General features: G+C 74.4%; 50 protein-coding genes (2 of these 50 running past the window's edge). 26 read left to right on the forward strand and 24 right to left on the reverse strand.

Going from position 1 to position 56630, the window contains the following annotated elements:
• Together AB0D46_RS09445 and AB0D46_RS09450 are read left to right on the forward strand one after the other, a co-directional pair.
• A protein-coding gene (locus tag AB0D46_RS09445) for a hypothetical protein (protein ID WP_362876698.1) crosses the window boundary here: on the forward strand, positions 1–253 show its 3' portion. The gene continues 203 nt to the left of window position 1, outside the view; 253 of the gene's 456 nt are visible here — the last part of the coding sequence; its start codon lies beyond the left edge, outside the window; the stop codon is at positions 251–253.
• A 65-nt stretch (positions 254–318) separates the two neighbouring features.
• Positions 319–657: a hypothetical protein gene (locus AB0D46_RS09450; protein ID WP_362876699.1), complete on the forward strand. Its 339-nt coding sequence runs from the start codon at positions 319–321 to the stop codon at positions 655–657.
• A gap of 108 nt (positions 658–765) precedes the next feature.
• On the opposite strand, the gene AB0D46_RS09455 is transcribed toward AB0D46_RS09450, so the two are convergent.
• The 3 genes from AB0D46_RS09455 to AB0D46_RS09465 are packed head-to-tail and all read right to left on the reverse strand — an operon-like array spanning position 766 to position 4270.
• Complete coding sequence (locus AB0D46_RS09455; protein ID WP_362876700.1) at positions 766–2241, reverse strand: PTS transporter subunit EIIC; 1476 nt, start codon at positions 2239–2241, stop codon at positions 766–768.
• Positions 2242–2276: 35 nt separating this feature from the next.
• A complete protein-coding gene (gene murQ / locus AB0D46_RS09460) occupies positions 2277–3290 on the reverse strand; it encodes an N-acetylmuramic acid 6-phosphate etherase (protein WP_362876701.1) in 1014 nt (337 codons plus the stop codon).
• A complete protein-coding gene (locus AB0D46_RS09465; protein ID WP_362876753.1) occupies positions 3287–4270 on the reverse strand; it encodes a MurR/RpiR family transcriptional regulator in 984 nt (327 codons plus the stop codon). Before AB0D46_RS09465 ends, murQ begins: the two co-directional genes overlap by 4 nt.
• Before the next feature lie 174 nt (positions 4271–4444).
• On the opposite strand from AB0D46_RS09465, the gene AB0D46_RS09470 reads away from it, so the two are divergent.
• Positions 4445–4822, forward strand: coding sequence for a hypothetical protein (locus tag AB0D46_RS09470; protein ID WP_362876702.1), 378 nt, complete (start codon positions 4445–4447; stop codon positions 4820–4822).
• A 7-nt stretch (positions 4823–4829) separates the two neighbouring features.
• Complete coding sequence (locus AB0D46_RS09475; protein WP_362876703.1) at positions 4830–5096, forward strand: DUF4031 domain-containing protein; 267 nt, start codon at positions 4830–4832, stop codon at positions 5094–5096.
• A gap of 61 nt (positions 5097–5157) precedes the next feature.
• Here AB0D46_RS09475 and AB0D46_RS09480 read toward each other — a convergent pair whose 3' ends face one another.
• On the reverse strand, positions 5158–6399 hold the full coding sequence (locus tag AB0D46_RS09480) for a Cmx/CmrA family chloramphenicol efflux MFS transporter (RefSeq protein WP_362876754.1): 1242 nt from the start codon (positions 6397–6399) through the stop codon (positions 5158–5160).
• 147 nt (positions 6400–6546) lie between these two features.
• A complete protein-coding gene (locus AB0D46_RS09485) occupies positions 6547–7323 on the reverse strand; it encodes a hypothetical protein (protein WP_362876704.1) in 777 nt (258 codons plus the stop codon).
• Positions 7324–7473: 150 nt separating this feature from the next.
• Here AB0D46_RS09485 and AB0D46_RS09490 point away from each other — a divergent pair, with 150 nt between their 5' ends.
• Positions 7474–8160, forward strand: coding sequence for a copper homeostasis protein CutC (locus AB0D46_RS09490; RefSeq protein ID WP_362876705.1), 687 nt, complete (start codon positions 7474–7476; stop codon positions 8158–8160).
• Positions 8161–9029: 869 nt separating this feature from the next.
• Here the strand turns inward: AB0D46_RS09490 and AB0D46_RS09495 are convergent.
• Positions 9030–11015 (reverse strand): AAA family ATPase, encoded by a 1986-nt coding sequence (locus AB0D46_RS09495; RefSeq protein WP_362876755.1) that lies wholly within the window; start codon positions 11013–11015, stop codon positions 9030–9032.
• Between the two features lie 428 nt (positions 11016–11443).
• Here AB0D46_RS09495 and AB0D46_RS09500 point away from each other — a divergent pair, with 428 nt between their 5' ends.
• A complete protein-coding gene (locus AB0D46_RS09500) occupies positions 11444–11629 on the forward strand; it encodes a hypothetical protein (RefSeq protein ID WP_362876706.1) in 186 nt (61 codons plus the stop codon).
• 292 nt (positions 11630–11921) lie between these two features.
• The gene (locus AB0D46_RS09505) at positions 11922–12827 is read left to right on the forward strand and encodes a glycosyltransferase family 87 protein (RefSeq protein WP_362876707.1); all 906 of its coding nucleotides are present in this window, start codon (positions 11922–11924) and stop codon (positions 12825–12827) included.
• A 180-nt stretch (positions 12828–13007) separates the two neighbouring features.
• On the opposite strand, the gene AB0D46_RS09510 is transcribed toward AB0D46_RS09505, so the two are convergent.
• Complete coding sequence (locus AB0D46_RS09510) at positions 13008–14654, reverse strand: DNA repair helicase XPB (RefSeq protein ID WP_362876708.1); 1647 nt, start codon at positions 14652–14654, stop codon at positions 13008–13010.
• Positions 14655–14794: 140 nt separating this feature from the next.
• Here AB0D46_RS09510 and AB0D46_RS09515 point away from each other — a divergent pair, with 140 nt between their 5' ends.
• Entirely contained in the window at positions 14795–15271 is a 477-nt protein-coding gene (locus AB0D46_RS09515) for an N-acetyltransferase (protein WP_362876709.1), read from the forward strand.
• 41 nt (positions 15272–15312) lie between these two features.
• On the opposite strand, the gene AB0D46_RS09520 is transcribed toward AB0D46_RS09515, so the two are convergent.
• Both AB0D46_RS09520 and AB0D46_RS09525 read right to left on the reverse strand, forming a co-directional pair.
• Positions 15313–15906 (reverse strand): DUF4291 domain-containing protein, encoded by a 594-nt coding sequence (locus AB0D46_RS09520; RefSeq protein ID WP_362876710.1) that lies wholly within the window; start codon positions 15904–15906, stop codon positions 15313–15315.
• Positions 15907–16127: 221 nt separating this feature from the next.
• The gene (locus tag AB0D46_RS09525; protein WP_362876711.1) at positions 16128–18599 is read right to left on the reverse strand and encodes a helicase C-terminal domain-containing protein; all 2472 of its coding nucleotides are present in this window, start codon (positions 18597–18599) and stop codon (positions 16128–16130) included.
• 86 nt (positions 18600–18685) lie between these two features.
• On the opposite strand from AB0D46_RS09525, the gene AB0D46_RS09530 reads away from it, so the two are divergent.
• Positions 18686–19708, forward strand: coding sequence for a hypothetical protein (locus tag AB0D46_RS09530; RefSeq protein ID WP_362876712.1), 1023 nt, complete (start codon positions 18686–18688; stop codon positions 19706–19708).
• A 189-nt stretch (positions 19709–19897) separates the two neighbouring features.
• The gene (locus AB0D46_RS09535) at positions 19898–20551 is read left to right on the forward strand and encodes an HAD family hydrolase (RefSeq protein ID WP_362876713.1); all 654 of its coding nucleotides are present in this window, start codon (positions 19898–19900) and stop codon (positions 20549–20551) included.
• 97 nt (positions 20552–20648) lie between these two features.
• On the opposite strand, the gene AB0D46_RS09540 is transcribed toward AB0D46_RS09535, so the two are convergent.
• Positions 20649–20903: a hypothetical protein gene (locus tag AB0D46_RS09540; protein ID WP_362876714.1), complete on the reverse strand. Its 255-nt coding sequence runs from the start codon at positions 20901–20903 to the stop codon at positions 20649–20651.
• A gap of 200 nt (positions 20904–21103) precedes the next feature.
• Here AB0D46_RS09540 and AB0D46_RS09545 point away from each other — a divergent pair, with 200 nt between their 5' ends.
• A complete protein-coding gene (locus tag AB0D46_RS09545; RefSeq protein ID WP_136225748.1) occupies positions 21104–21487 on the forward strand; it encodes a cold-shock protein in 384 nt (127 codons plus the stop codon).
• A gap of 70 nt (positions 21488–21557) precedes the next feature.
• On the opposite strand, the gene AB0D46_RS09550 is transcribed toward AB0D46_RS09545, so the two are convergent.
• The 4 genes from AB0D46_RS09550 to AB0D46_RS09565 form a co-directional block, all read right to left on the reverse strand.
• Positions 21558–22385: a 1,4-dihydroxy-6-naphthoate synthase gene (locus AB0D46_RS09550; protein WP_362876756.1), complete on the reverse strand. Its 828-nt coding sequence runs from the start codon at positions 22383–22385 to the stop codon at positions 21558–21560.
• A 58-nt stretch (positions 22386–22443) separates the two neighbouring features.
• Positions 22444–23169, reverse strand: coding sequence for a futalosine hydrolase (locus AB0D46_RS09555; RefSeq protein ID WP_362876715.1), 726 nt, complete (start codon positions 23167–23169; stop codon positions 22444–22446).
• Positions 23170–23182: 13 nt separating this feature from the next.
• Positions 23183–23674 carry a DUF2771 domain-containing protein gene (locus AB0D46_RS09560; RefSeq protein ID WP_362876716.1) on the reverse strand — a complete coding sequence of 164 codons (492 nt, stop codon included), beginning with the start codon at positions 23672–23674 and terminating at the stop codon, positions 23183–23185.
• A 105-nt stretch (positions 23675–23779) separates the two neighbouring features.
• Positions 23780–25153, reverse strand: coding sequence for an MFS transporter (locus tag AB0D46_RS09565; protein ID WP_362876717.1), 1374 nt, complete (start codon positions 25151–25153; stop codon positions 23780–23782).
• Between the two features lie 315 nt (positions 25154–25468).
• Between AB0D46_RS09565 and AB0D46_RS09570 the strand changes: the two genes are divergently transcribed.
• Positions 25469–26386 carry a DUF3027 domain-containing protein gene (locus AB0D46_RS09570; RefSeq protein WP_362876718.1) on the forward strand — a complete coding sequence of 306 codons (918 nt, stop codon included), beginning with the start codon at positions 25469–25471 and terminating at the stop codon, positions 26384–26386.
• A 50-nt stretch (positions 26387–26436) separates the two neighbouring features.
• On the opposite strand, the gene AB0D46_RS09575 is transcribed toward AB0D46_RS09570, so the two are convergent.
• Positions 26437–27477: a WD40 repeat domain-containing protein gene (locus tag AB0D46_RS09575; protein WP_362876719.1), complete on the reverse strand. Its 1041-nt coding sequence runs from the start codon at positions 27475–27477 to the stop codon at positions 26437–26439.
• A gap of 76 nt (positions 27478–27553) precedes the next feature.
• Between AB0D46_RS09575 and AB0D46_RS09580 the strand changes: the two genes are divergently transcribed.
• The 3 genes from AB0D46_RS09580 (at position 27554) to AB0D46_RS09590 (ending at position 30084) form a co-directional block, all read left to right on the forward strand.
• Positions 27554–28246, forward strand: coding sequence for a GDSL-type esterase/lipase family protein (locus AB0D46_RS09580; protein ID WP_362876720.1), 693 nt, complete (start codon positions 27554–27556; stop codon positions 28244–28246).
• A gap of 59 nt (positions 28247–28305) precedes the next feature.
• Entirely contained in the window at positions 28306–29295 is a 990-nt protein-coding gene (locus tag AB0D46_RS09585) for an aldo/keto reductase (protein ID WP_362876721.1), read from the forward strand.
• Positions 29296–29682: 387 nt separating this feature from the next.
• On the forward strand, positions 29683–30084 hold the full coding sequence (locus AB0D46_RS09590; RefSeq protein ID WP_362876722.1) for an MmcQ/YjbR family DNA-binding protein: 402 nt from the start codon (positions 29683–29685) through the stop codon (positions 30082–30084).
• 95 nt (positions 30085–30179) lie between these two features.
• Here the strand turns inward: AB0D46_RS09590 and thpR are convergent, their stop codons facing one another.
• Genes thpR through AB0D46_RS09605 form a run of 3 tightly spaced genes read right to left on the reverse strand, consistent with a single transcriptional unit; the run spans position 30180 to position 32582 of the window.
• Positions 30180–30734: an RNA 2',3'-cyclic phosphodiesterase gene (thpR, locus tag AB0D46_RS09595; protein WP_362876723.1), complete on the reverse strand. Its 555-nt coding sequence runs from the start codon at positions 30732–30734 to the stop codon at positions 30180–30182.
• A gap of 47 nt (positions 30735–30781) precedes the next feature.
• Positions 30782–32119: an MFS transporter gene (locus AB0D46_RS09600; protein WP_362876724.1), complete on the reverse strand. Its 1338-nt coding sequence runs from the start codon at positions 32117–32119 to the stop codon at positions 30782–30784.
• A gap of 25 nt (positions 32120–32144) precedes the next feature.
• Entirely contained in the window at positions 32145–32582 is a 438-nt protein-coding gene (locus AB0D46_RS09605) for a MarR family transcriptional regulator (RefSeq protein WP_362876725.1), read from the reverse strand.
• Positions 32583–32727: 145 nt separating this feature from the next.
• Between AB0D46_RS09605 and AB0D46_RS09610 the strand changes: the two genes are divergently transcribed.
• Positions 32728–32910 carry a ribbon-helix-helix protein, CopG family gene (locus tag AB0D46_RS09610; protein WP_266574969.1) on the forward strand — a complete coding sequence of 61 codons (183 nt, stop codon included), beginning with the start codon at positions 32728–32730 and terminating at the stop codon, positions 32908–32910.
• Positions 32911–32945: 35 nt separating this feature from the next.
• On the opposite strand, the gene AB0D46_RS09615 is transcribed toward AB0D46_RS09610, so the two are convergent.
• Positions 32946–34373: an NCS2 family permease gene (locus AB0D46_RS09615; protein ID WP_362876726.1), complete on the reverse strand. Its 1428-nt coding sequence runs from the start codon at positions 34371–34373 to the stop codon at positions 32946–32948.
• A 139-nt stretch (positions 34374–34512) separates the two neighbouring features.
• On the opposite strand from AB0D46_RS09615, the gene AB0D46_RS09620 reads away from it, so the two are divergent.
• Positions 34513–34788, forward strand: coding sequence for a DUF2530 domain-containing protein (locus tag AB0D46_RS09620; RefSeq protein ID WP_362876727.1), 276 nt, complete (start codon positions 34513–34515; stop codon positions 34786–34788).
• A 122-nt stretch (positions 34789–34910) separates the two neighbouring features.
• Entirely contained in the window at positions 34911–37364 is a 2454-nt protein-coding gene (locus AB0D46_RS09625; protein ID WP_362876728.1) for an HAD-IC family P-type ATPase, read from the forward strand.
• 42 nt (positions 37365–37406) lie between these two features.
• Here AB0D46_RS09625 and AB0D46_RS09630 read toward each other — a convergent pair whose 3' ends face one another.
• The 4 genes from AB0D46_RS09630 to serC all read right to left on the reverse strand — a co-directional run bounded on the left by AB0D46_RS09630 (position 37407) and on the right by serC (position 43532).
• On the reverse strand, positions 37407–40568 hold the full coding sequence (locus tag AB0D46_RS09630) for a molecular chaperone Hsp90 (RefSeq protein ID WP_362876729.1): 3162 nt from the start codon (positions 40566–40568) through the stop codon (positions 37407–37409).
• Positions 40569–40643: 75 nt separating this feature from the next.
• Entirely contained in the window at positions 40644–41303 is a 660-nt protein-coding gene (locus tag AB0D46_RS09635) for a class F sortase (RefSeq protein WP_362876730.1), read from the reverse strand.
• A complete protein-coding gene (locus tag AB0D46_RS09640) occupies positions 41296–42111 on the reverse strand; it encodes a hypothetical protein (protein ID WP_362876731.1) in 816 nt (271 codons plus the stop codon). The genes AB0D46_RS09635 and AB0D46_RS09640 overlap by 8 nt, the downstream gene beginning before the upstream one ends.
• A gap of 302 nt (positions 42112–42413) precedes the next feature.
• Positions 42414–43532: a phosphoserine transaminase gene (serC, locus tag AB0D46_RS09645; protein WP_362876732.1), complete on the reverse strand. Its 1119-nt coding sequence runs from the start codon at positions 43530–43532 to the stop codon at positions 42414–42416.
• An 85-nt stretch (positions 43533–43617) separates the two neighbouring features.
• Between serC and AB0D46_RS09650 the strand changes: the two genes are divergently transcribed.
• The 3 genes from AB0D46_RS09650 to AB0D46_RS09660 are packed head-to-tail and all read left to right on the forward strand — an operon-like array spanning position 43618 to position 47800.
• Positions 43618–46350 (forward strand): FAD-binding and (Fe-S)-binding domain-containing protein, encoded by a 2733-nt coding sequence (locus AB0D46_RS09650; RefSeq protein WP_362876733.1) that lies wholly within the window; start codon positions 43618–43620, stop codon positions 46348–46350.
• A gap of 47 nt (positions 46351–46397) precedes the next feature.
• Positions 46398–47411, forward strand: a complete 1014-nt coding sequence (locus AB0D46_RS09655) for an EamA family transporter (RefSeq protein WP_362876734.1) — start codon at positions 46398–46400, stop codon at positions 47409–47411.
• A complete protein-coding gene (locus AB0D46_RS09660) occupies positions 47411–47800 on the forward strand; it encodes a DUF1801 domain-containing protein (RefSeq protein WP_362876735.1) in 390 nt (129 codons plus the stop codon). Before AB0D46_RS09655 ends, AB0D46_RS09660 begins: the two co-directional genes overlap by 1 nt.
• 61 nt (positions 47801–47861) lie before the next feature.
• Here AB0D46_RS09660 and AB0D46_RS09665 read toward each other — a convergent pair whose 3' ends face one another.
• Positions 47862–49529 (reverse strand): CocE/NonD family hydrolase, encoded by a 1668-nt coding sequence (locus AB0D46_RS09665; protein WP_362876736.1) that lies wholly within the window; start codon positions 49527–49529, stop codon positions 47862–47864.
• Positions 49530–49902: 373 nt separating this feature from the next.
• Between AB0D46_RS09665 and AB0D46_RS09670 the strand changes: the two genes are divergently transcribed.
• The 5 genes in view from AB0D46_RS09670 to AB0D46_RS09690 are tightly spaced (at most 8 nt apart) and all read left to right on the forward strand, a layout consistent with a single transcriptional unit that may run on beyond the window.
• Complete coding sequence (locus AB0D46_RS09670) at positions 49903–50706, forward strand: TIGR03084 family metal-binding protein (protein WP_362876737.1); 804 nt, start codon at positions 49903–49905, stop codon at positions 50704–50706.
• Entirely contained in the window at positions 50703–52673 is a 1971-nt protein-coding gene (locus AB0D46_RS09675; RefSeq protein WP_362876738.1) for an acyclic terpene utilization AtuA family protein, read from the forward strand. Before AB0D46_RS09670 ends, AB0D46_RS09675 begins: the two co-directional genes overlap by 4 nt.
• Positions 52670–54268 carry a carboxyl transferase domain-containing protein gene (locus AB0D46_RS09680; protein WP_362876739.1) on the forward strand — a complete coding sequence of 533 codons (1599 nt, stop codon included), beginning with the start codon at positions 52670–52672 and terminating at the stop codon, positions 54266–54268. Before AB0D46_RS09675 ends, AB0D46_RS09680 begins: the two co-directional genes overlap by 4 nt.
• Before the next feature lie 8 nt (positions 54269–54276).
• Entirely contained in the window at positions 54277–56196 is a 1920-nt protein-coding gene (locus AB0D46_RS09685) for a biotin carboxylase N-terminal domain-containing protein (protein ID WP_362876740.1), read from the forward strand.
• Positions 56193–56630: the 5' end (the start) of an acyl-CoA dehydrogenase family protein gene (locus AB0D46_RS09690; protein WP_362876741.1), read on the forward strand. Its footprint extends 735 nt past the window's final position; 438 of the gene's 1173 nt are visible here — the first part of the coding sequence; its start codon is at positions 56193–56195; its stop codon lies beyond the right edge, outside the window. Before AB0D46_RS09685 ends, AB0D46_RS09690 begins: the two co-directional genes overlap by 4 nt.

Raw genomic sequence — 56630 nt, forward strand, 5'->3', positions numbered from 1 at the left:
CGCGGCCCGACAGGCCTACTTCGACGGCCTCAACGCGATCGATCGGGACATCGTCCACGGCAAGGAGGACAAGGCGATCAGCCGTGGCATCGACACCTGCTCCGCCATCAAGAGCCACCCGGGGAACCGGGCAAAGCAGGTCGAGCAGACCGAGCGGCGGTGGAACAGCCCCACCCACCCCGAGGGCCACGGTGCCGCCAAGGCCGCGAAGATCCTCGACGTGGCGCACAAGAACATCTGTCCGAGCTTCTGACCCGGGCGGGCCGGTAGGGTCGGTGCGGGCGATCGACGATCGGTCGGTACGGGAGGTGGCGGGGGATGTCCGAGCCGGTGACGCAGTCGGAGTCGGAGCGGGAGCGGGACGGCGCCGAGGCGCACGCCGCCCCCGAGCGGGAGGTCTCCTACGGTGACTCCGTGCCGGGCACGGTGGTTCTCCTGGCCGCCAACCTGCTGCTGCGCTTCCTCGGGGAGCACGCCTGGGCGTACTGGATCGCGGCGGTGATCGGCGTCCTGGGGGTCGCGGTCGCCGCGTTCGGGATCGCGTCGGCCGTCCGCAGCCTGCGGCGGGGTCGGCGGGTGCTGCTCGCGCTCGCCGTCATCGCCCTGCTGCTCGGCGCGTGCGTGGTCCTCGTAGCCCGGCTCGTCGAACACTTCTGAGCCCCGCCGGGCCCAGCGGCGCCCGGCACCCGGCACGTGACGGGGGTGGGGGGCGGGTACGCGTCGTGCGTACCCGCCCCCCACCGCCGTTCCTGTCCCGGCGGGCGCTCAGGCCAGGGCGGGTTCCTTCTCCGGGCCGGTCGCGGAGGTCGGGGCGGGCGGGTTCGGGTCGGTGTTGAGTTCGGTCAGCATCCGCTTCGTGAAGCCGAAGAAGTACGTGGCGAGGAAGCCGGCCAGGTAGCCGACGGCCAGGCCGCCCGCGTAGACGGCGAGGGTGGCGCCCATGCCCGCCTTGCCGTCGAGCAGCGGGAACAGGGCCCAGCCCGACGGGCCGATCGCGGTGGAGCCGACGCCGACGCCGAGCTGGTTGAAGAGTCCGACGAACGCCCCGCCGGCCGCGCCGCCCGCGCAGGCGGTGATGAAGGGGCGGCCCAGCGGCAGGGAGACGCCGTAGATCAGCGGTTCGCCGACGCCCAGGAAGCCGGCGGGCAGCGCGGACTTGATGGTGGCGCGCAGCGAGCCGTTGCGGGGGAGCCGCAGGTGGACGGCGATGGCCGCGCCGACCTGGCCCGCGCCGGCCATGGCGAGGATGGGCAGCAGGACCGTGTGGCCGGACTGTTCGATCAAGGTGGTGTGGATCGGGATGAGGGCTTGGTGGAGGCCCAGCATGACGAGTGGGAGGAACAGTCCGCCGAGGACGAGTCCGGCGAAGGCGCCGCCGGTGGCGAGCAGCCAGTTGGCGAAGGTGCCGATGGCGGTGGAGACCTCACCGGCGATGAACATCAGGCCGAAGAGGGTGACGAGGCCGGAGACGAGCACGGTGAGGGTGGGGGTGACGAGGACGTCGAGCGCCTCGGGGACCCACTTGCGGCACCACTTCTCGACCTGGACGGCGAGCAGGGCCGCGGCGAGCGCGCCGAGGACGCCGCCCTGGCCGGGGGACAGCTGCTGTCCGAACGCGTCGATCTTCGCGACGCCGGGGAAGACGATGATCGCGGCGACCGCGCCGCCGAGGATCGCCGTGCCGCCGAATTCCTTCGCGGTGTTGTAGCCGACGAACACGGCGATCAGGGACATGAACCCGGAGGCCATCGCGGCGAGCGCCGGGACGAGCGCGGGCAGCCAGCCCAGGTTGGTGAGCATGCCGTTGAGTCCGGCGATGATGCCGCAGCCGATGAGCGCGGGGATCAGCGGGACGAAGATGTTCGCGATGCGCCGCAGGAACAGCTTGAAGGGGGTGGAGTTCTTCGCCTTCCGGGCGTCCTTGAGGGCCGCTCCCTGCGCCGCGAGTTCCTCGGCGGTGACCGCCTTCGGCGCCGCCGAGCGCCCTTCCTCGACGAGGGCCTCGAACTCGGGCGTGACGCGGGCGACGGTGCCCGGGCCGAGGACGATCTGGTACGTGTCGTCCTCGACGACGCCCATGACCGCGGGGACCGCCTTGAGGGCCTCCTCCTGCACGAGGGTGCGGTCGCGCAGGCCGATCCGCAGGCGGGTCATGCAGTGCGCGATGGAGGTGATGTTGTCCGGACCGCCGACCAGAGGAAGGATCGCGGCGGCTGTGGCGCGGTTCTTGTCAGTGGACATGGTGGTGTCGCCTTGCGTAGGGGGGTGCGGGCGGGTCAGCGGGAGCCGGGGGCGGCGGGGGCATCGGTCGGGGCACCGGTGGCGGCTCCGGTCGGGGCTCCCGTCGGTGCTCCGGTCGGGGCTCCGGTCGGCGCTTCGGCGAGGGCGGCGCGGAGGTGGCCGTCGGAGGCGGTGAGCAGGCGGGCCGCGGTGGGGCCGTCGACGCCGCCGAGGATGACGAGGATGGCGTCCTTCACCTCGCCGCCGGTGGCGGTGAGCGCGGCCTCGATCTCCGTGTCGGGGGCGCCGGTGGCGAGGGCGACGATGCGGCGGGAGCGGGCGCGCAGCTTCTCGTTGGAGGCGCGGACGTCGACCATGAGGTTCCCGTACGTCTTGCCGAGCCGGATCATCGTCACCGTCGAGATGAGGTTCAGTACGAGCTTCTGCGCGGTGCCCGCCTTCAGCCGGGTCGAGCCGGTCAGCAGCTCGGGGCCGACGACGACCTCGATGCCGTGCTCGGCCGCGGCGGCCAGCGCGGAACCGGCGTTGCAGGACAGCCCGACGGTGAGCGCGCCACGGGCGCGGGCGGCCTCGACGGCGCCGATCGCGTACGGGGTGCGGCCGGAGGCGGAGATGCCGATGACGGTGTCGTCGGGGCCGATGCCCAGCGCGGCGAGGTCCTCGGCGGCCAGTTCCGCGGAGTCCTCCGCGCCCTCGACGGCCTTGACCATGGCGGAGGGGCCGCCCGCGATGAGGCCGACGACCCGCGCCGGGTCGGTGTTGAAGGTGGGCGGGCACTCGCTGGCGTCCAGCACGCCCATCCGGCCGGCGGTGCCGGCGCCCGCGTAGACGAGCCGGCCGCCGCGGGCCATGCGTACGGCGATCCCGTCGACGGCGGCGGCGATCGTCTCCAGTTGCCCCGCGACGGCGGCCGGGACGGTGGCGTCCTCGGCGTTCATGAGGCGGGTGATCTCCAGGGTGGACAGCCGGTCGATCTCCGCCAGCTCGGGGCGGAACGCCTCGGTGGTGAGCGTGTCGAGCTGGGCGCGGAGGGCGGCGTACGCGGTCATGGGCGGGGCTCCTGGCGGGTCGTACGCTTGCTGGTGGGGGCGGTGGCGGAGTGCCGGGGGGCGAGGGCCTCGTAGGAGGAGGCCAGGGCCGGCGCGGCGGTCTCGTACGTCCGCTGCGCGACGCCGACGAACAGGCAGTCGACGACGAGCAGCTGGCTGGTCCGGCTCGACATGGCGGCCGGGCGCAGCTGGGTCTCGCGGGCGGCGGAGGTGGCCAGGACGAAGTCGGCCCAGTGGGCGACGGGGCTGCCCGGGCGGCCGGTGACGGCGATGGTCGTCGCGCCGCGCTCGAAGGCGTGCCGCAGCGGCTCGATGACGTCGCCGGTGCTGCCGGAGTGGGTGACGGCGACCGCGACGTCCCCGGGGCGCAGCAGGACGGCGTTGGTGACGGCGAGGTGCGGGTCGTTGTGGGCGTGCGCGATCAGTCCGATGCGCAGCAGCTTCTGCGCCAGGTCCTGGCCGACGAGCCCGGAGGCGCCGACTCCGTAGATGTCGACGCGGCGGGCGCCGGCGAGGGCGCCGACGGCGCCGGACAGCTGGGTCAGGTCGAGTCCGGCGGCGGTGTCGGCGAGGGTCTGCGCCTCCTCGTGCGCCAGCTTGGCGACGACATCGGCGAGCGGGTCGTCGACGGCTATGTCGACGGTCACGGCGGGGGCCGCGCCCGACTCCTGCTGCGCGGCGAGCGCGGCGAGGGCGAGGCGCAGGTCGCGGTAGCCGGGGTAGCCGAGGAGGCGGGCGGTGCGGACGACGGTGGCCTCGCTGGTGCCGGTGTGCTCGGCGAGGGCGGAGACGGTGAGCTGGGCGCAGCCGGCGGGATCGGAGGCCACGGCTTCGGCGACGGCCTGCACGGAGCGGGTCATCGACGGCCCGAGGCTGCGCACGCGGGCCCGGAGGGCGGCGGGGGCGGGGGCCGGAGCCGGTACGGGGGCGGTTCCGTTGCCGGTTCCGGTGGCGGTTCCGGTGGGCGCGCCCGGTTTCACGTCGGCCGCGTGACCCGCGTCGCTGAAAGTTTCTTTCGCGTTCTTGCTCACGTCTGAAATCTATTTTCGGGCGGGGCGGTCGGTCAAGGCGCCATGGGGCCGTGTCCCGCGAGACCTTCGGCCCCGGGAAAAGGGACCTTCGCCGCCGGGGGTGCACGGGTCCACAATGAGCCCATGGACACCCCGACCCCCCTGGAGCAGGCGCTGCACGTCGCCCGCGCACTCGTTCTCGCCGATCTCGCCGCAGCCGAGGTCGCCGACGCCGACGTCGTCTCCCTCGTCGAGGACTCGGTCACGCACCGCCGGTGGTGGGTGGAGCAGTGGCCGGAGGGCGTCGATTACCTCGCCGGACTCGTCGCGCAGGACGTGAAGGACGCCCTGCTGGAGAAGTACGGACGCTGGCCGCTGTGCCCCGTCTGCGGACACGGCGACCCGCACGCCCTGGACGTGGATCCGGAGCTGGGACCCGACCCGCACTGGGTGTGCTCGGAGGCCGGAGTACGGGTGTCGGCGGTGGGCGGCCTCGGCCCCGTCCTGCACCCGGGCCGGTGAGCCGCCCGTGACGGTGTACATCGACCCGCCGGTCTGGCCCGGGCACGGCCGCATGTGGTCGCACCTGGTCAGCGACGTCTCGTACGAGGAACTGCACGCCTTCGCGGCGTCCATCGGCTGCCCGGCCCGCGCCTTCGAACGGGACCACTACGACGTGCCCTCGCACCGCTACGCCGACGCGGTCGGGGCGGGCGCGGTGGAGATCGGCAGCAAGGAACTGGTCCGCCGCCTCACGGACGCCGGCCTGCGCCGCCCGAAGGGCCGGCCGTACTGAGGGTCGGACCGAGGGTCGTACGGTGCGTCGTGCCGGGCGGCGGGCCCGGTCGGGTGCGGGATCAGCCGCGGACGGCGCCGGCGGTCTCGGTGGGCGCCGGGCTGGTGGCGGGGCGGGAGCCGCCGACCACGCGGGTGCCGTGTGCGCCGTGCGGCGGGGTGCGGCGGTGCAGGCGCAGGGAGATCAGGGTCAGGCCGATCGCGGTGAGCGTCATGGCCGCGCCCGCCCAGGCGGTCGCGGCGAAGCCGAGGCCGGCGTCGATGACGGTGCCGCCGAGCCACGGTCCGCCCGTGTTGCCCAGGTTGAACGCGGCGGTGGTGGTGGCGCCGGCCAGGGTGGGGGCGGCGCCGGCGACGTTGAACATGCGGGCGTTGAGCGCGGGCGCGGTGAAGAACGCCGAGACGCCCATCAGGAACGACAGCGCCACGGCCGCGACCTGCACGGAGGCCAGCAGGGCCAGCGCCGTCAGGAACACCGTCGAGGCGGTGATGCCCCAGATCAGCACCCCGAAGAGGTGCGCGTCGGCGACCCGCCCGCCGATGGTCGTGCCGATCAGCGCGCCCACGCCGAACAGGCCGAGGATCCACGGGACCCACTTCGAATCCAGCCCGGCCACGTCCGTGAGCAGCGGCGACAGGTAGCTGAAGGCGCAGAAGATGCCGCCGGCGGCCAGCGCCGTCACGCCGATCGACAGCCACACCTGACGGTCGCGGTAGATGCGCAGCTCACGGCCGAGGCGGGGCTTCTCGGCGGGCAGCGGGATCCGTGGGATCAGCGCGAGGATGCCGACCAGGGCGACCGCGGAGGCCGCGCCGACCGACCAGAACGCGGAGCGCCAGCCCAGGTGCTCCCCGAGGAAGGCGCCGGCGGGGACGCCGAGGACGTTGGCGATGGACAGTCCGCCGATCATGACGGCCATCGCGCGGGCCCGCTGGTCCTTGTCGACCATGGCGATGGCGACGGCCGCGCCGACGGCCCAGAACCCGGCGCAGGCGAGCGCCGACACCACGCGGGAGGCGAAGAGCAGCCCGTACGAGGGGGCCAGCGCGCCCGCCACCTGCCCGAGGCCGAACAGGATGATCAGCGCGATCAGGGTGGTGCGGCGCGGCAACCGCAGGGTGGCCACGGCCAGCAGCGGGGCGCCGACGACCATGCCGATCGCGAAGGCGGATATGAGCAGGCCCGCCTGCGGGATCGTGACGCCCATGTCCTCGGCGATCGGCGGCAGGAGCCCCGAGAGCATGAACTCGCTGGTGCCGAGCGCGAAGACGGACAGGCCGAGGACGTACACGGCCACGGGCATGCGGGTGCGCGGGGCGCGGGCGGTGGGGGTGGTGGGGGCGGTGGCGTCGGGGGACGACGCCGCGGGGACGGGCGCTGATGAGGCTGCGGGCATGACATACACAAACCAGGTCGTAGCGGGGCGCATTCCCGTATGACGGTGTGTATGTCAGGTCAGGGTCGCCAGTTCGCGGGTCAGGTTGGCGCGGGCGGGGGCCTCCCAGTGGCCGGCGCCGTACGGGGTGCGGAAGAGGCGGGGCAGGCTCAGGAGCTGCCGCAGCACGGCGGCGCGTCCTGCGCGGAAGGCGTCCTCCGGGACGAAGTCGTACTCGGCGCGGACGGCGGCGGCGTAGGCGTCGTACGCGGCCGGGGCGCCGGCGAGGACGCCGAGGTCGGCGTCGCAGAGGACCTCGCCGTTGGTGTCGCCGGGGGCCGGGTCGTGGGTGACGGTGAGCCGGACCAGGCGGGCCGTCTCGGCGGTCCGGGCGGCGTCTACGCCGAGCTCGGGGAGGGCGCGCTCGGCGAGGGCAGCGCTGCGCTCCTCGTTCTCGGAGCGGTCGGGGCGGTAGACGGCGTCGTGGAACCAGGCCGCGAGCTCGACGGCGGCGGGGTCGGTGGGGTCGGTGGCGGCGTCGGTGGGGGGCGTCGCCGGGTCGGCGTCGGTGAGTACGTCGATCCGGGCCAGGACGTCGGCCAGGTGGGTGGTGGTGTGGTAGCGGCGCTGCGGTTCGGCCCAGGCGGCGAGGAGGCGGTCGGCGTAGGGGGCGGGGTCGATGGTGGGGTCCGCGCCGGCGGCGGTGAGGGTCGCCTGCCAGCGGGCGCGGAGGTCGGCGTCGCGGGTGGTGGTCTCGGGGGCGGTGGTGTCGGGGGCGGCGGCGCAGGCCGTGGGGGGCGGGGAGGCGGTGGTGCCGCTCGTGGTGTCGGCGTGCTCGGGGTCTGTGTTCATGCGCACATTGTGGGGGTGGCGTGATTGTGCTGGTGGAGCGAGGGTGGGGCCCCGTACCCTGCATATTGGACTAGACCTATTTTCCATATCGGTCCGGCCCGGGCCATACGCGCAGTTTTCCGATTTCCGAATTCCGAAGGATGGGACGACATGAACAACCGTGCGCTCCTGGAGGTGATCGCCCTCGACCTGGAGGACGCGGTCGCCGCCCAGGCCGGTGGGGCGGACCGACTCGAAATGGTCGCCGACATCGCCGCCGACGGGCTCTCCCCGTCGCGCGAGACGTTCGCGGCGATCAGGGCGGCGGTCGACATCCCGCTGCGCGTGATGCTCCGCAGGGCGGACGGGTTCGCCGCCGGGGACCTGGCCGGTCTGGTGGAGACGGCGCGGGGGCTGCGGGCGGAGGGGGCGGACGAGTTCGTGCTCGGGTTCCTGGACGCGGAGGGCGGGCCGGACCTGGGCGCCGTCGAGGCCGTGGTGGCGGAGCTCGGCGGGTGCCGGTGGACGTTCCACCGGGCGATCGACCGGGCACCGGATCGGGACCAGCTGCGGAAGGCGCTCGCGGAGCTGCCCGGTCTGGACACGTACCTCACCGCGGGGTCGGCGGCCGGGGTCGACGAGGGGCTGCCGGTGCTGCTCGCGGAGGCGGCGCGGGCGGGTGAGCCGGGGTACGGGGCGCGGATCCTGGTCGGCGGCGGGCTGGCGCTGCGGCACCTGCCGGAGCTTCGGGCGGCGGGCATCGACGCCTTCCACATCGGCGGCGCGGCTCGGCCTGCGGGCTGGGACGGGCCGGTCTCGGCGGCGGCGGTGGCGGAGTGGCGCTTGGCGCTGGGGTAGGGGGGCGGGGCCGGGTGGGGCCGGTGGGGCGGGGCCGGGTGGGGCGGCGGCTGCGGGTGGGTCGGGGCCGGGGCCGGGGTGGGGTGTCGTCCGGGGCGGGCATGATTTATGGCGCCCTGTCCGCAGCTTCGTTTGCCGGGCGGCACCGCGCGCCAACAAATCACGTTTGAGCCCCGGACGACACCCCACCCCGTCCCCGTCCCCGACCTGCGGCACCCGTCCCCGTCCCCGTTCCCGGCCTGCGGCATCCGTCCCCGTTCCCGTTCTCGGCCTGTGGCACTCCGTCCTCGTCCCCGGCGTGCGGCACCCGTCCGCACCCCGTTCCCGGCCTGCGGCACCCGAGCCCGTCCCCGACCTGCGGCACCGCGTCCCCGACTCGCGGCACATCACATCGTCCCGTCCTGTTCCGCTGGCCCCCTGCCTGTCCTGCCCGCCCGGCTTGCTATGCCGGCCCTGCGGGGCCGTCGGCGCTGAGGTTCATACGGCTTCGCTGACGGATGCCGATCCGGTTCGTCGGGGTTAGCGATCCAGCCTCGCGGCGTTTGATGCGCGGGGTCCGGGGCGGAGCCCCGGGGGTTGGGCCCGCTCTGCTGGAGCTGACGGGGCCCGATCGTCCAGCCTCGCCGGCGTTTGAGGCGCGGGGTTCGGGGCGGAGCCCCGGGGGTTCGGGGTGAGCCTCGCCGGCGTTGAGGCGGGAACGGGGGAAGGACGGGGAGGGGAGCGGCCCCGCGCAGCGGGCAACGGGTGTGCCGGGGTGGGGCGGTGGCCCCGCGCAGCGGGGAACGGATGTGCCGGGTTGGGGGAGGTGGCCCCGCCACGCAGCGGGGAACGGGGGTGCCGGGGCGGGGTGGTGGTCCCGTGCAGCGGGGTCAGGAGGGGGGCGGGGACAGGGCCTCGGGGAGGGGGGTCGCGTGGAGGGTCGTGAGGCCCGAGACGGCTCGGGTGAGGCAGACGTACAGGCGGCGCAGGCCGGTGCGTTCGTCCGGCTCACCGCTCACGATCGCGGCGGGCTCGTCCAGGACGACGTAGTCGTACTCCAGGCCCTTCGCCAGCGACGCCGGCACCAGTGTCAGCCGCGATTCGGCCGTGGTCTCCTCGCCGGGCGACAGGTACGGCAGGCCCGCCTCCAGGAGGGCCCGTCCGAGGTCCGGGATGCGCGCGTCGGCCGCGATCAGGCCGATCGAGCCCTCGTGCGCGAGCGAGTCCCGGCAGGCGTCGATCACGGCCGGGGTGAGGTCGGCCGTCTCCGTGACCGTCAGGGAGCCCGGCGTCTCGCGGACCGAGGAGACCGGGGCCAGCCCGGGGGAGATCGCCGGGAGCAGCCGGGAGGCGTACGCGATGACCTCGCGCGGCACGCGGAAGCCCGCCGTGAGTTCCTCCAGGACCGCTTCCGGCTTGCCCAGGTGTGTGAGGGCCTCGTCCCAACTGCGCGTGGCCCAGGGTGTGGTGCCCTGCGCGAGGTCGCCGAGGACCGTCGCCGAGCCGGTCGTGCAGCGTCGGCCCACGGCCCGGTACTGCATAGGGGACAGGTCCTGCGCCTCGTCGAGGACGACGTGACCGAGGGAGTGCGTACGTTCCACCAGGTCGGCGGCCTCGTCGATGAGGACGAGGTCCGCCGGCGACCACTTCGCCGACTTCACGCTGCGGTACGGCTTGGGCCACAGGAGGAGCTTCTGCTCGTCGGCGGTGAGGACGCCCTCGGCGTGGACCGCCAGGAAGTCCTGGTCGGAGAGCAGGCGCAGCACCAGCTTGGCCGGTTCCACGGGCGGCCAGATCTCCTTGACGGCCGCCTTCACGGCGGCGTTGCGGGCCACCGCGTCCTGCACGCGGTCGTCCGGCGCCTCGCCGGCCTGCTCCATGCGGACGAGGATCTGGTGGGAGATCCGTTGCGGCAGCGCCTCGCGGGCCGCGCCGTAGCGGATGTCGCGCTGCTGGAGCTCCTCGACGATCTCCGCCAGCTCGTACGCCGGCACCCGCCAGCGGCGCGATCCGCGCACCACCATCAGGGGTTCGGTGGGCGCGGTCACGTGCGAGCGGACGGCGGCGCGCAGCACGCGGGCCATGCGGGCGTCGCCCTTGACGACGGCCGTCGCGGCCTCGTCGGCGCCGCGCACCTCCAGGCCGGGGCGGGCGACCAGGTCGTCGACGGTGGCCTGCTTGACCTCCAGCTCGCCCAGGGCCGGCAGGACCTGTTCGATGTAGTGGAGGAAGGAACGGTTCGGCCCGATGACGAGGGTGCCGGTGCGGGCGAGCCGGTCCCGGTGCGCGTACAGCAGGTACGCGACGCGGTGCAGGCCGACGGCCGTCTTCCCGGTGCCGGGACCCCCTTGTACGCAGACGGATCCGGACAGTCCGGAACGGACGATTTCGTCCTGCTCCGGTTGGATCGTGGCGACGATGTCGCGCATGGGGCCGACGCGGGGGCGCTCGATCTCCTGCTGGAGGAGCTTGCTGACGGCGGCCGCCTCGGCCGGGTCGGAGAGGTGCTCGTCCTCGTACGCGGTCAGTTCGCCGCCGGTGTAGCCGAAGCGGCGGCGCAGGGCCACGTCCTGCGGGTCGGTCTTGGAGGCGCGGTAGAACGGCTGGGAGACGGGGGCGCGCCAGTCGATGACCATCGGGTCGCCGTCGGAGTCGTGGACGTGGCGGCGGCCGATGTAGAACTGCTCGCCCTCCGCGCCCTCGGCCAGTTCGGCGCCCGGGGCGTGCAGGTAGTCGAGGCGGCCGAAGAAGAGCGGGGTGTGGGAGAGGTCGGCGAGGGCCTTGATCCGGTCGTCGATCTGGGCCTGGAGGACGACGGCGTTGACCCAGTTCGCGGTGACGTCGCGGATGTCGAGGGCCTCGACGTCCTCGCGCATCGCGCGGAGGGCGGAACGGGAGGCGGCCAGGTGGGACCGCTCGCGGGCGAGCGGGTCGGTGGATTCGGGGGCGTGCGCGGGCACGGGACTGCCTCCAGCTGCTGGTAAGGAACTGATGCCCGCCGGTTTCCGAGCGGCGGACGGCTCTCCCCGATGCGCGGCGGGAGGCGGCAAGAGCGGAGATTCTAGTCAGGGTGCGGGCGCCGCGCGAACGGATTGTGGGGGTGGGGACCGGGGAGGGGCCGGGGCTCCGAACGGGTGGATGGCCGGTGTTCGGCGGGAGCACGGTGTGGGTGTCGTACCGGGGAGTGTCAGACCTGGGAGGGGGCCCCTAGGGGGTGGGGTGGGTCGTGAGGAGGACCGCGGGGGCGCGAATGTTCCCTCCGCAGAGCGATGTGGTGGAGGGCGGGAAAACGGACCATGGATACATGAGCACCGCAACTTTCACCCCGATCCAGGGCGGCCGCCCGAGCGGCGCCACCGCCACCTCCGACCACCGTTCCCGCTACCGCGTGGGTGACGTCCTGCGCGCCGCGAAAGTCTTCGCTGCGACCGCCGTGAGCGTCGTCGTCCTGGGCGAATACGCCGAGGACGCGGGCGTCATACGCCGCTGACCCTGGCGGCGCGAGCAGCGCGGGCACACGGGTTGGCGTCCGCCGTGGCGCGGGCGTGAGGGGCGCTGCCGCGCGGGCGCGGGTGCGGGAGCGTGGGCGTGGGCAGGGCTGCCGCGTGGGTGTGGGCGCCGCGTGGGCGTGGTGCCGATGTGAGTGCCGTGGGACGCCGGCGGGCGGGGGGCTGTCCGGGTGGTCGTGGCCGGGCCTTCGGGACGGGGCTTTCGGCCGGGTTCCGGGCGGGCGTGGCCGGATCCCGGTGAGGGCTGGGGGCTGATCCACTAGGGTCACGCGCGTGACCCGGAGCTCCGATCCCGCCCGCTCGCCGTCGTTCCTTGCCGGCCTGCTGGTCACGGGCTCGCTGCTGGCCCTGGGCGTGCTGTGCATCGCCCTGCGCCTGCCGATGGCCGAGGCCCTCGTCCACGGCATGTCCGCCGCCGAGTGGCATCCGCCCGCCGCCTATCCTCCGTTCGCGGCGATCCTGTTCACGCCGGCCGCGTGGCTGCCGTCCGGGGTGCTGAAGGTCGTGCTGCTCCTCGGCAACGCCTGCCTGCTCGCCCTGCTGATCCTGCTCTCCTGCCGCCTCGCGGGACTGCGGGCGCGGCCCGGACCCGTACTGGCCGCCACCATCGGGGGGCTGTGGCTGGAGCCGCTGTTCCAGAACCCGGTGTCCGGTCAGATCAACCTGGCGCTCGCCTGCCTGGCCGTCTGGGACCTGGGCCGGGCGCGCAGCGCCCTCGGTAGGGGCTTCGCGTTGGGTGTCGCCGCCGGGATCACGCTGACACCGGCCGTCTTCGTCCCGTACCTGCTGCTGACCGGCCGGGTCCGGGCCGGGCTCACCGCCCTGGCGGGGTTCACCGGGACCGGCCTGCTCGGCCTGCTGGTGCTCCCGCAGGCCTCCGCCGACTTCTGGGCCCGCCACCTCGGCACCGGCACCGGCCGTGACCTCCTGCACCACTGGCCCCACCTGTGGGTGTGGACCGTACCGCTCCTGACCGCAGCGTCCGCAGCCCTCCTACGCCGCCGCGCCCGCCGCCCCGAGCCCGAACCGACCTTGGCCCCGGACCCCTTCCCGGACTCCGGGGTGCGGTCCGTTCCGGCAGACGGCGCGGCCCCGGCGGCCGTGCCGGACGGGGGTCGGCAGTCCGCTTCGGCGTCCGGCTCCGGGTCGGCCTCGAAGCGGTTCTGGCTGAGCTCGTGAACCCCGTCCGCCGATACTCCGGCATGCGTTCCGCGTCGTCCGGGACCCGAGGTCCCTGTCGCGTACGGCTCGTCGGCTTCCGGCCACCCGATGTTCGGGCGGGTGCACGCCGCGCGGTACCGGACCCGTCGGACACCAACCACGCCCGGACCCGCCCCGGCCGGGGCGGGTCCGGGGTGGTCAGTCGTCGGCCAGGAGTTCGTCGGCGTCCAGGATGCGGTAGGCGTAGCCCTGTTCGGCGAGGAATCGTTGGCGGTGGGCGGCGAAGTCCTGGTCGATCGTGTCGCGCGCGACGACCGAGTAGAACCGTGCCTCGTGCCCGTCCGCCTTCGGGCGCAGTACCCGGCCCAGGCGCTGCGCCTCCTCCTGGCGGGAGCCGAAGGTGCCGGACACCTGGATGGCGACGGTGGCCTCGGGCAGGTCGATGGAGAAGTTCGCGACCTTCGAGACGACCAGCACGCTGATCTCGCCCTCGCGGAACGCGTTGAACAGCTTCTCGCGCTGCGCGTTGGACGTCTCGCCCTTGATGACGGGCGCGTCCAGGTGTTCGCCGAGCTCGTCGAGCTGGTCGATGTACTGCCCGATGACCAGCGTCTGCTCGCCCTGGTGCTTGCGCACCAGCGCCTCGGTGACCTTCCGCTTCGTCGCGGTCGTCGCGCAGAAGCGGTACTTCTCCTCCGTCTCGGCGGTCGCGTAGGCGAGCCGCTCCGATTCGGTGAGGTTGACCCGGACCTCGACGCAGTCGGCCGGCGCGATGTAGCCCTGCGCCTCGATCTCCTTCCACGGCGCGTCGAAGCGCTTCGGCCCGATGAGGGAGAACACGTCGGACTCGCGGCCGTCCTCACGGACCAGCGTGGCGGTCAGACCGAGCCGGCGGCGGGCCTGGAGGTCGGCGGTGAACTTGAAGACCGGCGCGGGCAGCAGGTGGACCTCGTCGTAGAGGATCAGGCCCCAGTCCCGGGAGTCGAACAGCTCCAGGTGCGGGTAGATGCCCTTCCGCTTCGTCGTCAGGACCTGGTACGTGGCGATCGTGACGGGCCGGATCTCCTTGCGGGTACCGGAGTACTCGCCGATCTCCTCCTCCGTCAGCGTCGTCCGCTTGATCAGCTCGTGCTTCCACTGGCGGGCCGAGACGGTGTTGGTGACGAGGATCAGCGTGGTCGCCCGCGCCATGGCCATCGCGCCGGCGCCGACCAGCGTCTTGCCCGCGCCGCAGGGCAGTACGACCACGCCGGAGCCGCCGTGCCAGAAGCCTTCGACGGCCTGCTGCTGGTAGGGGCGCAGTGCCCAACCGTCCTCGACGAGGTCGATGGGGTGGGCCTCGCCGTCGACGTACCCGGCGAGGTCCTCGGCGGGCCAGCCCAGCTTGAGCAGGGTCTGCTTGATCTGACCGCGCTCGGAGGGGTGCACCGCGACGGTGTCCGGGTCGAGCCGGGCGCCGACCAGCGGGGCGACCTTCTTGGACCGCAGGATCTCCTCCAGCACCGGACGGTCGGTGCTGGTCAGGACCAGTCCGTGCACGGGGTGCTTGGACAGGGTGAGGCGGCCGTAGCGGGCCATGGTCTCGGCGACGTCGACGAGCAACGCGTGCGGGACGGGGTAACGGGAGAACTCGACGAGCGCGTCGACGACCTGCTCGGCGTCGTGCCCGGCGGCCCGGGCGTTCCACAGGCCGAGCGGGGTGATCCGGTAGGTGTGGATGTGCTCGGGAGCCCGCTCCAGCTCGGCGAACGGGGCGATGGCGCGGCGCGCGGCCCCGGCGAGCTCGTGGTCGACCTCCAGGAGGAGGGTCTTGTCGCTCTGGACGATGAGTGGGCCTGAGTTCACGGGAGCACCTTTCCGTTCGGCCAAACCTCCAGTGTGCCGCATGGCCAGCGGTTTCCGGGTGGTGAGGGCGTCGGCGCGGACGTGGGCGGGGCGTTGGGAACGGGCCGGCGCCCGGTCGGGACGGCGGATACGTTCCGGGTATGGATGACGATCAGCGGGGTTCGGGGTTCGTACCGGACGGCTTCGAGGTGCCGCGCGCCTTCGCCGGGGACGGGTTCCGGCTGGAGCCGCTCGGGCCGCAGCACAACGAGCGGGACCTCGCCGCGTGGAGCGGGAGCATCGCGCACGTCCGCGCGACCTCCGGGTTCACGGGCGGGTGGCCGCCGGCGGAGGGCATGAGCGCCGAGGCGAACCTCGCCGACCTGGTGCGGCACGCGCGGGACTTCGAGGAGCGACGGGGGTTCACGTACAGCGTGCTGGAGGGCGCGGGCGCGGGTGACGTCATCGGGTGCGTGTACGTGTATCCCCGCAGCGACGAGCCGGGGCGGGTGCGCGTCAGTTCCTGGGTACGGGCGGATCGGGCGTACCTGGACGCGGGCGTGCGCGCGGCGGTGGGCCGGTGGCTCCGCGAGGGGTGGCCGTTCGACGCGGCGCGGGTCGACTACGTCGGGGCGTGAGGCGGGGCCGCTGCGGGCCGGGTCGGGTGGTGGCGGGGCGGCTATGCGCCGAGGTGGGGCAGGGGGCCCGTCGGGTACGGGGGTTCGGTCGGGAGCAGGGCGCGTACGTCGTCCTCGTGGCCGGAGCGGATCAGGGTGTGGAGGCGGCGGGCCAGGGGGGTGACGTCGCGGATGGAGACCGTCCACTCGTCGGCGTACGCGCGGGAGGCGGGGCCGGACAGGCCCAGCTGGAGCGCGCGGTGGGGGAGCGGGTTCAGGTGCGGGTCGCGTTCGGGGTCCCATTGGACGCGGGCGGGGGCGGCCCTCAGCGCCCGCTGCCAGCTGGTGCGGTCCGGGTGGACGCCCCGGGCGTAGTGCGACAGGCAGGCTCCGGCGAGCGCCCGGTCGAAGCCCTCGCGGGTGATCTCGACGGCCAGTACCGTCTCCTGGCCTTCCTTGGTGGCCCAGCCGCAGCGGTACATCATCCACAGGAACGACGGTTTGATCCAGGTCATGCGGTCGCGCTTCCAGTCGGGCGGGAAGCGACCGTCGCGGGCGGCGGGTAGTCCCAGGCGCGGGGAGTAGGCCTGGTACACGGTGACGGTGGTGTCGGTGTGGGCGGCGCGGATCTGACGGGTGGGGGGTGGGGTGGGCATGTCGTCACCCTGCCGGATCGGGGGGGCGGGGGGCCGGCGGTTTTCCGGGGCGGACCGTTCCTGACGGGTGCCGCTGCGCGGGGCGTCTCCCCGCCCCGCCCTTCCTCCGTTCCCCGGGCCGAGCCCGGACCCGTGCGCGTGCGGCGCCCTGCCCGGGGGCGGCGCCTCCGGGCCCCCGCGCCTCGAACGCCGGCGGGGCTGGAATGCCCGGTGCCGGCGGGTCAGACCTGGTCCTCCGCCAGTTCTGCCACGCCCGTGATGCGGTGCAGGGCGTACGTGCGGACTTCGTCCGCCGTGTGGTCGTAGCCGGTGACGAAGCCGCCTTCCACGCGGACCGGGGCGATGACGCGTTGGCTCGCCGCGCCCTCCGCGTTGACGTAGCCGATCCACACCGCCGAGCCGGTCAGGGCCGCCGCCTGGACCGTCGCCAGGGTTTCCGCCGCGCTCGTGCGCGGGAGTTCGCCGGCCGCCGGGGGCGGTGAGCCCGCCGCCGAGGCGGGTTCCTTGCGGACCGCCGTCGCCGCGAGGTCGCCCGCGCGGATGGCCCGTACGGCCGCGCCGAGCAGCGTGGCGTCCGGGACCGGCGGTCCGTCCGGGACGGGGACCGGTGCCGAACGGGCCGGGGTGCGGTGGGCGTGGGCGCGCGCCACCAGGACGTCGCCGGTACGGGACTCCGCCGCCGGGGCGTAGCCCATCGACCGCAACCCGTCGAGCAGCGCCCCCGGTTCGGCCTGCGCGGCCAGGACGGTCGGCGCGAGGCGGCGCAGCCCGAGTCCGGCGGACCGCTTGTCGGCGAGGATCTCGTTCAGCATGCCGTCGTCGTCGCAGCGCACGTACGAGGAGGCCGCGCCGACGCGCAGGTGCCCGTGCCGTCTCGCCACGTCGTCGATGAGGTACGAGAGCGGCTGCGGTACGGGGGTGCGGCTGTGCTCGGCGAGGAAGGCGTGCAGGTCGACGGCGGTGTGTCCGGCGTCCAGGGCCCGGCGCACCGAGCCGGGGGTGAAGCGGTACACGGTCGCCCCGCCCTTGGACTCGACGTCGGCGAGCACGGCCAGGGTGTCGCCGAGCGGGCGGCGCAGCGGGCCGGGAGCGACCGCCGTCAGGTCGGCTTGGAGCAGGACGTGGTCGACCGGCTCGGGCAGCAGCGGGGCCAGCAGCGGCGCCGGGTCCCGGTGCTCCAGCAGGGCGCGACCGAACGCGCTGATCGCGCCGCGCCCGGTGACGCCGAGGACCTCCGACTCGGTCAGCGTCCAGTGCGCGAGGCGGGCCCGCAGGTCGCTGGTGCCGCGTACGGGACGCTCCCAGGCGAGCCGGTCCAGCAGCGCGTCCGGGTCGGGTGAACCGCCCTCGGGCAGCTCGGCGATGAGGTCCAGGACGCGGCGGCGCACCTCGGGCGCCGCCGACCGGTCGAGTTCGGGGCCGAGCGTCGACAGGGTGCGCCCCTTGGCGTCCTGCTCGCCGACGAGTCCGGCCGTGCGGGTGGCCGGCAGCCAGGCCGCGGCCAGGACCGACCACCGTTCGGCGGGCGGCAGTTCGCACCAGTCGTCGAAGGCGGGGGTCGGCGCGTACCGCTCGTCGGCCTCGCCGTCGCTCGCCAGCAGCCCGGCCGCGTAGGCCAGTTCGATCCAGAACGCGGCCGACGGCTCGGTGGTGTCCAGCAGCGTCGCCGCCCGCTTGAGGTCCCGTACGGCGAGCCCGCCGGCCCGCAGGACGGCCGGCCCGGCGTGCTCCCAGGACTTCACGAGTTCCTCGACGGTGTCGAGGGCGGCCAGCGCCTGACCGGCCGCGTTCGCGTCCACAAGCTGTGGACGGTGCTCGCGGCGCGCGCCGACCGGCGGCGCCAGCGGGGCGGTCAGTCGGTGCGCCAGGCCGCCGCGCAGGTGCAGCGCCACCTCGCGGGGCAGGACGACCGTCCGCGCCGAGGCGGGCAACAGCAGCCCCCGGTCGCGCAGCCAGCGCACCGGCGCCGTCGGCTGCGGGGTGACCTCCCCGTACGGCGGCCCCCACACGAGCCGCCCGAGGACCTGGTGGGCCTCCGCCGGGGCCTCGTCCAGCAGCGCCGACATCCGCTCCGGGTCGGTGAACAGGCCGGTCAGGGCGGTCACGGCGGACACCGCGTCGTGGGTGGCGGGCAGCCCGAGGGCCGCCACGATCTCCTGGATCCGCGTCGGCGACATGCCGGCCGTCGCCTCGGACACCGTCGGCCCGAGCCCGGTGGGCGAGGGGCGCTGCGCGGACGGCGCGAGCAGTTCCCGGGCGGTGCGCACCAGCCGCAGCCGGTCCTCGTCGCCCCACACCAGGGCCTGGTCGCGCAGCGTGCCGAGCGCCCGGGGCAGTTCGACGCGGGCGGCCTCGTTCTCGCCGCCCGTCAGCAGCGACTCCAACACCGGGTACGGGCACGGGTCGGGCGCCACCGCGAGCGCTTCGGCCGTCTGGAGGGCGAACCGGTCCAGCCGGTCCAGGGCGCGCACCACCGACGCGCGGGTGCCGGCGCGGGTGGCCAGCTGGGTGACGTCGCCGGGCACCGGGTTCAGCAGGTCCGGCCGCGCGTGCAGCAGGGCCGCGAGCCCCACGTCGTCACGGGCGCGCAGCGCCTCGGCGAGGGAGCGCGGGGCATTTCCCGCAGCGGTGCTTGCCTCGGGCACGGTGGTCGCCTCCTGGTCGCGCCGGCCGGTCCGTCGGCCGGTCCCCATCCGGTCAACGGTATCCGTTGCGCCGACGGCCGCTCCACGGGCGCACGCGCTACCTTCGGGGCAGGCGGGACGTGAGGAGCCGGGGCGTGGGGATCGAGAGCGACCATCTGGTCTACGAATATCTGAGCCGGGTCGGGGACTTGGCGCAGCGCCGGCAGCTGTCGTCGGGTGACCGGATGCGGTTGGTGTCGGGGCTCCGGGACGAGATCGACCGTCGGCGCGCCACGTACGAACCGGAGACCACGGCGGCCGTACGGGGCATCCTGGACCGGCTCGGCACGCCGGAGGAACTCCTGGACTCGGTGGGCCGACCGGCCCGCACCGCCGGATCCGGGTCCGCCCGGACGCCCGCCCCGACGGTCGCGCCGCAGTCCGTGCCCGTCCAGCGCGGGCGGCTGCGCCGCGAGCCGGCCCCGCAGCCGGCGGAGGAGCCGCGGAACGTGCCGCCGCACCTGGCCGGTCTCGACGAACTCGGCACCCCCGACGGCGTGGAGCCCGACTGGTGGCGCGTCGGTCCGGGCGCGGCGTCGCTCGGTTCGGGGCCGCAGGTCGACGGCTTCGCGGGCGGCATCGAGTTCCCGGACTTCCTGCGCCGACCGCCGGGCGAGGACGACGCCGAGGAGGGCGCCGGCGACGCGGCCGGCCCCGCGGCACCGGCGGAACCGTCACCGTCCCGCACGCGCCGGGCCGTACGGGTCCTGCGGGCGCGGCGGGAACGCCGCCGGCAGCGGGAGGCCGCCGCGGCCGCCCCCGAGGCGGTGGCACCCGGCCGTACCCGCCCCCACGCGTTCCTGCTGCTGGCGGCGGCCCTGCTCGCCGCCGGGGCGCTCACCGGGTACTGGATGCTGATCGCCCTCGGCTGGCTGGTGGCGTACGGGTCCCGCGTGCTCGGGCCGTCCGAACGCAAGTGGGTCGTCTTCGGGCTGCCCGGCGGGTTCTTCACCGCGGCGGTGCTGTGGCTGTGGGGGCGGCGGGTGGGCCGTTGGGGCGAGGAGCTCGCCGATGACGGGATGGGCGCCGCGTTCCAGGAGCTGTGGCCGGGCGTGATCCGGTGGGCCGCCGTCGCGACGGCGCTGTACCTGCTGTGGCGCGCGCGCCGGCGCCGGTAGCCGCCGGTGATGCTTGGGTCCGCCACGCATCGATGTGTGGTTCTGCCACGTAGGTCGGTGGGGCGTTGGAGAACGTCTGGAATGGCGCCCGAGGACGTGGGGTGGAATGTGCCGGGATTTCATGGTCTGGAAAGCGAAAGCCAAGCCCACGTTCCGTTTAGTTGGACCTGCCTCGGCACAATGGGAGGCATGACCTCCGACCCCCACACCAAGATCCAACCCGCCCCCCTGACGGTCGGGTTCGACCTCGACATGACCCTCATCGACTCCCGTCCCGGCATCCGGGCCACCTACCGGGCGCTGTCCGCGGAGACGGGTGCCTTCATCGACGCCGACGAGGCCGTCACCCGGCTCGGGCCGCCGCTGGAGGAGGAACTCGCGTACTGGTTCACCGACGCGGAGATCCCCGCGATGCGGGACCGCTACCGGGAGATCTACGTAGACCACGCCATCGAGCCCACCCCCGCGATGCCCGGCGCCCGCGAGGCCATCGCCGCCGTCCAGGCCCTCGGCGGTCGTGCCATCGTTGTCACCGCGAAGAACGAGCCCAACGCCCGCCACCACCTGGAGCACCTCGGCATCGAGGCCGACGCCGTGATCGGCTGGCTGTGGGCGGAGGCCAAGGCGGAGGCCCTGCGCGAGTACGGCGCGCAGGTCTACGTCGGCGACCACGTCGGCGACGTGCGCGGCGCCCGCACGGCCGGCGCGCTGTCCGTGGCGGTGCCCACCGGCCCGTGCTCGGAGGCCGATCTGCGCGCCGCCGGCGCGGACGTCGTCCTCGCCGACCTCACCGCGCTGCCGCAGTGGCTCGCGGAGTACGACCGAACGCGCGCGGCGGCCTGAGGCGCGCGGCGGCCCGAGGCGCACGGCGACGCCGAGGGGCACCCGCGGCGGGCGAGGCACCGCGGCCGGCGACCGACCGCGGCCCGTACGGCATCCGTCAGGCGGCCTGGGACGCCCGGGCCGCCTTTCGCTGCGCCGCGGCCGAGCGGAACACGCCCGCCGCGGAGATGGCGAAACCGACGCCCATGAGCATGCACACGGCCCACGCGTACGACGGGAACGGATCGGTGCCCAGGAACAGCGGGGCCATCGTCACGACGGTCGCCACGGCGCCGGCGATGAACACGATGCCGCCGGCCTTGACGAGTCCGTCGCCGGGCCGGGCATCGTCGGGAAGAGGAGTAACAGTCACCCGACCAGGGTAGTTCCCTGGCCGACGCGGTGAACCGGAAGGACGGCGGAAGGGCCCCGGGGAAGGACCGGGGAACGTCTTGTCTCCCGTTTCTGGACCACTAGCCTGGAGGAGGCGGGTCGAAGGACCTGCCGCACTGCTATCCGGAGCCGAACATCGCGGCCGACCGGACCCGACGAGCACAAGGACAGAGGACGGACGTGCCTACCGGCAAGGTGAAGTGGTTCAACAGCGAGAAGGGCTTCGGCTTTCTCTCCCGCGACGACGGCGGCGACGTCTTCGTCCACTCGTCGGTGCTCCCCGCCGGGGTCGACGCCCTCAAGCCCGGCCAGCGGGTCGAGTTCGGCGTCGTCGCGGGACAACGCGGTGACCAGGCACTTTCGGTGACGGTGCTCGATCCGGCGCCCTCGGTCGCGGCCGCGCAGCGCCGCAAGCCCGACGAGCTCGCGTCGATCGTGCAGGACCTGACGACGCTGCTGGAGAACATCACGCCCATGCTGGAACGCGGTCGCTACCCCGACCGGGTGCACGGCACGAAGATCGCCGGACTGCTCCGCGCGGTGGCCGACCAGCTCGACGTCTGAGCCCGCGTCCGACCCCGGTGCCCCGCCGCTCGTACGAGCCGCGGGGCACCGGCGCGCGCGGCCCGGGACGCTACGGGAAGACGAGCGCGTCCGCGGGGATGGCCGGAACAAGACCCTCGGCTGCGGCCCTGGTCAGCAGCCCGCGGACGGCCGCGTAGCCGGCGTCTCCCAGGTCCGCGGTGAACTCGTTGACGTACAGCCCGATGTGCTGGTCGGCGACCGCCGGATCCAGCTCCTGCGCGTGCGCCCGTACGTACGGGCGGGACGCCTGCGGGTCCTCCCACGCCATCCGGACCGACGTGCGGGCCGCTTGGGCCAGCGCCCGCAACGTCCCGGCGCCCAACGAACGCTTCGCGATGATCGCGCCGAGCGGGATCGGCAGGCCCGTCGTGGACTCCCAGTGCTCACCCATGTCCGCCAGGCAGTGCAGCCCGTAGTCCCGGTAGGTGAAGCGGGCCTCGTGGATGACCAGTCCGGCGTCCACCCGGCCGTCCCGGACGGCCGGCATGATCTCGTGGAACGGCAGCACGACCACCTTCCCGACGCCCTCGGGCAGCACGTCGGCCGCCCACAGCCGGAACAGCAGGTAGGCGGTGGACCGTTCGCTCGGCACGGCCACGGTCTTCCCGGCCAGGTCCACGCCCGGCTCCCGGGTCAGCACCAACGGGCCGCAGCCGCGCCCCAGGGCCCCGCCGCAGGGCAGCAGCGCGTACTCCTCCAACACCCACGGGAGGACGGCGTACGACACCTTCAGCACGTCCAGCTCGCCGCGCTCGGCCATGCCGTTGGTGACGTCGATGTCGGCGAAGGTGACGTCCAGGGCGGGCGCCCCCGGCACCCGGCCGTGCGCCCACGCGTCGAAGACGAACGTGTCGTTCGGGCAGGGCGAGAAGGCGATCTCCAGCGTCGAACGGTCGCGGTCGCGGTTGTGGTCGTGGTCACGGCCGAGGTCACGGTCACCGGTGCTCATGGCGTTCTCCCCAGTTGACGAGTACGGGTCCCAGCGCGCGGAAGCCGTCGGCGAGTGCGGCCAGGGCCTCCCCGATGCGCCAGGCGGAACGGTCGCGCGGCCCGACGGCGTTGGACACGGCACGGACCTCCAGGACCGGCAGCCCGTGCGCGGCGGCGGCCTCCGCCACCCCGAAGCCCTCCATGGCCTCCGCGCCGGCGAGGGGGTGCCGGGCGGCGAGTTCGGCGGCGCGGGCCGCGGTCCCGGTGACGGTCGACACGGTCAGCACGGGGGCGAGCAGCGCCCCCGTGGCCTGCGCGGCGGACGCGGCCAGTTCGGCGGGCGGCAGGTGCACGCCGTGACCGAAGCCGAGTTCGGTGACGCTGAGGAACCCGTCGGGGGTCGCGGCGCCCAGATCGGCGGCGACGAGCGCGTCGGCGACCACCAGCGAGCCGAGCGGGGCGGCGGGCGCGAACCCGCCGCCGATGCCGGCGGAGATGACGAGGGAGTAGTCGGCCAGCGCGAGCGCGGTGGCCGTGGCGGCCGCGGCGGCGGCCGGGCCGACCCCGCCGACGAGCACGTCGACGGCGAGGCCCGGCAGGTCCCGGCGGGTGATGAGGTACCCGCCGGGCAGGGTGCGCGGCTCCGGGGTGACCGGGTCCGGATGAGGGGTGAGACCGGCGGCCGCGGATTCGGCCTCCGCGGCCACCGCGGTCACGACGAGCGCGCGCACGGGATGCCGCCGGCTACTTGAGCTTGAGCTTGAACGACCAGATGGCGAGCGGCTTGCCGTCCTTGCCCACCTGGACGAAGCCGAGGACCTTCGAGGCGGGGGCCTCGCCCTGGCCGCCGGTCGCGAAGACGTCGGCGCCCTGGAAGCTGCGGTAGGTGTTGGAGGACGGCTCGGTGATCGGCTGTCCGTCGAGGACCGCCTGCCACTGCCTGCCGTCCTCGACGACCTCCGGCTCGACGCCGAGGCGCAGCGTGTCACCGCGGCCGTACTCGATGGTCTTGGCGTTCTTCAGGTTCGTCAGGCACTCCTGGACGCGGTCCATGGAGAGGTCCTTGCCGTCGGCGCGGCAGTCGGACTCCGCGGAGACGGTGGAGGTGCCGACGGTCACGGTCGCGAGCGGGGTCGGCTTGTCCCCGCAGGCGGAGAGGAGGAGGAGGCCGGCGGACACGGCTCCGAGGGCCGCGACGCTGCGGCGGGCCCTACCCGGGATAAGCGGTGCGGTCATGAGCCGAAGGCTATCGGGCCGGTGGGCCGCGTTGCTGCATGGGGTCCTGCGGGTCGGCTCCGCCGGTGTCGGTTTGCCCCGCGCGGCGCCGTCGCGGGAGCCCCGTCAGGCCACGCGGGGGTGGGTGGTGCCCCTGGGATGGGGGGCGAGGGCGCCGCGGAGGGCCATCGTGGTGCCCGCCGCCACGACCGTGGCGGCCACGGCCATGCCCAGGACGCCGTTCAACGGGAGGACGATGCCGATCGCGCCGCCCAGCACCCATGCCATCTGGAGCAGGGTTTCCGAGCGGGCGAAGGCCGAGGTGCGGACGGACTCCGGGATGTCCCGCTGGATCATCGCGTCCAGGGACAGCTTCGCGAGGGCCTGGCAGAAGCCGGCCGTCGCGCCCAGGACCGCCACCATCGCCCCGCTGAACAGGACCGCGGAGATCACCGCCACGCCGAGCGTCAGGCACAGCACGGTCGCGATGATCGCCTCCGGGGCCCGGGCCCGCAGCCACGCCCCGACGGCCGTGCCGCACGCGTTGCCCAGGCCCGCCGAGACGCCGACGACCGCCAGCGACACCGCCGCGCTCTGCCCGGCCAGCGGGTGCTCCCGCAGCAGGAACGCGAGGAAGAAGATGAGGAAGCCCGACAGGCCCCGCATCGACGCGTTGGCCAGCAGCCCGCACAGCACCGGCCGGCTGATCGTCCGCAGGCCCGGCCGCCGCGAGTGCGCCTCGTGCGTGGAGAGCCGGGCGCGGGTCTCGCCCTTCGCGTCGTCCACCTTGTGCGGCAGTTGGAACGCCGCGAACGTCCCCCACACGAAGATCGCGCAGGCCCCGTACAGCGGCCAGGGCGGTCCGATCGTGTGCAGGCCGGCCCCGATCGGCGCGGCCGCGCCCGTGGCCAGCAGGCCCGCCAGGGTGACCCGGGAGTTCGCCTTGACCAGGGAGAACCTCGGTGGGAGGAGGCGGGGGACGACCGCGCTGCGGACCACCCCGTACGCCTTGGACGCCACCAGCACGCCCAGCGCCGCCGGGTACAGCTCCAGGCCGCCCGTCGCCACGGCGCCCGACATCATCAGCGCCAACAGGGCCCGCGCCAGCATCGCCGCGGCCATCGCCGCCCGCCTGCCGTGCGGCAACCGGTCCAACAGCGGGCCGATCACCGGGGCCAGCAGGGTGAAGGGGGCCATGGTGATGGCCAGGTACAGGGCCACTCGGCCGCGTGCCTCGTCCGTGGGGACGGAGAAGAACACCGTCGAGGCCAGCGCCACCGTGATCATCACGTCGCCGGCGCCGTTGATGGCGTGCAGTTCGATCAGTCGGCCGAGGCCCGATTCGCCCGCCCCCTGCGCGTGCGTGGCCCGTCGGATCCCGCGCGCCGTACCGGTGATGGGCAGGTGCAGGGCACGCCCGACAGCCCGGCCGGCCCGCTTGGCCGGTCCCGAGCCGTCATCGGACGACCGTGCGGGTGCCACGTGGCCATAGTGCCCCACTCGGCCCTCCCGGACCCCTCCCGGCACGTCCGGGGTGCCGGCATCGTCCGCGAATCGGACCTCGCATGTGGGACGAAGGCTCCGGAGGAGGTAGCGTGCGTAGCGCGCCACCGGCGGTTGCTCTTGGCCGCGCGCCTCTTCGCGATCCCGCAGAATGGATCGCAGTGGGGTGCGCCCGAGGCCGATCGGGCGCGGACGTCGACGCGGCCCCCTGGTCCGCTCCGCCCGCGCTGGGTACGGACGAGACCGACGGGTCGTTGTGGACGACAGTACGGACGGCGCACTCGTGAGACGGCGTAGGAGAGAACGAGACCTGTGAGTGCTGCGACGACGCGAAGCCGTACCCCGCGTACCCCCGACCGCGTGTGCGCCGAGGCGGTAGAACTCGCCCGGGCGGCGGCCGAGGAGGCCGCCTTCCCCGGCGTGGTGGGCGAGCACGTCTCCGTCGTGGCGGAGGGCGACCGGGTCGTCACCCACTTCTTCGAGTGCAAGGAACCCGGCTACAGGGGCTGGCGCTGGGCGGTGACCGTCACCCGCGCCTCCCGCGCCAAGAACGTCACCCTCGACGAAACGGTGCTGCTCCCCGGCGACGACGCGCTGCTGGCCCCCGAATGGGTGCCGTGGAGCGAGCGGCTGCGTCCGGGTGACATGGGCCCCGGCGACCTGCTGCCGACCGACGCCGACGACCTGCGGCTGGAGCAGGGCTGGTCCGACGAGGACGCCCCGCCGCCGAACTCCGTCGTCTCGGAGGAGATGGCCGAACTCGTCGAGGCCGAGGACGCCGACGTCACCGAGCGGGTCGTCGTCCCGGCGCGCGGCTCCATCACCTCGGTCGCCGAGGAACTGGGCATGCGGCGCGCCCGCGTCCTGTCGCGGTACGGGCTGCACAGCGCGGCCGACCGCTGGGACGAGTCCTTCGGCGCGAAGACCCCGATGGCGCAGGCGGCGCCCGCGTCGTGCGTGTCCTGCGGGTTCCTCGTCAAGATCGGCGGCTCGCTGGGGCAGGCCTTCGGGGTCTGCGCCAACGAGTTCGGACCGGCCGACGGCCGGCTGGTCTCCCTCTCGTACGGCTGCGGCGGCCACTCGGAGGCCGCCGTCATGCCGAAGCCGCTGCGGCCCGCGCCGCCGGTGCTCGACTCGATGGCGACGGACGAGTTCCCGCTGCGCCCGGCCGCCGACACCGGCTCGGTCCCGGCCGCGGACCTCGCGACGTCCGACCTCGGCCACTCGTAGGGCGTACGCGGTCGCCCCCGGCCCGTGAACGGGAAGGGGGCCGCCGCCCGTCAGTCCTTCGGGGTGCGCCGCAGCAGGCGCTTGGCGCCGAACACCAGGGCGGTGCCCACCACGAGGACCAGGGCGCCCTTGGTGAAGCCGCCGTCCTGTCCGGCCGGGTCGCCGGCCTGCGGCGGGGAGCCGGGACGGCCGGAGGCCGCGTCGGACGGGGCGGGTGCGGAGGCGGCCGGGTCCGCCGCGGAGGAGCCGTCGTCCGGGGTCGCCGGGACCGCGATGACCCGGCTGCCCGCGCCCTCCGAGCCGAACATCAGCGTCTTGCCGTCCGCCGTGTACGTCACCGACTCGGCCTGCCCCTGGAACGGGGCGCTCACCCGGGTGCCGGCGCCCTGCGGGCGGCCGTCCTTCCACGGCCAGGTGCGGGCCGTGAAGTAGCCGCGCAGCGTGAGCCGGCCGCCGTCGGGGGAGAACGCCCCGTCCGTCACCCAGGGCACGTCGGCGACCCGACGGAACACGTTGGTCCCGCCGGCCGACAGCCGTTCGGGTCCCTCGTACAGGCCGGCCGTGCGCTCGTGCTTGCTCGCGATGTACACCCGGCCCGTCACCGGATGGACCATCAGGGCCTCGGCGTCGCGCGGCCCGTCGGCGTACGTGACGGTGAACTGCTCCGCCTTCACCGTGGTGTCGGCGAGCCGCTTCGGCTCAGGGAAGCGGTAGACCCACACGTGGTCCCAGGTCCCGTCGCGGTTGTCGCCGATGTCACCGACGTACAACTGCCCGTCGGGCCCCACGGAGATCGCCTCCACGTCGCGGGGCGTGCCGATCCCGGTCAGCGTCACCCGCGCCACGGTCCTCCCCGTCGCCGCGTCCACCCCGTACACGTACGGGCCGTCGTCGCTGTCGTTGTGCGTCCAGTACACGCCCGGGTGCAGCCTGCTCGCCGCGAGGCCGCTCGATTCGCGGATCCGCGGGTCGGTGATCGTGAACCCGGCCGCGCCCGGGGTCTCCGCGGCGAGGGCCGCCGTCGGCAGCACGGCGAGGGCGGTGACGACGGTGACGGCGAGGGCGGCGGACGGCCGGGGGAGCAGGCGCATCCCCCAAGCCTGCCGGCCCGTCGCGCGTGTCCGGCGTCACAGGGGTTTCCGTCACGCGATCCGCGATGATGACCGGATGCGTTTCATGTTCGTCGGCGACTCCATGACCATCGGACGCGCCGGCGACTACACCTGGCGCTACCGGATGTGGCAGCACCTGTGCGCCACCCTGGACGGCCCCTTCGAGATCGTCGGCCCGCGCACCGCGCTCCACGACCCCGCCACCGAGGCGGCCACCAGCCGCGCGTACGCCGCCCCCGACTTCCCGGAGCACGCCCGCCGGCACCTGGCCGGCTGGGGCGAGGGCTGGCAGCACATGGCGCCCCTCGTCGGGCCCGCCGCGGGCGCGGGCGAGGTCGACGTCCTGCTCGTCTCCCTCGGCCTGATAGACCTCGGTTTCTACACCGAGGCCGACGGGACCGCCGCCAACGTCCGCCGCTTCGTCGCCGCGGCCCGCGCCGCCCGCCCCGGCATCCGGATGGTGCTGCTGCCGGTCATCGCGAACGTCCGGGCCGAGGACGACGCCCCGTTCGCGGCGCAGGTCGTCCGCTTCAACGAACTCCTCGCGAAGGCGGTCGCCGACCTGTCGACGGACGCCTCGCCGATCCTGCTGGCCGCCCGCCCGCAGGGGTACGACATCCGCCACGACACCTACGACGGCACGCACCCCAACGCCTCGGGCGAGCACCGGCTGGCCGGCGAGTTCGCGGCCGTCCTGCACCAGGCATGGGGCCTCGGAGGCCCCTACCGGCCGGCGGACGGGCCGTAACACGCCCTTCACGGCGGGGGCTTGCCTGGAGCGCACTCGAAGCAGTTGGCTAGTGCCCCATGAAGTACACGCAGCTCGGACGCACGGGCCTCAAGGTCAGCCGCCTCGTACTCGGAACCATGAACTTCGGCCCCCAGACCGGGGAACCGGAGAGTCACGCCCTCCTGGACTCCGCCCTCGACGCCGGCATCAACTTCGTCGACACGGCCAACGTGTACGGCTGGGGCGAGAACAAGGGCCGCACCGAGGAGATCATCGGAACCTGGTTCGCCCGGGGCGGCGACCGCCGGGAGAAGACGGTCCTCGCCACCAAGGTCTACGGCTCCATGTCCCGCGAGGGCGAGACCTGGCCCAACTACGACCGGCTCTCGGCGCTGAACATCCGCCGGGCCGTCGACGCCAGCCTCAAGCGGCTCGGTACCGACTACATCGACGTCTACCAGTTCCACCACGTGGACCGGCGGACCCCCTTCGAGGAGATCTGGCAGGCCGTCGAGGTCCTGATCCAGCAGGGCAAGATCCTCTACGCGGGCTCCTCCAACTTCCCCGGCTGGAAGATCGCCCAGGCCAACGAGACGGCCGCGCGCACCGGGCGGCTCGGACTGGTCAGCGAGCAGTGCCTGTACAACCTCGCCGAGCGGCGGGCCGAGATGGAGGTCATCCCGGCCGCCGAGGCGTACGGGCTCGGCGTCATCCCCTGGTCCCCCCTGCACGGCGGCCTGCTGGGCGGCGCGATCCGCAAGGCGGCCGAGTCGGGGCGCACCGCGTCCGGGCGGTCGGCGGACGCGCTGAACAACAGCACGGTCCGCGGGCAGGTCCAGGCGTACGAGGACCTGCTGGCCAAGCACGGCCTGGAGCCCGGCGAGGTGGCCCTGGCGTGGCTGCTGACCCGCCCCGGGGTCACCGGCCCGATCGTGGGCCCGCGCACGCCGGAGCAGCTCGCGTCCGCGCTGCGGGCGGTGGAGCTGGAACTCCCGGAGGAGGTCCTGACGGGCCTCGACGAGATCTTCCCCGGCCCCGGCCCGTCGCCGGAGGCGTTCGCCTGGTGACGGGTGGGGCGGTCCGTTCGCCGGGGGTCCGGGGGTGGTCCCCCGGGCAGGCACAGCCCCGGCCCGGGCCCGTCGCCGGAGGCGTTCGCCTGGTGACGGGTGGGGCCGTCTGTTCGCCGGGGGTCCGGGGGTGGTCTCCCGGGCGGCACAGCCCCGGCCCGGGCCCGTCGCCGGAGGCGTTCGCCTGGTGACGGGCGGGGCGGGGCGACGGCCGGTTACTGGCCGACGGCGGCCGCCACGGCGACGACGAGGAACATCAGCACGAGCACACCGGCCATGACACGGTTTCTGGTCTTGGGATCCACCCGTCGAGACTAACGCGGCGCCGGCCGACCCCGCGTACGGCCCCCGCCCCCACGGGCGGGGGCCGTACGGGACACTGCCGTCATGGTGACCGTGGAGGACGTACGGCGGCTGGCGCTCGCGCTGCCGCGCACCGAGGAACACCTCGTGCGGGACCGGGTGAAGTTCCGCATCGGGCGGATCGTCTACCTCGCCCTGTCCCGCGACGAGACCGAGCTCGGCTTCGCCTTCCCCAAGGAGGAGCGGGCGGCGCTGGTCGCCTCCGAGCCCGGCACGTTCAGCCTGCCGGGGGCCGGGGACATGCGCTGGAACTGGGTCCACGCCCGGATGGCCGCCCTCGGCCCGACGGAGCTGGCGGAGCTGGTCACCGAGGCGTGGCGGATGTGCGTACCGGCCCGGGTGGCCCGCGAGCACCTGGCGGGCGGGGCATCGGGGGAGGCGTCGGACCCCGCGCGGGGTGGTGGTGTCGGGGGCGGGGAAAGGTGAGCCGGTGAGGCCGAAGGCCGTGGCGCGGTGGTGGGCGCCGGAGTGGTGGGAGGACGCCCGCCCCACGATCAGGCCGTCGAACGGGACGCCGCCGGTCAGGGGGACAGCGGCCAGGCCCGTACGACCTCGTAGCGGGGCCGTTCGCCCGGTACGCCGCTCACGGGCAGGTTGCTCCGCACCAGGCTGAGGGTGTCGACCCGCCAGGGGGCGCCCTCGAAGCCGGCGAGGGCGTCGAGGCAGGGCTGCAGGTCACCGCCGGCGCGGCTGCGGGCCAGGGTCAGGTGCGGGGTGTACCGGCGGTGCTGCTCCATCGGGACGCCGGCGCGGCGGGCGGCGGCGTCGGCGCGTTCGGCGAGCAGGCGCAGCGTGTCGAGCCCGCCGGCGGCGCCGATCCACAGGGCGCGGTCGCCGAAGTGCCCGGCGCCGTGCAGGCGCAGCGGGAACGGGGCGGTGCGGGCCGCGGCCCGGCCGAGCCGCTCGTACAGGTCGGGGAGCACTTCGTCGCGGACCTCGCCCAGGAAGGCGAGGGTGAAGTGCCATCCCGCCTCGGCGGTCCAGCGCAGTCCGTCGGGTCGGGGGGCCGCCGCGAGGGCCGCGCGCAGTTCGGCGGCGGCCCCGGCGGGGGGCAGTACGGCGGCGAACAGCCTCATGCCCCCGACCCTAGGGCCGGGAGCCCGTACCCCGCCCCCCGGCCGGGTCACGCGGCGGTGGCGAGTTCGCGGCGCGGGGCCGCGGGGACGAAGGTGACGCCGCGGCGGCCGACCCGGAGGCGGAGGTTGCCGATCCGGGACAGGACGAGGGCTATGGCGAGCGCGGCGACGAGGGAGATCAGGCCGCCGGCGGCCATGCCGACGCGGGCGCCCCAGGTGTCGGTGATCCAGCCCAGCAGCGGGGCCCCGAGGGGGGTGCCGCCGGTGAAGACCATCATGAACAGGGCCATGACCCGGCCCCGCATCTCGGGGTCGGTGGCCATCTGGACGCTGGAGTTGGCGGTGACGTTGACGGTCAGGCCGAAGACCCCGATGGGCACGAGCAGCGCCGCGAACAGCCAGAACCCGGGGGCGAAGGCGGTCACGGTGAGGAGCGCGCCGAACAGCACGGCCGCCGTCACCAGCAGTCGCAGCCGGGAGTGGCCGCGACGGGCGGCCAGCAGGGCTCCGGCGAGGGAGCCGGCCGCGATGAGGGTGTTGAACAGTCCGTAGGTGCCGGCGTCGCCGTGGAAGACGTCGCTGACGAACGCCGACAGCCAGATCGGGAAGTTGAACCCGAAGGTGCCGATGAAGCCGACGAGGGCGATGGGCCAGATCAGCTCGGGTCGGCCCGCGACGTAGCGCAGTCCCTCGCGCAGCTGTCCCTTGGCGCGGGGCCGCGGTGCGACGGGGTGCAGGTCCCGGGTCCGCATCATGAGCAGGCCGGCGATGGGCGCGGCGAAGGACAGTCCGTTCAGCAGGAAGGCCCAGCCGGAGCCGACGGCGGTGATGAGCACACCGGCGATCGCCGGGCCGACCAGCCGCGCGGACTGGAAGTTGGCGGAGTTCAGGCTGATCGCGTTGGCGACCTGGTCCGTGCCGACCATTTCGGGGACGAACGTCTGGCGGGCCGGGTTGTCCACGACGGTGATCATGCCGAGGAGGAAGGCCGCCAGGTAGACGTGCCAGACCTGGACGTGTCCGGCCAGGGTGAGGACGGCGAGCGCGATGCCGGTGAGGCCCATGGCGCTCTGGGTGGCCAGCAGCAGCGGCCGCTTGGGCAGCCGGTCGGCGAGGACGCCGCCGTAGAGGCCGAACATCAGCATCGGCAGGAACTGCAGGGCGATGGTGATGCCGACGGCCGAGGCGGAGCCGGTCAGCGAGAGGACCAGCCAGTCCTGGGCGATGCGCTGCATCCAGGTGCCCGTGTTCGAGACGACCTGGCCCGTGGCGAAGAGCCGGTAGTTCCGGATCTTCAGCGAGCTGAACATGGAGTTCTTGCCCGCGGGGGTGGTGGGGGTGGATGTGTGGCCGGGTGCGGAGTTTGCTCCGGTTCCCGTACTCAAAAGCGTTCGCCTCCAGGCGTCGTTCCTACAGGTGCGCGAGCTTCTCCAGGACGGGAGCGGCCTCGCGGAGCTTGGCCCATTCGTCCTCGGTGAGCTCGGCCGCGAGCCCGGCCAGGAAGGCGTTGCGCTTGCGACGGCTCTCTTCGAGCATCGCTTCGGCCACCTCGGTCTGGCGGACCACCTTCTGGCGGCGGTCGTCGGGGTGCGGCTCCAGCGTGACCAGTCCCTTGGCCTCCAGCAGCGCGACGATGCGGGTCATCGACGGCGGCTGGACGTGCTCACGGCGTGCCAGCTCACCGGGGGTGGCATGGCCGCAGCGGGCGAGGGTGCCGAGCACCGACATCTCGGTGGGGCTCAGCGACTCGTCGACGCGTTGGTGCTTGAGGCGCCGGCCCAGCCGCATGACGGCGGAGCGGAGATCGTTCACGGCGGCAGCGTCGTCGCCGTGGGAAAGGTCATGCATGTCCTTAGAGTAACTCATTACTCTCCCTAAGGAACACCGGGGGGAGGGAGCCGTGGGACACACCGCACGGATCGAGTCACTCGTACGGGTGAGCCGGCGGCGGAAAGCGACCCGCGTCCGCACCCTGTGGCCCGACTCTTTCGGCATGGGGACACATGTGCTGAGCATGCGCATAGACGGGGAGCTGCTGGAGCGGCTCCGGCACCATGCCGCCAAACGCGGAATGAGCGTCCAGGACTATGTCGTCCGGACGCTCATTCGCGATGACTTCGACGAGCGGTTCAAGACCGCGGTCGACGAGACGGAGAAGTTCTACGGCCTCACGTGAGGCCGTGGGGCGGGGTACCGCGTGAGGGCGGGGCTCTACGTGAGGCCGAGGGCGGGCATCGCGTAGTAGAAGACGAAGACCGCCGACACGGCGTACATCGCGACCGGGACCTCGCGGCCGCGGCCCGTCGCCGCCCGCAGGACGCAGAAGCTGATGAAGCCGATGCCGATGCCGTTGGTGATCGAGTAGGTGAAGGGCATCGTCACCATGGCCAGGAAGGCCGGGACGGCGATGGTGAAGTCGCTCCAGTCGATGTCCTTGACCGAGCCGGCCAGGATCAGGAAGCCGACCGCGACGAGGGCGGGGGTGGCGGCCTGGGAGGGGACCATCGTGGCGAGCGGCGTGAGGAACAGCGCGACGGCGAAGAGGCCGCCCGTCACCACGTTGGCCAGGCCCGTCCGGGCGCCCTCGCCGACGCCCGCCGTGGACTCGACGAAGCAGGTGGTGGCCGAGGACGAGGTCGCGCCGCCGGCGGCGACGGCCAGGCCGTCGACCAGCAGCACCTTGTTGATGTCGGGGAAGTTGCCGTCGGCGTCGATCAGCTTGGCCTCGTCGCCGACGCCGAGGATGGTGCCCATCGCGTCGAAGAAGCAGGACAGCAGCACGGTGAAGACGAACAGGATGCCGGTGACCAGGCCGACCTTGCCGAAGCCGCCGAACAGGCTGACCTGACCGACGAGCCCGAAGTCGGGCGCGGCCACCGGGTTGCCCGGCCACTCGGGCACGGTCAGGCCCCAGGCGAGGCCCGGCAGGTCGGTGATCAGCTGGACGCCGACGGCGATCGCGGTCATGACCACGATGGAGATCAGGATCGCGCCGGGCGTCCTGCGGATCAGCAGGGCCAGCGTGAGCAGGACGCCGACCACGAAGATCAGTACCGGCCAGCCGTGCAGGTGGCCGTTGCCGCCGAGCTGGAGCGGGACGGTGGTGTGCGCGGCGTCCGGGATGCGGGAGATGAACCCGGAGTCGACCAGGCCGATCAGCATGATGAACAGGCCGATGCCGATCGCGATGCCCTTGCGCAGGCCCAGCGGGACGGCGCTCATGACCCGCTCGCGCAGGCCGGTGGCGACCAGCAGCATCACCACGAAGCCGGCGAGGACGACCATGCCCATGGCGTCCGGCCAGCTCATCCGGGGGGCGAGCTGGAGGGCGACGACGGTGTTGACGCCGAGACCGGCCGCCAGCGCGATCGGGACGTTGCCGATCACGCCCATGAGCAGGGTGGTGAAGGCGGCCGTCAGGACGGTGGCGGTGACGAGCTGGCCGCCGTCGAGCTGGTGCCCGTACATGTCCTTCGCGCTGCCCAGGATGATCGGGTTGAGCACGATGATGTAGGCCATCGCGAAGAAGGTGGCCAGACCGCCCCGGACCTCGCGGGCGACGGTCGAACCGCGCTCCGAAATCTTGAAGTAGCGGTCCAGGCCGGTGGTGGGGGCCGCGGCGGGTGCCGAGGTGCTCATGCGGTCCTCAAACTGGTCTATTAGGTGGTTCGTACGAACGAATCAGGCCTTAGGCAAACCGTTTCAGTATGAACACATCACTGGAGGCCAGTCCATCTCCGCGCGTAGACCCAGAAAGGGGCCACCTAGACTGGTCGGCATGGCGAAGTGGACAGCGACACACGAGGCGCCCGAGCCCCTTGAGGGTCCGGTGGTGGCCACCGTCACGGGCGGAACGATCCTCTGGTTCGCCCTCTTCGTCGTCCAGCTCCCGTTCTACGGCTGGTTCGCCGACCGCGAGCTGCTGTGGTGGCTGTGGACCTGCGCGGCCGGCGGCGGCCTCGGCCTCATCGGCGTCTGGTACGTCCGCGGTCGCGACGCCGCCCTCAAGAGGCACGCCGCCGCCGCGGCCGCCGACCCCGACGCCGACCGGTAGCCGCGGCGGGGGAGACACGGGCGGCGCACCGGGCGACCAGGGGAGGATTCGGCTCATCCTCAGGTCGGATCTTCCGACCGCTCGGCGGGTGAACCGTTCGCACCCCGTTTACGGTCGGAAGCATGACGCAGCGGGCGAAGACCGAGCAGGGCGGGCCGGAGCGGGCCGGCGCCGCCATCGACGCGGGAGCCGAACTCGATCCGGTGCACCCCGTCAAACCGCCCGCACCCCGCTTCACGCCGGAGGGGCTCAGTGCGGCGCAGGTCGCCGAACGGGTCGCCCGCGGGGACGTCAACGACGTGCCCGTCCGCTCCTCGCGCTCCACCACCGAGATCGTTCGCGCGAACGTCTTCACCCGCTTCAACGCCATCATCGGCGTCCTGTGGGTGATCATGCTGATCGTCGCGCCCATCCAGGACAGCCTCTTCGGCTTCGTGATCATCGCGAACACCGGCATCGGCATCATCCAGGAACTGCGCGCCAAGAAGACCCTCGACGGGCTCGCCCTCATCGGCGAGGCCAAACCCAGCGTCCGGCGCGACGGAGCCACCGCGGAGATCTCCACCTCCGCGATCGTCCTCGACGACGTCATCGAACTCGGCCCCGGCGACAAGGTCGTCGTCGACGGCGTCGTCGGCGAGGCCGACGGCTTGGAGATCGACGAGTCCCTGCTCACCGGCGAGGCCGACCCCGTCCTGAAGAAGCCCGGCGACCAGGTCATGTCCGGCTCGTTCGTCGTCGCCGGCGGCGGCGCCTTCACCGCCACCAGGGTCGGCCGCGAGGCCTACGCCGCCCAGTTGGCCGAAGAGGCCTCCCGCTTCACCCTCGTCCACTCCGAGCTGCGCTCCGGCATCTCCACCATCCTCAAGTACGTCACCTGGATGATGATCCCGACCTCGATCGGGCTGATCATCAGCCAGCTCGTCGTCAAGGAGAACAACCTCAAGGACGCCATCGCCCGTACCGTCGGCGGCATCGTCCCGATGATCCCCGAGGGGCTCGTCCTCCTCACCTCCGTCGCCTTCGCCATCGGCGTCATCCGGCTCGGCCGCCAGCAGTGCCTCGTGCAGGAACTGCCCGCCATCGAGGGCCTCGCCCGTGTCGACGTCGTCTGCCTCGACAAGACCGGCACCCTCACCGAGGGCGGCATGGACGTCACCGAGCTCCGTCCGCTCGGCGGCGCGGACCCCGGCCACGTCAAGAAGGTCCTCGGCGCCCTCGGCGAGTCCGACCCCCGCCCCAACGCCAGCCTCCAGGCCATCATCGACGCCTACCCCGACAGCGCCGAGTGGCGCTGCACCGAGTCGCTGCCGTTCTCCTCCGCCCGCAAGTACAGCGGCGCCAGCTTCAGCGAGGGCGACGGCGAGAACAACACCTGGCTGCTCGGCGCCCCCGACGTCCTCCTGCCCGCCGGAGACCCCGCGCTGGAGGAGATCGACGGCCTCAACGAGCAGGGCCTGCGCGTCCTGCTGCTGGCCCGCGCCACCCGCGAACTCGACGACGCCGCCGTCGCCGCCGGCGCCCGGCCCACCGCCCTGATCGTCCTCGAACAGCGGCTGCGCCCCGACGCCGCCGACACCCTGCGCTACTTCGAGGACCAGGACGTCAAGGCCAAGGTCATCTCCGGTGACAACGCCGTCTCCGTCGGCGCGGTCGCCGGCAAGCTCGGCCTGCCCGGCGCCCAGAACACCGTCGACGCCCGGGGGCTGCCCACCGAACGCACCGGGATGGCCGCCGTCCTCGACGGGAACTCGGTCTTCGGCCGGGTCACCCCGCAGCAGAAGCGGGACATGGTCGGCGCCCTCCAGTCCAACGGCCACACCGTCGCCATGACCGGCGACGGCGTCAACGACGTCCTCGCCCTCAAGGACGCCGACATCGGCGTCTCCATGGGCTCCGGATCCGAGGCGACCCGGGCCGTCGCCCAGATCGTCCTGCTCAACAACAGCTTCGCCACCCTGCCGTCCGTGGTCGCCGAGGGCCGCCGCGTCATCGGCAACATCACCCGCGTCGCCACGCTCTTCCTCACCAAGACGGTCTATTCGGTGCTGCTGGCTGTCCTCGTGGTCTGCTCGCAGGTCGAGTACCCGTTCCTGCCGCGCCACCTGACCCTGCTGTCGACGCTGACCATCGGCATCCCGGCGTTCTTCCTCGCGCTGGCCCCGAACAAGGAGCGCGCCAAGCCGCACTTCGTGAAACGGGTCATGCGCTACGCCATCCCCGGCGGCGTCATCGCGGCCACGGCCACCTTCATCACCTACGTCGTCGCCCGCGCCCACTACACCGGCCCGGACGCCCTGAACGCCGAGACCAGCGCGGCGACGCTGACCCTGTTCCTGACCTCGATGTGGGTCCTGGCGATCATCGCCCGTCCGTACACGTGGTGGCGCGTCGGACTGGTCGGCGCGATGGGCGGCGCCTTCCTGATCGTCCTGGTCGTGCCGTGGCTCCAGGAGTTCTTCCAGCTCAAGCTGGTGGGCGTGACCATGCCGTGGATCGCGGTCGCCATCGCCGTCGGGGCCGCGGCCCTGATCGAGTGCGGGTTCCGCTGGGTCGACCGCAGGTTCCCGGCGTAGCGCGGCGGCCCGGGCGTCACCGTCCGGGCCGCCGTACGGGCGTCAGTCGAACCAGCGGTCGCGGGCCAGTTCCGCCGTGCGCGACGGGTCCTCCAGCAGGGCCGCGACCTCGAAGCGGCGGGGCCACTGGTGCGCCGCCCAGGCCAGGCCGGCCGCGACGCCCTCCAGGGTGGCCGCGTGCAGGGTGCCGTCCGGGGTGCGGCGCCAGTCCAGCTCGACGCCGCCCGCGATCAGCTCCTCGTGCTCCAGGTACGTCGGCGGGGCCGCCGGCCCCAGCAGGACCCGTACGGACTCCGGTACCTCGTGCTCCTCGCCCGGGGTGGTCACCTCCGCCGGGACGGTGTCCGAAAGGCGCCGCACCTGGAGCAGGTCCGCCAGGTCGGCCGCCCGGGCCGGTGCCACCGGCAGCAGCGGCAGGCCGGCGGTCAGCGGCAGCAGGTCGGGGGCGTCCGCGACGAGCGCGTCCGCCGCGTCGACCACGACGACCTCGCCGTCCACCACGGCCCGCAGCTCGTCCGGCAGCGTCACCTGCTCCGGGTCCAGATCGGCCAGCGCCCCGTACAGGCCGTGCAGCCGGCCGCCCGTCACCTCGCGGTCCGGGTCGGCGAGCCGGGTCAGCAGCTCGGCCGCGCCGCCGGGCTCCTCCAGCAGGGCCCGCACGGTGGTGCGTACGCCGAGTGCCCGCAGCACCTGCTCGTCCTCGAAGCCGGTCGCGTCGGCCGGCGCGTACAGCCCCTCCAGCAGCGGATCCCCGCCCGCCGCGCGCAGTCCGGCGGGGCGGCGGCCGTCGAGCACGGGGTGGTCGCGCAGCCACCAGGCGGTGTACGGGCGCACCGACTGCGTCGTGCCGTCGGGGAGCAGGATCCGCACCGGCTGGACGAGGGCGTCGCGCAGCGGGGGCTGCGCCAGCATCGCCAGGGCCTGCGGCCAGCGGTCGTCGTCGACGAGGTCGAGGTCGCGGACGGCGACGAGCTCGGTGGCCACCGGCGGGACGGGGGTGTCGGGGAACTGGTCGAGGAGGTCCTCGCACCAGACGTCGACGGCGTCCAGCAGGCCGACGTCGTCAGGCTCGGCGAAGTCCCCGTCGCGGGGCTCCATTTCGTCGGGGTCGAGGACGACGTCGGTGGCGCGGACCAGCTGGAAGGCGGTCAGTACCCCGCAGGCGGCCAGCGTCTCGGCGTCCCACCGCTCGGCCAACTCGGCGTCCAGGTAGGGGATTTCGTCCTCGCGCAGTACGGAGGCCAAGGGGCTGCCGGCGAGCAGGAGTTCGCCGGCCGGGGTGAGTTCGCCGTCCTCGTCGGGCAGGGCCAGCGCGCCCAGCCAGGGCTCGTCGCCGGCGGCCAGGCCGGCGTCGCGGACCAGGGTCAGGACGACCTCGGCGAGTTCGTCGGCGTCGAGGGCGTCCTCGTCCCAGATCTCCCCGACATCGAGGGAGCCGGCGACGGCCGCCCGGATCTGCGGGGTCGTCAGGACGGCGCGCGGGGTCGCGGGCAGGGCGCCGAGCTTCTCCAGCAGCGGGTGCGCGGCGTCCGGGTGGGCCACCTTCAGGCCCAGCCGGGCCAGGTCGGCGGGGGTGTCGGTGCCGGGCAGCAGCAGGTGGCGCGGGCCGATCGCGGTGCGGCCGTCGGCGAGCGGGACGGGCAGCCCGGAGAGCCGGTCGGGGTCGACGCCGGCGAGGCTGTCGTAGAGCCGGTGCCACCACTGCGGGGTGCGCTCGATGCCGGCGATCCGCTCGATGGCGTCCCCCAGCGGCAGCCGGCCGACCCCGAGGGTGCGCAGCTCGGGGCGGCGTTCCAGCCCGGCGGGCAGCAGGGTCGGCAGCACCTCGGCGAGGACCCGTACGGTGTCGGCGCCCGCCCCTTCGACGACCTCGGCCTCGAAGGGGCGCAGGGCGGCCCGGCCGCCGGGTTCGGCACCCTCGGCGTTTTCAGCGTCCTCGGCGGCGCTCTCCTCGGCGGGGACCGCCGGGGCGAGGAAGGCGGTGCGGGGCAGGCGCCGCAGGACGGCCGCGCGCAGGGCCCCGTCGAGTTCGCCCTTGCCGAGGGGGCCGGGCACCAGGTCGACGAGGGCGGTGGTCACCGGGTCCCAGGCGCCCAGGAGTTCGGCGTACGCGTCGGCCGCCCGCTCCACCAGGAAGTCGGTCAGGGGCCCCGGGGCGGGGTGCCGGCGCGAGGTGTCGAGCGGCAGCGAGGCGATGAGCAGGGCGGGGATGCCGAGCGGTTCGTCGGTGGGGGTCGGCGCGTGCACGACGGGCGCGGTACGGGGACGCCGGGGGGCGCCGTCGGCGTCGACGGGGGCGGCCCAGGTCACCGTCCAGACGGGGCGCAGCCGTTCCTCGACGGGCCGGTCCGCGAGGAGTTCCCGCTCGATGGGGCCGCTGTGGCGCACGGTGCGCCAGCGGTGGGTGCCGGAGGCGGAGTCCTCGATGACGGTGTACGGGCCGTCGGTGGTCCGGTACAGCACGCGGTGTCCGGCGGCCGGGGTCTCCACGACGACCTCGCGCAGCCCGGGCAGGGTGAGGAGCAGGGCGTCGTCGATGCCGGCCAGCAGCCGCTCCACCAGTTCCTCGGCGGCGGCGTCGCGCAGCGGCAGGACGACCACGGTGTCGTAGCCCTCGGGTGCGGTGCCCTCGGCGGGCAACGGCAGCCGCAGCAGCGGGACGTGGCCGTCGCGGCGGCGCAGTTCGTCGCCGAGGCCGGGGCTGCCGTTGGAGGCGTCCCGGGCCATTTCGCGGGCCTCGGCGAGGGACCAGCGCACGCCGCCGTGCCGGCCGAGCACCGCCGGTTCGTCGGAGACGGCCAGGACGGCGGCGAAGCCGACGCCGAAACGGCCGACGGTCTCGCCGGCGCCGCCCGCCTCGCGTTTGGCGGAGGCCCGCAGGGTGCTCAGCGACTCCACGCCCGTCGCGTCCAGCGGGGCCCCGGTGTTGGCGGCGGCGAGCACGGCGTGGCCGCCCTCGCCGGGGTGCAGGGTCAGCCGCAGCCGGCCGGGGACCTTGGCGCGGGCGGCCGCGTCGGCGGCGTTCTGCGCCAGTTCGACGACGAGCCGGTCCCGGTAGCCGCCGAGCGCAAGGTCCTCCTCGGCGTTGGCGTCCTCCCGGAACCGGGCCGGGCCCGCGCCCCAGGCGTCGAGCACCCCGCGCCGCAGTCGTGCGGTCCCGAAGGGGTCCACGCCACTTTGTGCCGCCGTCACTCGCACGCTCACGCCGCTGCCTCCAAGAACTCGCCGGCCCGGAACCCCCGAGCCTGCCCCGAACTGCTGAAGGTATCGCGTACGGGGCTAGGCCTTGCCCGTGAGGTGCGCGAACACGACGACGTTCGCGTCCCAGTGGCGGTCGGCGGTGAGGTCGCCGCCGCAGGTGATCAGGCGCAGTTCGGCCCGGCCGTGGGTGTCGCCGTAGACGCGGTCGGTGGGGAAGGCGTCCTTCTTGAAGGTGTCGACCGCGTCGACGGCGAAGACGGCGGTGGTGCCGTCGGTGCGGTGGACCTCGATCTTCTGGTCCTTCTTCAGTTCCTTGAGGTTGAAGAAGACGGCCTCGGGGGTCTGCGGGGTGTCCATGTGGCCGACGATCGCGGCGGCGCCCCGCTCGCCGGGGGTGGGGCCCTGCCGGTACCAGGCGGCGTCGTCGGGTTTGGCGAAGTCGGGTTCCCGCATGACGCCCCGGGCGTCGAGGTCGACGGTGTCGAGGGGGGCGTCGACCTTGAGGTCGGGGATCTCGATCCGGTCCGGTACGGCAGGCCCGAGGACGGAGGCGGCCGGGGCGGCGGGGCCACTGGGTCCGGCGGCCCGCGCGGCGCCGGCGCCGCCCGAGCAGCCGGCCGACGCGGCGCCGAGCACCAGGACGAGGGCGGGGACGAGGGCCAGGGGCCGGGCCCCGGCCCGGGCGGCCGCACGGTGGGTGCGCCGGCCGCCCGGGCGGAGGGAGGTGCGCTCAGCCACGGAAGGGCTCGGCGTCGGCGCCGACGGGGGAGCCGGCGGGGGCCTGGCCGGTGTTCACGGAGCCCTTGGGCGTCCGGTGCTCGCTGGGGCGCAGCGGCTGGACGGGCTTCACGTCCGGCTTCACGGGCTTCACCTCCGGGGTGGTCTTGCCCTCGGTGGAGAACTTCACGGTGTCGAACTTGTTGCCGCCCGCGTAGGCGTCGACGCCGTAGTAGCCGGTCCTGACGTCCGGGGCGACGGTGGCGGTGCCGGTGAAGGTGCCCTTGCCGTCGCCCTTCAGGTCGACCTGTCCGCCGGTGAACGCCGCGGACTTGACGGCGGCGTCCTTCGCGGTGGTCCGCACGGTGACGGTGATCCGGTCGCCGGGCCGGCCGGAGTCCTGGGACAGCCGGAGGGTGGACGGCGCCGGGGTGGGCTTCGGGGCGGCCGCCTTGACGACGATCCGGGCGGTGGCCTGGAGCCCGGCCCCGTCGGGGCCGGTGCCGGTCAGGGAGACGCCGTAGCTGCCCTCCTTGACGTCGGCGACCTTGGCGGTGCCGCCCCGGCCGTCCGTCATCCGTACGTCGCCCAGGGCCTCGGAGGAGACGGACAGGTGCGTCGAGCCGTCCGGCACCTGCATCTCGAACGAGATCGAGTCGCCGGGCTTGGCCGCCGAGGTCGACAGCTTCAGGCCGGTCTGCGTCGGGCGGGCGGTGGGGCTGGAGTCGGTCGCCAGCGAGATGGTGTCGGCGGCGAAGGCGGTCGCGGTGCCGCCGAGGGCCATCGACGAGGCGAGGACGATCGCCGAGATGCTGAGTGCCTTGCGCATGAAATCTCCTCGTGAACGGGCCGGGATGTTTCCCGGCACACCAGACATGAGGGACATCCGGGGCGCCCGGTTGCAGGGCTCCCGAGGGGCGGGGGAGGGGGTGGTCGAAGGTCCCCCGGCGCGAAGCGGCAGGCGGCAGGGCCTCCAAGGGGCCGTTGTTTACTGCGGCTTTGCCCCCATTTTTGGGACCTTGGTCCCGGCGGAGGAGTGGGTTGCGGGCGCCCCGGGAACGCCGGAGCCCCCGGTGACGCGAGGTCACCGGGGGCTCCGGGCGGGGCGGGCCGGTGGGCCCGTCGGTCGGGTCAGAGCTGCTCGATCACGTAGTCGACGCACGCGGTCAGCGCCTGCACGTCCGCCGGGTCGATGGCCGGGAACATCGCGACGCGCAGCTGGTTGCGGCCGAGCTTGCGGTACGGCTCGGTGTCCACGACGCCGTTCGCGCGCAGCACCTTGGCGACCGCGGCCGCGTCGATGTCGTCCGAGAAGTCGATCGTGCCGATGACGGCGGACCGCTTGGCGGCGTCCTGGACGAACGGGCTCGCGTACTTCGAGGCCTCGGCCCAGCCGTACAGGTTCCTCGCGCTGGCCGCCGTACGGCCGGTCGTGAACTCCAGGCCGCCCTGGGAGTTCATCCACCGCAGCTGCTGGTCCAGCAGGAAGAGCGTGGACAGCGCCGGGGTGTTGTACGTCTGGTTCTTCAGCGAGTTGTCGATCGCCGTCGGCAGCGAGAAGAACTCCGGGACGTGCCGGCCGGAGGCGTGCACGCGGGCCGCGCGCTCCAGGGCCGCCGGCGAGAACGCCGCCAGCCACAGGCCGCCGTCGGAGGCGAAGGACTTCTGCGGCGCGAAGTAGTAGACGTCGGACTCGGTGATGTCCACCGGCAGGCCACCGGCGCCCGAGGTCGCGTCCACCAGGACGAGCGCCCCCTCGTCGGCGCCGGCGACGCGCTTGATCGGCGCCGCGACACCCGTCGAGGTCTCGTTGTGCGTGTACGCGTACACGTCCACGCCCGCCTCGGCGACCGGCTCGGGGTGCGTGCCCGGGTCGGAGGAGATCACGGACGGCGCGTCCAGCCACGGCGCGAGCTTGGCGGCCTTGGCGAACTTGGACGAGAACTCGCCGAAGGTCAGGTGCTGGGACTTCTGCTCGATCAGTCCGTGGGTCGCGATGTCCCAGAAGGCGGTGGAGCCGCCGTTGCCCAGGATCACCTCGTAGCCCTCGGGAAGGGAGAAGAGGTCCCGCAGGCCCTCGCGCACCGAGCCGACCAGGTTCTTGACCGGGGCCTGGCGGTGGGAGGTTCCGAGCAGGGAGGTACCGGTGGCGGCGAGGGCGTCCAGCGCCTCGGTCCGCACCTTGGAGGGGCCCGCGCCGAAGCGTCCGTCGGCGGGCTTGATGTCAGCGGGAATCTGGATCTCAGCCACGAGCGGAGCGTATCGGGTCCGGGTCCGCGCACCGGAAACGCGTCCAGCGAATGAGACACGCCGGCGCGGTGGCAGGGTGGGCGCCGTGACGACACCCGGGGAACTGGAACGGACATTGCGGGCGAACCTGCGCGGCGGGGTCGACTTCGGGGCCGCCGCCCGCGCGCTGGTGACCATGGACGCCTCGAACTACCGCCGCGTCCCGGTCGGCGTGGTCACCCCGCGCGACGCCGAGGACGTGGCCACCGCCCTGCGGATCTGCGCCGACGCCGGGGTCCCCGTCGTGCCGCGCGGCGGTGGCACCTCCATCGCCGGGCAGGCGACCGGCACCGGCGTGGTCCTCGACCTCACCCGGCACATGAACGCCCTCGTCTCCCTCGACCCCGCGGCCCGGACGGCCGTCGTCCAACCCGGGCTGGTCCTCGACCGGCTGACCGAAGCGGCCCGCCCGCACGGGCTCACCTTCGGCCCCGACCCCTCCACGCACTCCCGCTGCACCCTCGGCGGGATGATCGGGAACAACGCCTGCGGCGCCCACTCCGTCGCCCGGGGCACCACCGCCGACAACGTCATCGAGCTGTCCGTCACCGCGTACGGGGGCGCCGGCCACCGGCTCGGCACCGGCTGGGCCGGCACGCCCGCCGGGCTGCGGGAACTCGTCGAGGGCAACCTCGCGGTGCTCCGTACGGGTTTCGGTGGTTCGGCCGCGTCCGGCGCCCCGGACGGCGCCCGCTTCACCCGGCGGATCTCCGGCTACGCCCTGGACGCGCTGCTGCCCGAACGCGGCGTCGGCGCCGCCCGCGCCTTCTGCGGCAGCGAGGGCACCCTCGGCGTGGTCACCGAGGCGGTGGTGCGCCTCGTCGCACTGCCGCCCGCGCCCGTCCTCGCCGTCCTCGGGTACGCCGACGAGGGCGCGGCCGCCGACGCCGCCGCCGGGCTCCTGCCGTACGGGCCGCTCACCGTCGAGGGGATGGCCCGGGACCTGGTCCGCGGGGCCCCGGGGCTCCCCGCCGGCGGCGCCTGGCTGTTCGTGGAGATGCCCGACGAGGGCGCCGCCCGCACCCTGCTGCGGGCCGCCGACACCGTCAACGCGCTGCTCGTCACCGACCCGGCGGCGCAGCGCGCCCTGTGGCGGATCCGGGAGGACGCGGCCGGGACGGCCACCCGGATGCCCGACGGCACCATGGCCTGGCCCGGCTGGGAGGACTGCGCGGTACCGCCCGCCCGGCTCGGCGCCTACCTGCGCGCGTTCCGCGCCCTGCTGGCGGAGCACGGGCTGCGCGGCACCCCGTACGGACACTTCGGGGAGGGCTGCGTCCACGTCCGGATCGACTTCGACCTGGTCACCACCGCCGGCGTGGCCCGCTTCCGGACCTTCTCGGAGGAACTCGCCGAACTGGTCGCCGCGCACGGCGGCTCCCTGTCGGGGGAGCACGGGGACGGGCAGGCCCGGGCCGAACTGCTGCCGAAGACGTACGGCCCCGAGGTCATCCGGCTCTTCGGCGCCTACAAGGACCTGTGGGACCCGGCCGGCGGCATGAACCCGGGGATGCTGGTGCGGCCCGCCCGGCTCGACGAGAACCTCCGCTTCGCCGTGCTGCCCGACACCCCGTTCGCCGGGGAGGTCGCCCGCTGCGTCGGCGTCGCCAAGTGCCGCACCGAGACGGCCGGCGGGCCGTCGGTGATGTGCCCGACGTACCGGGTCACCGGCGACGAACGGCACTCCACGCGCGGCCGGGCCCGGCTGCTGCACGAGATGCTGGCCGGGGAGATCGTCACCGACGGCTGGCGCTCCACCGAGGTCGCCGAGGCCCTGGACCTGTGCCTCGGCTGCAAGGGCTGCCGCAGCGACTGCCCGGTCGGCGTGGACATGGCCGCGTACAAGGCCGAGTTCCTGCACCACCACTGGGCGGGCCGGATCCGCCCGCTCGCCCACTACCTGCTCGGCGGCCTCCCCGACCTGCTCCGGCCGGTCGCGGCGCTGCGCGCGGCGCCGCTGGTCAACGCCGCCGCCCGGCTGCTGCCCGTCCCCGGGCTCACCCGCGAACGACCCCTGCCGGCGGTGGCCCGGACCCCGTTCACCCGGTGGTGGGGGCGGCGGCCGGGACCCGGGGCCGGTGCGGGGCCCGTCGTGACCCTGTGGCCCGACACGTTCACCGAGCACCTCGCCCCCGAGGCCGGCCGGGCCGCCGTACGGGTCCTGGAGGCGGCCGGGCTCACCGTCGCCGTCCCGCGCGGCCGGGTCTGCTGCGGACTCACCCTGCTGTCCACCGGCCGCCCCGACCGGGCCCGCACCGTCCTGCGCCGCACCCTGGACGCCCTCGGGGAGGTGACCGGACCCGTCCTCGTCCTGGAACCCAGCTGCGCGGCGGCCCTGCGCGCCGACCTGCCCGCCCTGCTCCCCGACGACCCGCGCGCCCGGCGCCTGGCGGCGGCGGTGCGCACCTTCGCGGAGACCCTGGAGGAGTACGCCCCGCAGTGGACGCCGCCCCGGCTGGACCGGCCCGTCGCCGGTCAGACCCACTGCCACCAGCACGCCGTCCTCGGCGACGCCGCCGACCGGCGGCTGCGGGAGCGGGCCGGACTCACCGGCCGGCTCAGCGGCGGCTGCTGCGGCCTGGCGGGCAACTTCGGCTTCGAGCCGGGCCACCACGCCGTGTCGGTGGCGTGCGCGGAGGAACAACTGCTGCCGTCGCTGCGCGCCGCCGGACCCGACGCGGCGGTCCTCGCCGACGGGTTCTCCTGCCGGACCCAGATCGCCCAGCTCGGCGGGCACCGGGCCCGGCACCTGGCGGAACTCCTGGCGCAAGGGCTGTAAGGAAGGACACCGCGTCACGGCCCTTACGTACCCCTTAGGCTGGTTTCATGCCCGCACCCTCCTCGTCCCCGACGACCTCACCGTCCTCCCCGGAAACATCCGCCACCGCCACCGCGGGCGCGTCCGCCACCGGGGCCGCGCGGCCGGCCCCCGCCGGGCCCGCCCCGACGTCCGCCCGGGCCCGGTTCGGGCCGGTGGCGCTGGTGGTGTCGGCCGGGATCTCGGTGCAGTTCGGGGCCGCCCTCGCGGTCATGATCATGCCGAGGGCGGGCGCGGCCGGCGTCGTCACGCTGCGGCTGGCCGCCGCCGCACTGGTGCTGCTGCTCATCTGCCGGCCCAAGGTGCGCGGCTACAGCCGCTCCGACTGGGGCACCGTCGTGGCCTTCGGCGTGGCCATGGCCGGCATGAACGGCCTCTTCTACCAGTCCATCGACCGCATCCCGCTCGGCCCCGCCGTCACCCTGGAGGTCCTCGGCCCGCTGGCCCTGTCGGTGATCGTCTCGCGGCGCCTGGTGAACCTGCTGTGGGCGGGCCTCGCCCTCGGCGGCGTCGTCCTGCTCTCCGGACACGGCGGGGGCGGCTTCGGGTTCGGCTCCCTCGACCCGGCGGGCGCCGCCTTCGCGATCGGGGCGGGCGCGATGTGGGCCGCGTACATCGTCTTCAGCGCGCGCACCGGCCGGCGGTTCCCGCAGGCCGACGGACTGGCCCTGGCCATGGCCGTCGCCGCGGTCATCTCGCTGCCGCTGGGCGTCTTCGAGTCCGGCTCCGCCCTGCTCGTGCCGAGCACCCTGGCGCTGGGCCTCGGCGTGGCCGTGCTGTCCTCGGTGCTGCCGTACACGCTGGAACTGCTGGCCCTGCGCCGGATGCCCGCCCCCACCTTCGCCATCCTGATGAGCCTGGAACCCGCCATCGCGGCGACCGCCGGCTTCCTGGTCCTGAACCAGGCGATGTCGCCCCTGGACGCCCTCGCCATCGCCCTGGTGATCGCGGCCAGCATGGGCGCGGTCCGCTCCCAACTCGGCCGACGCGCGCAGCCCGGCTCCAAGGAAGGGGTGTCCTGATGGACCCCGCCGCACCCGCCGACCCGGCCCCCGCCGACCCCGTCGCCGCCTACCTCGACGCCGCCCCCGACGCGCGCCGCCCGGCCCTGACCCGGCTGCGGGAGCTGTGCCGGGCCGAGCTGACCGGCTTCGAGGAGGTCATCGCGTACGGGATGCCCGCGTACGTCCGGCCCGGCGAGCCCGCCGGCGAGGTCGCCTGGGCCGACCAGAAGCAGTACGTGTCCGTCTACCTGATGCGCACCGACGTCCGGGACGCCTTCGCCGAACGCCTCGCCGGGCACGACATGGGCAAGGCCTGCCTGCGCTTCCGCCACCCGGACCGGATCGACTTCGACCTGCTGCGCGACCTCCTGCGCGCCACGGCCGCCGGCCCCGGAAAGGTCTGCTGACCCGCTCCGGCCGATCGGCCCCCGGCCCGGACCCGGCGGGGCCGGGCCGGGGGCGCCGGGCTCAGCCCAGCGGGAGGTCCAGGTAGGACGGGGTGGCCTCGGGCGAGGTGAAGGCGAGGGAGGCGCGGGGCAGGTTGGCGTCGGCGTAGAGGGCGTCGCGGCCGACCATCACCAGCAGCACGCGGTGCCCGCGCGGGACGTCGTACGCGGTGGCCTGGAGCTCGATGTCCGCGCCGACCAGGCTGTCCGGGGCCGATCGGAGGTCGCTGAACGGGGCGTGCGTGACCAGGCGGGCCGAGTCGTCGGGCGCCAGGTCCATGAGGTGGGCGACGAAACTGGAACCCGGGTTCGCGGCCCGGTAGGTGACCCGCAGCCGGGGGATCCCGCGCAGCCGCAGGGTGTCCTCGGCGGGGGCGCCGACCCATACGGCGGCCACCGCGCGGTCGATGTCGCCGGCCGGGTAGACCTTGGGGCGGCCCGCCATCTCCGCGTAGCCGGAGCGGACGACCTCGTCGGCGACGGCCGTCGGGGTGTCCACCCCGCACAGCAGGCCGGCGGTCCAGCCCGCCTCGGGCCGGTCGGCGAGTTGGCCGCCGCCGGTCAGGTGGAGCCGCCTCGTCCGCCGGGTGAGGGCGTGGCGGGTGGGCCGGTGCTCGACGGTCCCGCTCCACATCACCTCGGCCGCGATCTGACCCTCGTCGGCGCCGCCGGCCGCGCGGCCCAGGAGGTGGTGGTCGAACCAGCGGTGGGCGTCCGTCCAGACCCGGTCCGGGAGGCCGAGCAGGCCGCCGGCGCCGGGACCGGCGTGGTCGCCGACCGACAGGACGAGGCGCTTGGGGCCGGTGAGTTCGTCGAACAGCTTGAGGGTCTGGTTCGCCGGGAGGAGCGTCTCGTGCCAGGCGTGGGAGAGGAAGACCGGCAGCCGGCGCCGGTTGAACTCCTTGACGTGACCGAAGGGGGAACGTTCCTCCGCCCAGCGCAGGGCGCCGTCGAGGTCGCGGCCGGCCAGTACGTCCTCCAGCGCGCGCTCCGTCCCCGGGCTCAGCCGGGCCCGGCCGGCCGCCGTCAGCAGGGCCCGTACGGCGCCGACGCGCCGGGTGGCGTTCTCCACGAGGACCTCGCCGAGGTCGCCCCAGCCGCTGAACGCGCCGACCGCGTCCACCCGGGGGTCGTGCGCGGCGACGAGCAGGCCGATGCCGGCGCCGTAGGAGACGCCCAGGAACCCGATCCGGGTGACGGGCCCGGCGGCGCGTTCCAGCAGGTGGTCCAGAGCGCGGCTGCCGTCGGCGACGTCGAGCGGACCGGCGGCGTCGGCCCGGCCCGCGGAGGCGCCGAAGCCGCGGGGGGTGTAGGCGAGGACGTCGTAGCCGCGGGCCGCGAACGCGCCGGCCCGGACCGCGTACGCGACCCAGCCCAGGTTCGTCCACGGCGCGGGCATCACCACGACCGGCCGCGGCCCGGAGCCCTTGCGCCGCCACAGCGCGGCGTCGAGCAGTACCCCGCCGGCGCCGGTCACCCGGCCCCGACTGAAGACGGCGACGGACCGGACGGCCGCCACCTCGGCGGCCCGCGCGGGCGGCAACCCGCCGGCGTCCCCGCTCTCCAGCGCGGCGGCGAAGGCCCCGAGCGCGACGGCGTCGAGCTCGGGGTAGAGGGAGTCCGCGTGCGGGGCGTGCGGGGTGTGCGGGGTTTCCGGGGTGGCCGGGTCGGACGGGTCGGCTGGCTTCACGGCGGTTCATCCTCTTCGTCGAGGTGACATGGACGTGTTCGGCTGCGACGACGCACTCCCGGGCCCGGAGCGAAGCCCCCAGTATCGACGCGCCGGCACGCGCGCCCCCGGCCCTCCGACCGCCCCGACCGAAACCCCTCCACCCGCCCCGGAGCCCGCGGTGGGCCCTGGCCCGGCCGGACCGACCCTTAGGGCAAATCCCTTCCCGTGCGCCCCGGTTGGCCCGGTTGGCGGGAAGGGGGCGGTCCGCGCGGCCGGACGGGGTCGGTCCGCGGGGCGGGACGGGGTCGCTCCAAGAAATCATGCAAGCATGCTTGATTGTTTCTGCCGCGAGTGCCAGGCTTCCCCCCACGCCGAGCAGGGGAGCGCAACCGTGCCCGATCCGTCCGCCGTCGCCGTCTTCGCCGATCTCCGGGCGGAGGGTGGTGAACTCGACTCCCTCGTAGCGGAGTTGCCCGCCGCCGACTGGGCGCGGGCCACGCCCGCGAGCGGCTGGGACATCGCCCACCAGATCGCCCACCTGCACTGGACCGACCGGGCCTCGCTGCTCGCCCTCACCGACGCCGACGGCTTCGGTGAGCTGGTGCGGGAGGCCCTCAAGGCCCCCGACTCCTTCGTCGACGACGGCGCCGCCGAGGGCGCCGCGCTGCCGCCCGACGAACTGCTCGACCGCTGGCGGGCCGGCCGGGTCGCCCTCGACGCCGCCCTCGACGCGGCCTCGCCCGACGCCCGTTTCCCCTGGTACGGGCCGCCCATGAAGGCCAACTCGATGGCCGGCGCCCGCCTTATGGAGACCTGGGCCCACGGCCAGGACGTCGCCGACGCCCTCGGCGTGCGCCGCGTCCCGACCGGCCGGCTGCGGCACGTCGCCCGGATCGGCGTACGGGCCCGCGACTACGCGTACGCGGTACGGGGCCTGCCGGCGCCCCCGGCGGAGTTCCGGGTGGAACTGCGGGCGCCGGACGGCGGCGAACCCTGGACGTACGGCCCGCCGGACGCGGACCAGCGGGTCACCGGACCGGCCCTGGACTTCTGCCTGTTGGTCACCCAGCGTGCCCACCGTGACGACCTCGCGCTGACGGCGACCGGCGCCGACGCCGACCGGTGGCTGGACATCGCGCAGGCCTTCGCCGGCCCGGCCGGCCCCGGGCGCGGTCCCCGGACCGGGTCGCGGTGAGCCGCCGCCCCCTGCGCATCGGCAACGCCTCCGGCTTCTACGGGGACCGCTTCGCCGCGATGCGCGAGATGCTGACCGACGGCCCCCTCGACGTCCTGACCGGCGACTACCTCGCCGAACTCACCATGCTGATCCTCGGCCGCGACCGCCTGAAGGACCCCGGCCTCGGCTACGCGAAGACGTTCGTCCGCCAGCTGGAGGACTCCCTGGCCCTGGCCCACGAGCGGGGCGTACGGATCGTCGCGAACGCCGGCGGCCTCAACCCGGCGGGCCTCGCCGACGCCGTCCGCGGCCTCGCGGCCGAGGCGGGCGTCCCCGTCCGCGTCGCGCACGTCGAGGGCGACGACCTGACGCCGTACGAGGAGGGCGCGCTCACCGCCAACGCCTACCTCGGCGGGGCCGGCATCACCGCCTGCCTACGGGCCGGCGCCGACGTCGTCGTCACCGGCCGGGTGACGGACGCGGCCCTGGTCAGCGGGCCGGCCGCCTGGTGGTTCGACTGGGCGGCCGACGACTGGGACCGACTGGCCGGCGCGGTCGTCGCGGGCCACGTCCTGGAGTGCGGAACCCAGGCCACCGGCGGCAACTACGCCTTCTTCACCGCCCACGACGTCCGCCGGCCCGGCTTCCCCCTCGCCGAGATCTCCGAGGACGGGTCGGCCGTCATCACCAAACACCCGGGCACCGGCGGAGCCGTCACCCCGGGCACGGTGACGGCGCAACTCCTGTACGAGACCCAGGGCGCCCGCTACCTCGGCCCGGACGTGACGGCCCGCCTGGACACCGTCCGCCTCACCGCCGCGGCGCGCGACCGGGTCCGGGTCAGCGGGGTCCGCGGCGAGGCCCCGCCGGACACCCTCAAGGTGGGCGTGACCCGCATCGGCGGCTGGCGCAACGAGGTGGTCTTCGTCCTGACCGGCCTGGACATCGAAGCCAAGGCCGCCCTGGTCCGCGAACAACTCGCGGAGCTCCTCGCGGGGGTGGAGAGCGCCACCTGGACCCTGGCCCGTACCGACCACGAGGACGCCGACACCGAGGAGACCGCGAGCGCCCTGCTGCGCCTGGTCGTCCGCGACCCGTCCCCGGACCGGGTCGGCCGCGCGCTGACCTCGGCGGCCGTGGAACTCGCCCTCGGCAGCTACCCCGGGTTCCACGTCACCGCCCCACCGGGACCGGCCCAGCCGTACGGGGTCTTCACCTCGGCCCCCATCGCGGCCGACGCCGTCCCCCACACCGCCGTCCTCCCCGATGGCACCCGCCTCCCCATCCCGAGCCCCCCGCGACGGCCCCCGGCGCCACAGCCACCGGAAGCACCCCCCGCCCCGGCGGGGGAGAACCCGCCGGACTCCACACCCCCGCCGAGTCCGGAACACCCGGAGAGCCCGGCGCGCCCGCACACCCCGCCGCCCCCCACCACCCGCGCCCCCCTCGGCGCGGTCGCCGGCGCGCGCAGCGGCGACAAGGGCGGCGACGCCAACATCGGCGTCTGGGTGGAGAGCGACCCCGCCTGGGACTGGTTGCTCCGCACGCTCACCGTGGACGTGCTGCGCGCCCTGCTCCCCGAGACCGCGCAGCTCCCCGTCACCCGCCACGTACTGCCCCACCTGCGCGCCCTGAACTTCACCGTCACCGGCATCCTCGGCGCCGGCGTCGCCTCCGGCCACCGATTCGACCCGCAGGCCAAGGCCCTCGGCGAATGGCTCCGCGCCCGCCGACTCGACATCCCGACCGACCTCCTGCCACCCCCGAACGCCCACCGGCCCGTCGCTCCGACCGACCCCCCGCCGCCCCCGGAGGGCCCCGCCGCTCCGACCGACCCCCCGCCGCCCCCGGAGGGCCCCGCCACCCCGACCGACCCCCCGCCGCCCCCGGAGGGCCCCGCCACCCCGACCGACCCCCCGCCGCCCCCGGAGGGCCCCGGCGCTCCGACCGACTTCCCGCCCGCCCCGGAGGGGACCCGTCCATGACCCGCCTCGGTACCACCGTCGACCCCCGTAGCCCCGAGCACGCGACGGCCCGTACGGCCGCCCTGGAACGCCTCGACGCCCTGCGCGCCGAACACGACAAGGCCCTCGCGGGCGGCGGCGAGAAGTACACGGCCCGCCACCGCGACCGCGGCAAGCTCCTGGCCCGCGAACGCGTCGAGCTGCTCCTCGACCCCGACACCCCGTTCCTGGAGCTGTCGCCGCTCGCGGCGTGGGGCAGCGACTACCCGGTCGGCGCCTCCATGGTCACCGGCATCGGCACCGTCGAGGGCGTCGAGTGCCTGATCACCGCCAACGACCCCACCGTCCGCGGCGGCGCCAGCAACCCCTGGACCCTGAAGAAGGCCCTGCGGGCCAACGAGATCGCCCGGCAGAACCGGCTGCCCTGCGTCAGCCTCGTCGAGTCCGGCGGCGCCGACCTGCCCTCCCAGAAGGAGATCTTCATCCCGGGCGGCGCGATCTTCCGCGACCTCACCCGGCTCTCCGCCGCCGGCATCCCGACCGTCGCCGTCGTCTTCGGCAACTCCACCGCGGGCGGCGCGTACATCCCCGGCATGTCCGACCACACCGTCATGATCAAGGACCGTTCGAAGGTGTTCCTCGGCGGTCCGCCGTTGGTCAAGATGGCCACCGGCGAGGAGAGCGACGACGAGTCCCTCGGCGGCGCCGACATGCACGCCCGGACCTCCGGCCTCGCCGACCACTACGCCCTCGACGAGTACGACGCGATCCGCCGGGCCCGCCGCATCGTGGCCCGCCTCAACCACCGCAAGCCGTACCAGGACCCGCCGGCCGCCGCCGAGCCCCTGTACGACCCGGAGGAACTCCTCGGGATCGTCCCGCCGGACCTCAAGACGCCCTTCGACCCGCGCGAGGTCATCGCCCGCATCGTCGACGCCTCCGACTTCGACGAGTTCAAGCCCCTCTACGGACCCAGCCTCGTCACCGGCTGGGCCACGCTGCACGGCTACCCGGTCGGCATCCTCGCCAACGCCCAGGGCGTGCTGTTCAGCGCCGAGTCGCAGAAGGCCGCCCAGTTCATCCAGCTCGCCAACCAGCGCGACATCCCGCTCGTGTTCCTCCACAACACCACCGGCTACATGGTCGGCAAGGAGTACGAGCAGGGCGGCATCGTCAAACACGGCTCGATGATGATCAACGCGGTCTCCAACTCCCGCGTCCCGCACCTGTCCGTCCTCATCGGCGCCAGCTACGGCGCCGGCCACTACGGCATGTGCGGCCGGGCCTACGAACCCCGCTTCCTCTTCGCCTGGCCCAGCGCGAAGTCCGCCGTCATGGGCCCGGCCCAACTCGCCGGCGTCCTGTCCATCGTGTCCCGGCAGTCCGCCGCCGCGAAGGGCCTCCCGTACGACGAGGAACAGGACGCCGGGATGCGCGCCTTCGTGGAGGCCCAGATCGAATCCGAGTCCCTGCCGACGTTCCTGTCCGGGCGGCTGTACGACGACGGCGTCATCGACCCCCGCGACACCCGCACCGTCCTCGGCCTGTGCCTGTCGGCCGTCCACAACGCCCCCGTCGAGGGCGCCCGTGGCGGCTTCGGCGTCTTCCGGATGTGAGCCCGCAGATGACCATCACCTCCCTCCTCGTCGCGAACCGGGGCGAGATCGCCGTACGGATCCTGCGCACGGCCCGCGCCCTCGGCCTCGCCACCGTCGCCGTCCACTCCGACCCCGACGCCGACGCCCTGCACGTCCGGTCCGCCGACGCCGCCGTCCGGCTGCCCGGCGCCGCCCCCGCCGACACCTACCTGCGCGCCGACCTGCTGATCGAGGCCGCCCGCACGGCCGGCGCCGACGCCGTCCACCCCGGCTACGGATTCCTTTCCGAAAGCGCCGACTTCGCCCGCCGGGTCCGCGCCGCCGGCCTGACCTGGATCGGCCCGCCCCCCGAGGCGATCGAGGCGATGGCCTCCAAGACCCGGGCCAAGGACCTCATGCGCGCCGCCGGCGTCCCCCTCCTCGACCCCGTCGACCCGGCCGCCGCCACTGCCGCCGACCTGCCCCTCCTGCTCAAGGCCGCGGCGGGCGGCGGCGGCCGCGGCATGCGCGTCGTGCGGGACCTCGACACGCTCAAGGAGTCCCTGGACGCCGCCTCCGCCGAAGCCCTCTCCGCCTTCGGGGACGGCGAGGTCTTCGCCGAGCCGTACGTGGAGCGCGGTCGGCACGTGGAGGTGCAGGTCCTCGCCGACGCCCACGGCACCGTCTGGGCGCTCGGCACCCGCGACTGCTCCCTCCAGCGCCGGCACCAGAAGGTCATCGAGGAGGCCCCCGCACCCGGCCTGTCCGACGCCCTGCGCGCCGGCCTCCACGAGGCCGCCGTCGCCGCCGCCCGCGCCGTGTCCTACGAGGGCGCCGGTACCGTCGAGTTCCTCGTCACCGCCGACGGCCGCCCGTACTTCCTGGAGATGAACACCCGCCTCCAGGTGGAACACCCCGTCACCGAGGCCGTCTTCGGCCTCGACCTGGTGGCCCACCAACTGCGCGTCGCCGAGGGCGCCGCCCTGCCGCCCACCCCGCCCGAGCCCACCGGCCACGCCGTCGAGGCCCGCCTCTACGCCGAGGACCCGGCCCACGACTGGCGGCCCCAGACGGGCGTCCTGCACACCCTGGACGTCCCCGGCGGCCTCCGTGTCGACACCGGCTTCGCCGCCGGGGACACCGTCGGCGTGCACTACGACCCGATGCTCGCCAAGGTCATCGCCCACGCCCCGACCCGTGCCGAAGCCGTCCGCGTCCTCGCCCACGCCCTGGCGGGGGCCCGCGTCCACGGCCTGACCACCAACCGGGACCTCCTCGTACGCTCCCTGCGGCACCCGGAGTTCACCACCGGACAGCCCGACACCGGCTTCTACGAGCGCCACCTCACCGCCCTCACCGCGGGCACCCCGGACCCCACCACGGCCGTCCTCGCCGCCGCCCTCGCCGAGGCGGCCCCCGCCCCGGACGCCTCCCTCGCCCGCCGCCTCGGCGGCTGGCGCAACGTCCGCTCCCAACCGCAGACCCGCCGCTACACGGTGGCCGGCGCCACGTACACGGCCCGCTACCAACACGGCGGCGTCCTCGTCGACCACCCCGACATCACGGTCCTCGCCGCCCGACCCACCCTCGTCACCCTCGAACTCGACGGGATCCGCCGCGTGTTTCACGTGAAACACAATCCGCACACCGGCGAGATCCACGTCGACTCACCCCTCGGCGCGCACACCCTGCTCCCCGTCCCCCGGTTCCCCGAACCCGAGGACCAGACCGCGCCCGGCTCCCTGCTCGCCCCCATGCCCGGCACCGTCGTCCGCGTCGCCGAGGGCCTCGCCCCCGGTACCGCCGTCACCGCCGGGCAGCCCCTGCTCTGGCTGGAGGCCATGAAGATGGAGCACCGCGTCCTCGCTCCCGCCTCCGGCACGCTCACCGCGCTCCACGCCGCCCCCGGCCAACAGGTCGAGTTCGGTGCCCTGCTCGCCGTAGTCCAGGAGGAAACGCAGCCATGAGCCCCACCGTCGAAACCGAGGAACACCAGGCCCTGCGCACGGCGGTGGCCGCCCTCGGCCGCAAGTACGGCCGTGACTACCTGGCCCGCGTCGTCCGCGAGGGCGGTCACCCCGACGAACTGTGGGCCGACGCCGCCGGCCTCGGCTACCTCGGGGTCAACCTGCCCGAGGAGTACGGCGGCGGGGGCGGCGGCATCGCCGAACTCTCCATCGTCCTCGAGGAACTCGGCGCGGCGGGCTGCCCGCTCCTCATGATGGTCGTCTCGCCCGCCATCTGCGGCACGGTCATCGCCCGCTTCGGCACCGCCGACCAGAAGCAGACCTGGCTCCCCGGCCTCGCCGACGGCACCCGCACGATGGCCTTCGGCATCACCGAACCCGACGCCGGATCCAACTCCCACCGCATCACCACCACCGCCCGCCGCGACGGCGAC

The organism is Streptomyces sp. NPDC048383, assembly GCF_040651775.1.
In the GTDB taxonomy this organism is placed as follows: domain Bacteria; phylum Actinomycetota; class Actinomycetes; order Streptomycetales; family Streptomycetaceae; genus Streptomyces.

Coding starts and splice junctions, on each gene's coding strand:
- AB0D46_RS09610 (WP_266574969.1), top strand. CDS start 32,728: ATGGGGACACATGTGCTGAGCATGCGCATAGACGGGGAGCTGCTGGAG.
- AB0D46_RS09590 (WP_362876722.1), top strand. CDS start 29,683: ATGGTGACCGTGGAGGACGTACGGCGGCTGGCGCTCGCGCTGCCGCGC.
- AB0D46_RS09660 (WP_362876735.1), top strand. CDS start 47,411: ATGGACCCCGCCGCACCCGCCGACCCGGCCCCCGCCGACCCCGTCGCC.
- AB0D46_RS09500 (WP_362876706.1), top strand. CDS start 11,444: ATGAGCACCGCAACTTTCACCCCGATCCAGGGCGGCCGCCCGAGCGGC.
- thpR (WP_362876723.1), bottom strand. CDS start 30,734: ATGAGGCTGTTCGCCGCCGTACTGCCCCCCGCCGGGGCCGCCGCCGAA.
- AB0D46_RS09520 (WP_362876710.1), bottom strand. CDS start 15,906: ATGCCCACCCCACCCCCCACCCGTCAGATCCGCGCCGCCCACACCGAC.
- AB0D46_RS09525 (WP_362876711.1), bottom strand. CDS start 18,599: ATGGGGACCGGCCGACGGACCGGCCGGCGCGACCAGGAGGCGACCACC.
- AB0D46_RS09585 (WP_362876721.1), top strand. CDS start 28,306: ATGAAGTACACGCAGCTCGGACGCACGGGCCTCAAGGTCAGCCGCCTC.
- AB0D46_RS09485 (WP_362876704.1), bottom strand. CDS start 7,323: ATGAACACAGACCCCGAGCACGCCGACACCACGAGCGGCACCACCGCC.
- AB0D46_RS09685 (WP_362876740.1), top strand. CDS start 54,277: ATGACCATCACCTCCCTCCTCGTCGCGAACCGGGGCGAGATCGCCGTA.
- AB0D46_RS09450 (WP_362876699.1), top strand. CDS start 319: ATGTCCGAGCCGGTGACGCAGTCGGAGTCGGAGCGGGAGCGGGACGGC.
- AB0D46_RS09620 (WP_362876727.1), top strand. CDS start 34,513: ATGGCGAAGTGGACAGCGACACACGAGGCGCCCGAGCCCCTTGAGGGT.
- AB0D46_RS09515 (WP_362876709.1), top strand. CDS start 14,795: ATGGATGACGATCAGCGGGGTTCGGGGTTCGTACCGGACGGCTTCGAG.
- AB0D46_RS09615 (WP_362876726.1), bottom strand. CDS start 34,373: ATGAGCACCTCGGCACCCGCCGCGGCCCCCACCACCGGCCTGGACCGC.
- murQ (WP_362876701.1), bottom strand. CDS start 3,290: ATGACCGCGTACGCCGCCCTCCGCGCCCAGCTCGACACGCTCACCACC.
- AB0D46_RS09575 (WP_362876719.1), bottom strand. CDS start 27,477: ATGCGCCTGCTCCCCCGGCCGTCCGCCGCCCTCGCCGTCACCGTCGTC.
- AB0D46_RS09655 (WP_362876734.1), top strand. CDS start 46,398: ATGCCCGCACCCTCCTCGTCCCCGACGACCTCACCGTCCTCCCCGGAA.
- AB0D46_RS09495 (WP_362876755.1), bottom strand. CDS start 11,015: ATGCGCGAGGACGTCGAGGCCCTCGACATCCGCGACGTCACCGCGAAC.
- AB0D46_RS09480 (WP_362876754.1), bottom strand. CDS start 6,399: ATGCCCGTGGCCGTGTACGTCCTCGGCCTGTCCGTCTTCGCGCTCGGC.
- AB0D46_RS09490 (WP_362876705.1), top strand. CDS start 7,474: ATGAACAACCGTGCGCTCCTGGAGGTGATCGCCCTCGACCTGGAGGAC.
- AB0D46_RS09625 (WP_362876728.1), top strand. CDS start 34,911: ATGACGCAGCGGGCGAAGACCGAGCAGGGCGGGCCGGAGCGGGCCGGC.
- AB0D46_RS09470 (WP_362876702.1), top strand. CDS start 4,445: ATGGACACCCCGACCCCCCTGGAGCAGGCGCTGCACGTCGCCCGCGCA.
- AB0D46_RS09560 (WP_362876716.1), bottom strand. CDS start 23,674: ATGACCGCACCGCTTATCCCGGGTAGGGCCCGCCGCAGCGTCGCGGCC.
- AB0D46_RS09580 (WP_362876720.1), top strand. CDS start 27,554: ATGCGTTTCATGTTCGTCGGCGACTCCATGACCATCGGACGCGCCGGC.
- AB0D46_RS09535 (WP_362876713.1), top strand. CDS start 19,898: ATGACCTCCGACCCCCACACCAAGATCCAACCCGCCCCCCTGACGGTC.
- AB0D46_RS09605 (WP_362876725.1), bottom strand. CDS start 32,582: ATGCATGACCTTTCCCACGGCGACGACGCTGCCGCCGTGAACGATCTC.
- AB0D46_RS09680 (WP_362876739.1), top strand. CDS start 52,670: ATGACCCGCCTCGGTACCACCGTCGACCCCCGTAGCCCCGAGCACGCG.
- AB0D46_RS09455 (WP_362876700.1), bottom strand. CDS start 2,241: ATGTCCACTGACAAGAACCGCGCCACAGCCGCCGCGATCCTTCCTCTG.
- AB0D46_RS09640 (WP_362876731.1), bottom strand. CDS start 42,111: ATGCGCAAGGCACTCAGCATCTCGGCGATCGTCCTCGCCTCGTCGATG.